Origin of the sequence: Arcobacter sp. F2176 (genome assembly GCF_004116465.1) — a bacterium.
GTDB lineage: Bacteria > Campylobacterota > Campylobacteria > Campylobacterales > Arcobacteraceae > Arcobacter > Arcobacter siniprincipis.
Map to the genome: position 1 here is coordinate 173,014 of NZ_PDJV01000002.1, position 57,671 is coordinate 230,684.

Sequence of the window (57,671 nt, forward strand, 5' to 3'; positions counted from 1 at the left end):
ACTTTTGTTTGTGCTAAGTTTACTGTAGAAAATATTTGTGCTTGTTCTGCAATATCTATATCTATAAAAATTGTTACATTAATTTGAAATGTTTTTTCATCTGAAAGGTCACTTAATCCAGCAATTCTATGTTGTCCATCTAAAATTTTTGCTATATTCTCAAAAGTTATTTCATCTTCACTAATTCTACCTTGTGGCAAATATGCTAATAATTTCATACGATTGTTTTTTTCATCATATTCTACAGTTTTACTATTAATTGCTAAAATAATTCCTGTTGGAAAACAAGCATCTTTTGTAGTAACATATTCTTTTATTTCTTTAACTCTTTTAGGACTTAATGGTCTTTGAATTCCTAAGTATGTATCGAATTCACTTTTTTCTTGATCAATTCTTCTTTGATCACTATAAGTAATTTTTAGTAGGTCAGAATGATTAATTGATGCAATAAAACATTCACCTATTGGTTGTTCCATTTTAATACACGTAAATTCTATAAATTGTGCTTGATTATCCATTTCTTTTTCTTCTTTCTTCATATTGTTTTTCAAAATCTATTTCACTTTCTTTCATAATATCTGATGCAGGTTTTATTTTCTTATTTGATATTAAAAGAACTAGAAAATAAAGTATAACAGTTAAGATAAATATATACACTGATGCAGTAAAAATACTACCTTCTTCGGGTAAATTTATGGCACGTTGTTCTCCAAAAAAGTGACTTATTATAATAAATAAAAATAAAACAATAGGTATAAAAAACCATTTTAATGGAAAAGATTTTTTGCCATCTTTGTCATATGTTGTTAAAAAAACAACTGGAGCTAATAATGTAGCTGAGTATAAATATAATTCTCCATTTTTTATTACAGCTAATATAGTAGTACAATAAGTTTGAAATGTTAAACTATGATTGTTATCAAAAATAATAAACAATGCACCAATTGTAATTGGAACAGTTGAAATAAGTATATTCATTACAAATTCAATTAAAGATTTAGAAAATTGTTCCCAATATTCTTGCAGTATTATTTTTGATTTTTCTTCTTTTTTAAATATATTCATAATTTTAATCCATTCGTTATAATTAATTCTTCATACTTTCCACGTTTAGCATTTTTACCACCAATTAAACTTGCCCTTGATATTTCAATCATTTTATCTCCATTGTCAAAAATTTCTTTTACTTTAGGATGTGCTGCATTTGTTAAAATGTAATATGCACCTATTTCTCTTATTTCATTAATCATCTGTGCTAATTTATATTGTGCTTCAATTGAAAATATTTTTTGATTATATTGAACGAAGCCGTTATTATTGTGAGTTACAGTATATGGAGGATCTAAAAATACTAAATCGTTTTTTTGTACATTATTTATTGTGTCATAAAAATCATGTGATGAAATATTTGTATTTTGTAATGCTTGACTTACTTGTCTTAGATTACTGTGATCAAATGAATAGTTTTCCCTATATCCATAAGGAACATTATATTGTCCACTTAGATTAACTCGATAAATACCATTAAATGAAGTTTGATTTAAATAGATGAATCTTGCTGATCTTTTTGCAGAACTTTGGAAATTTTGTTTTCTAATTTTATAGTATTCTTCTTTAGTATTCTTAAATGTTTTTAAATGCTCAATAACTTCTTCAATCTCATTTTTAATACTTTGATATGTTTCTATTAACTCAGTGTTTAGATCAGAGATAAAAGAATTTTTATGTTGCAAATGAAAAAATATGGCACCACCACCTATGAAAGGTTCATGGTATTGGTTGAATTCATTAGGTAGAAAGGAATTGATATTTTTTAATAACCATCTTTTACCTCCTGCCCACCTTAAAAAAGGTTTACAAGTTATTTGCTCATTAGTAAGTTTCAAATAATTCCTTACAAAAATAATATTATAATATAATATTTAAATTTTTATTTAATAATTATTAATATACATTAATATTGTACTTTTATTTAAAAAAATATCAATAAAAAGTATTTGGACCTCAAATTCCAACATCTACAGAAGCCGAGTGTTTATTTTTCTCTTTTCTAAACAAGATTGACAACTGTGTGAGTGTTTAAAAGTTCCTAAACGGAAGTTTGAATAAACGAGTTTTGTCAAGCAGAAAAGAGAAAAATAATAAGTGAGGGAACCTTTGGCTTCGAAGTCGTTGGTGGCTTTTTGTTTTACTTTTTGCCACGAAAAAGTAAAGAAGCGGAGACCTTTAGGTCTTCAAGAGAGAGAAAAAACTATTTTGGAAATAAATAATTTGATATAATGCTCCCATGCACAAAAAATTACAAAAATATATAGAATCATATGATTTAATACAAAATACAAATACCTATGAACTAAAACCAAATGGTGGGATGATAGTTTTGATTAATAATTCTAAAAGTTGTGAAGTTCTTATTCAAGATGAAGTTTTTATTTTGGATAGTTTTCAAGCTATGTTAATCAATGCTTATGAAGAATCTGTAAGTATAAAGTCAGATGAAGAGATTAGTTTAGTAGCTGTTAGATTTAAAGGGGCTGGGGCTTCTTTTTTTTATGAAGAGTTTATGGATGAACTTATGCATCATGCTAAAGAGCCTGTTTATTTGGGAAAAGATATTTTGAATACTTTTGACAATGTGGAAAAAGAGTTGGATGCTTATTTCCAAAATCGTTTTAAGCCTAGTAAATCTCAGTTTGGTGTTATGAGGATAATAGAATTGGTTGAAGAAAATTTTGGTGATTATGATATGGAAGAGGTGTTGCGAATAGCAAATGTTCCTAGGAAAATCTTTGATAAGGTTTTTAGATGGCATGTTGGCTTGGCGTTGAAAAATTATGCAAGTATTCGAAAAGAGATATTGCAATAGTTATTTAAAAACTTTTTCATACTGCTCAACTCTAAAATCAAAAGTTGTGTAGCTTGGATTTTCTTTTTTCATCTTTTTATAATATGCATTTGCTCCTATACTTCTGTTTGCTGCGTTTGATGGGGAAGTTAGGCTTATGGTTTTGATAATTCTATTTTCATATTTAAATTGATGTTTTTTTGGTAGTTTTTCTGAGATTATTTCTAGGCTTATATTTTGTTTTTTTAGGACTTGTCTAAAAAAATATTCTGGGGAGTTTTTGCACAATCCTCCTGTGAAGATTAGAGTTTGGATATTTTTATGCTCTTTTACATAGCCTAAAATATCTCTTAAGATTATTTCACTCATACCAATATCACTTGCATCTATTTTTTCTCTTTTACAAGACTCTACAATATCGCAAATACCTATTTTATGTTTTAGTAAAAACTTTTTTCTTTTATTTATCTCTTCTTTTGTATTTTCAAAGGCTAAGTTTAGATTGAAGATTTTATTCCATGCTTGCCAAAGTAAGTTATCCTTTGAACCATAACAAAAATTTACATCTTTTTCTTTGAATTCATTTGTACAAAATCTTGGAGGTGGTAGAGTTCCTACTATGATTTTTTCTGTGCTATGATTTAAAAATGGTTCATATGGGTGAAAATGCTTAAACAAAAAAGACCTTTATGCTGTGATTTAACATGTATTTTATCAAATTTTATATACTATTTCCCCCTTGAATAAGGAATACAAATGATAAGTATAAAAAACTTGAATAAATACTTTGGTGATACACAAGTTTTAAATAATATTTCAATTGATATAAAAAAAGGTGAGATTTTTGCTATCGTAGGGCATAGTGGTGCTGGAAAATCTACTTTAATGAGATGTATAAATGGACTTGAAGATTATAGTGATGGTTCATTGCAAGTAAATGGTAAAGAGATAAAAGAGTTAGGGAAAGAAGAGTTAAGAGCATTTCGAAAAAATATTGGAATGATATTTCAACACTTTTCACTAATTCAGCGAAAAACTGTATTTGAAAATGTGGCTTTACCAATGCAACTTTGGGGATATACTAAAGATGAAATAGCAAAAAAAGTAAAAGATTTATTAGCCCTTGTAGGCTTAGATGAAAAGCTTGATTCTTATCCAAGTGAATTAAGTGGTGGTCAAAAACAGCGAGTCGCTATTGCTAGGGCTTTGACTTTAGACCCTGATGTTTTACTTTCAGATGAAGCAACATCAGCACTTGACCCAAATACTACTACATCGATTTTGAATTTATTAAAAGAGATTAATGATAAACTAAATATCACAATAGTACTTGTAACACATGAAATGGAAGTTGTGAAACAAATAGCTCAAAGGGCTTTATTATTAGAGCATGGTAATATTATAGGTTTTGATGATACAGAAGAGCTATTTTTAAAACCAGATGAACAGATGAAGCACTTCTTAGGTGAAACGGAAGTTGTACCTAATGAAGGGGTAAATATAAAAATATATTTCCCAAAAGACAATGTCTTTCAATCCTTTATTACAAAGATGGCAAGAGAGCTAGATATGGATTTTGATATTGTTTGGGGAAAACTTGAAGAGATAAACACTCATATTGTGGGTAACATGGTTATAAATATAAAAGATGAACAAAAAGATTCAGTAATCAATTATCTAAAAGAGCATGATATTATTTGGGAGGTATTATAATGACTGAGATTTTATTACCAGCCTTAGCAGAGACTATTTATATGTCTTTAGTATCTACTTTTTTTGCAATTGTTATTGGCTTTATTTTAGCTATTATTTTAATCTTGACTTCAAGTGGTGGATTAAGAGAAAATCAAAAAATATATTCAATCTTAGATGTGATTATAAATACTTTGCGATCTTTTCCTTTCATTATTTTGATGATTGTACTTTTTCCCTTGACAAAGTTTTTGATAGGGAAAAGTATCGGTACCACAGCTGCAATTATACCTTTGACAATAGGTGCTGCTCCTTTTATCGCAAGATTGATTGAGAGTGCTTTAAAAGAGGTTGATACAGGTGTTGTAGAAGCTGCAAAATCATTTGGTGCAAGTGATTGGCAAATAATATTTAAAGTCATGTGCGTAGAAGCTTTGCCTTCAATAATCTCAGCTATTACTCTAACTTTAATTACAGTAATAGGATTTTCTGCAATGGCTGGGGCTGTTGGTGGTGGAGGATTGGGTGATGTTGCCATAAAATATGGTTATTATAGGTTCCAAAGTGATACTATGATTTATACAGTTATTGTACTTATTGCCTTAGTTCAAGGTGTTCAAAGTTTGGGCGATTATTTATATAAAATTACAAAAAAATAAAATTTATAAAAGGAAAAAAATGATTAAAAATATTTTAAAATTTGCACTTTTGGGTGCTGTTGTATTTGGATTTGTAGCTTGTACAGATTCTAAAGAAGAAAAAGTAGAGAAAAAAACAGTTATTAAAGTTGGAGCTACTCCTGTACCTCATGCTGAGATTTTAGAGTTTGCTAAACCATTATTAAAAGCAAAAGGTTATGATTTACAAATTGTTGAATTTACTGATTATGTAACTCCTAATGTGGCAGTTGATGAGGGAGAATTAGATGCAAACTTTTTCCAACATTTACCATACTTAAAAGAGTTTAACAAAAATAAAAATACTCACCTAGTAAAAACAGTAAATGTACACTTAGAGCCAATGGGAATATATTCTAAAAAAATCAAATCTTTAGATGATTTAGAAGATGGTGCAACAATTGCAGTTCCAAATGACCCTACAAATGAAAGTAGAGCTTTAGATATGTTAGTAGAACAAGGTTTATTAACATTTAATGATGTAGATTTCAAAACTGTAGTTGATATCAAAACAAATCCAAAAAATCTTAAAATCAAAGAGATAGATGCTCCACAATTACCAAGAGTACTTGATGAAGTTGATGCAGCGATTATCAATACAAACTACGCTTTACCAGCTGGGTTAAACCCAATTCAAGATGCATTAGTACTTGAATCAATAGATTCTCCATATGCAAATATTGTAGTTGTAAAAGAGGGTAATGAAAACAAACCTTATATTAAAGCTTTAGATGAAGTTTTAAATTCAAAAGAAGTTAAAAAATTCATTACTGATAAATATAAAGGTTCTATAATTCCTGCATTTTAATATATAAGTAAAAGACTTGATAATCAAGTCTTTTATTTTTAATTATAAACTTCTGCTTTAAATTTAATTTCTATATCCTCTTCTCACTAATTATTTTATATAAAAACTTATGCTAGAATATTTTCTTATTATGAAAAAGGTATAACTTGAAAGTAGGCGTATTTGATTCTGGAATTGGTGGTTTAACAGTGGTTAAAGCCATAACAGAAGTACTAAAAGGTGCTGAGATTTTTTATATTGCAGATACAAAGTTTGCACCATATGGAGAAAAATCAAAAGAGCAGATATTAAAACATAGTTTTGATATTGCAAATTATTTAGTTAAAACACACAATATTGATGCTTTAGTTGTTGCTTGTAATACTGCAACTTCAGCTGCAATCAAAGAGTTAAGAGAACACTTTCCAAATCTTATAGTCATAGGAACAGAGCCTGGAATAAAACCAGCAATTTCTTTAAGTAAAAATGGGAAAATAGGAATTTTAGCAACACCTGCAACTTTAAAGGGTGAAAAGTATCAATTACTTGTTGATAAGCTTTCAACTTCAAGTTCAAATATTACTTTACATGAACAAGCTTGTCCGGGTTTGGTTCAGCAAATTGAAAATGGTGATATTGAGACTGAAAAGACCTTTGAGATGTTGCAAAATTGGTTAAAGCCTATGAGAGAAGAGGGTGTTGATACTATAGTTTTAGGATGTACTCATTATCCTTTAGTTGGAAATGTAATAAAAAAAATAATGGGTGAAAATACAAATCTAATAGAAACAGGTTATGCTATAGCAAATAGATTAAAAGATTTATCTAAAAATTGTGGACATTTTAATGATGGTGTATTGAAAGTAAATGTATACTTCACTTCAGAAATAAATGAGACAATGATAAGTAAAATATTAAATTCATGGAATAATGGTGGGAAAATAGTGGTAAGGAATATAAATGAGTGAGAACCAAAATTCACAAAAGAGAGTTTTAGCCTTAAAATATAGACCAAAGAGATTTGAAGATTTAGTTGGTCAAGGAACAGTTTCTCAAACACTATCATTAGCGTTAGACTCAAATAGATTATCACATGCATATTTATTTTCAGGGCTTAGAGGTAGTGGAAAAACTTCGACTGCAAGAATTATGGCAAAAGCTTTGTTGTGTTCAAATGGTCCTACTTCAAAACCTTGTGAAGTATGTGAGAACTGTGTGAGTGCAAATACTAATCGTCACTTAGATATTATAGAAATGGATGCTGCTAGTAATAGGGGTATTGATGATATTAAAGATTTAATTGAACATACAAAATATAAACCAAGCAGTGCTAGATTTAAAGTGTTTATAATCGATGAGGTTCATATGCTTACAACTCAAGCATTTAATGCTCTTTTAAAAACACTTGAAGAACCTCCAGGATTTGTAAAATTTATTTTAGCTACAACTGATCCTTTAAAATTACCTGCAACAATTTTAAGTAGAACTCAACACTTTAGATTTAAAAAAATATCTCAAAAAGATGTAATGAATCACTTAACTCATATTTTAAATGAAGAAGAAATAGAGTTTGAAACAGAAGCTTTAGAAATTGTTTCAAGAAGTGGGCAAGGAAGTTTAAGAGATACTCTTACTTTACTTGATCAAGCAATTATTTTTGCAAAAGGAAAAGTTACTACAACAGCTGTTGTTGATATGTTAGGACTTATTGACCCAGAGTTCTTAGATAAACTTTTTGATGTGATTTTATCTTGTGGAGATATAACTCCTATAGTTGAAACACTTGAAGAATATGAAGCTGGTTCTGTTTGTGATGAGATGACAATTTATCTAAAAAATAAAATGTTATACGGAAAAGACCCAAAATTTAATATCTTTTTATATGATAGATTTTTTAGAATCTTAGGGGATGCAAAACATCTTTTATCACTAAATTCTGATCCCACATTTGTATTGATATTAACATTATCTAAAATGAGTGAAGCTACAAATTTAAAAACAATTGATGAATTAATAGATGAGGTTCAAGCTTCACCAATAAAAGAAACATTGTCTCAAACAAATGCAAATAAAATGACAAGTGCAGTTAATGAAAAAGTGGTAATGCAACATGCAAAAGAAGAATTACCAAATGAAATAAATAAACCAGAAATACAAGTACCAATAGCAAAAGAAATTTTAGAAACACCCCAAGAGCAAATTGTACAAGATATAAAAGAAGAGCAAGCATTAGTTGAAAAACCACAAGAAGTTGTAGACCCAAATGTTGAGTTATACAGTGAACTTACGAAAAAAGTTTATGAGAGAAATCATGACTTGGGAGAGTGTTTTGAAAAAAACTTTATTTTTGAAAGTTTTGAAAACAATATTTTAAATATAGTATCTTATGCCCAAGATGATGATAGAAAATTTTTATATAAATATTTTGGTATCATCAAAACCTTTGCAAAAGATGTCTTTGGTGTAAATATTGATTTAGATTTTAAAAAAGGTGAAATTCCAGAGCAAAAAAAAAATGATGTAATTCCCAAAAAAGTAGAAATAAATACAAATGACATAAGCGAAGAAGATGTTACTTTAAACTATGAAAATGAGGAAGAACAAGAAGAAATAAGCTCAATGGTAGAAGATGTGGAAATGGGTGCAGGTTGTGTTGGAAGTATGCATGATACGGTTGATCCAAAACCTTCTCAAAGGGAGCTTCAAATGGAAGATTTACTAAACTCTTCTATGTTAAATAAAGCCAAAGAGTTATTTGATATAAAAAAAATAACAGTGAAAACAAAAATATAAATTTTAGGAGGTATTATGAATTATAAAAAATTAATATGTATTTTTTCTATTATGACTATTAGTTTAAGTGCTGCAAATTTTGATAATGATGTTATTAATTTTGAGAAAAAAAGACTTTCAAATAACGCAAGAGTTGAGATAAAAGATATACAAATAAGCATGAAGGAAAAAATGCCAGAACCAATGACAAATTGGTATGGTTACATTGTGCAAATAAAAGCAAAAGTAAAAGATAAAGAAATCAATGCAAAAGATATAATATTTTCAAATGGAGAAATTGTAGCACCAGAATTGATAAACTTGAAAACAGGAGCATCTTATAAAGATTTATTACAACCAAAGCTTGATGCAAGTTATTATCAAGAAGATCATTTAATAGCAGGAAACGCAAAGGCAAAAGATAAAATAGTAGTTTTCTCTGATCCTTTATGTCCTTTTTGTATAGATACTCTTCCTTCAATTATTGAGCATGTAAAAGATAATAAAGAGGAAATAGCACTTTATTATTATAATTTTCCTCTTTTAAGAGTTCATCCAGCATCTGCAACTATGGTAAAAGCTATAGATGTAGCAAGACAAATGGGTTTAAAAGATGTTGAGAAAAAAGTTTACACTACTAATTGGGAACAATATTTTGCTGTAGATTCACAAGATGAAGATAAAATTTTAAGTGCTTTTAATAAAGAGTTTAAAATAAATATTACAAAAGAACAAATAAATTCTACCGAAGTAATGGCAAGAGTTTTAGATGATGTAAAAATGGGTGATGATGTTATGATAAAAGGAACCCCAACTATTTTTATAAATGGTAAAAGAGATGACAGTAAATTAAAATATGAGACTTTAGGAAGTAAATAATGAAAAAAATTGTAATAGCAACTAGAAAGAGTAAATTAGCACTTTGGCAAAGTGAATATATCAAAGCTGAGCTTTTAAAACACTATCCAGATATGGTTATAGAACTAAAAACATTTTCAACAAAAGCAGATAAGATATTAGATGTGCCATTAGCAAAAATAGGTGGGAAAGGGCTTTTTACAAAAGAGTTAGAAATAGCACTTGAAAATAAAGAAGCAGATATAGCAGTACACTCTTTAAAAGATGTTCCTGTTGAGTTTGAAGAAGGTTTTGTATTAGCAGCACTTACTAAAAGATTTGATCCAAGAGATGCTTTTTTAAGTGAAAAATATGCAAGTATCACTGACCTACCAAAGGGTGCAATAATAGGAACTACAAGTTTAAGAAGAAGAATGGAGCTAAAACTTTTAAGACCAGATATTGAACTTAAAGATTTAAGAGGAAATATAAATACTAGAATTGCAAAGTTAAAAGCTGGTGAATATGATGCTATTATTTTAGCAGCAACAGGTGTTCAAAAACTTCAAATAGAGGATGAGGTGAAATATTTTACTCCTATTTCTATTGATGAGATGATACCATCTATGGGACAAGCAACTTTAGGTATTGAAACCTTGAATAATCCAGAATTAGTAGAATTATTATCAGTCTTACATGATAAAAATGCTGAAATTGAATCAACCATTGAAAGAAGTTTTGTACATACTTTAGAAGGTGGTTGCCAAGTTCCTATTGGAGTAAAAGCAACTATTTTAGATGAGAATACTGTAGATGTAAGAGCAATAGTTGGAATGCCAGATGGTAGTGAATATGTGCAAGAAAAAATTGTTATTAATCAAAATGATTATAAAACAGCAGGACAAGCACTAGCTCAAACTTTTATTGACCAAGGTGCAAAAGAGTTATTAGCAAGAGCTGAAAAGGTAGCATTTAAATAGCATTTTGAGGGGCTTTTTGTCCCTCATGTTGATAAACTTCTCACTTTATTTTAATTCCCTCTTCAAAGACTAAATTTTACTAGATTTTTTTTACTGCTTTATGTATGATAGTATATTATTTGTGAATATAAATAGTTCAAAATCATAATTTATAAGGAGTAAAGATGAGAATTGATGTAAAAAATGTAGCATTTTGTCTAGTTGATGTTCAAGAAAGACTTTATCCACATATGACAAATAAAGATGAGATAGAAAAGAATCTACTAACTTTAGTAAAAGGTTTACAGCTCCATGAAGTTCCATTTATAATAAATGAACAATATAAAAAAGGTATTGGAGAGACTATTCCTTCTTTAAGAGAGTTAGTTGATGATTATCCACACTTTGAAAAGACTACTTTTTCTTGTTGTAAAAATGAAGAGACAATGGTTGCAATTAATACTTTAGGTAAAAAGCAAATTATAGTTGCAGGAATAGAGACTCATGTTTGTGTGCTTCAAACTTGTATTGACTTGTTACAAGCTGGATACAAAGTAATTTTAGTGACTGATTGTGTTACTTCAAGAAAACAAAATGATACAGATGTGGCAATTACAAGACTTGTTCAAGCAGGTGTGATTCCAACTACTTATGAGTCACTTTTATTTGAACTAACAGTAAATGCAAAACATCCACAATTTAAAGGTATCTCTGCCTTAGTAAAATAGTAAAACACTTTTTAAGTGTTTTACCAATTAATTTCTTTTTTTCCCAATGATTCTAATATCTCATTTGTTTTACTAAAGTGCTTACATCCAAAAAATCCTCTATAAGAAGATAATGGGCTAGGGTGGGGTGCTGTTAGTATGTAGTGTTTATTGCTATCAATTAATTTTGTTTTTGCAATAGCTGGTGCTCCCCATAGTATGAAGATTATATCTTCACAGTTTGCTGAGATGTGTTTGATAATATTATTTGTAAATATTTCCCAGCCAAGTTTGTGATGTGATTTTGGCTTTGATTCTTCTACTGTCAAGATTGTATTTAAAAGGAGTACCCCTTGTTTTGCCCAAGGTGTTAAATCTCCATCAAGACAAGAAGAATCTTTAGTTATATCATCTTTTATCTCTTTTAGGATATTTACCATTGAGGGTGGATTTTTTATCTCTTTTGGAGTTGAAAATGCTAAACCTTGGGCTTGACCTGTTCCATGGTATGGATCTTGTCCTAGAATTACAACTTTTAATTCATCTAAAGGAGTTGTATCAAAAGCTTTATATATATTCTTTTTATCTGGAAATACTGTTGTAGTTTCATATAAATGATTGATACTATTTTCTAGTTTTTGGAAATATTCTTGCTCTTTTTGTTTATTAATAACATCTTGCCAAGTTTTCATAATAAGCCTTTTTTATAAAAAAAGTATTATTACCAAAATTATTGTAAAACTTGTTTAATACTTTACCATGGACCTTGAAATCTTAATTCCTTTGAGTTGAAGTTCTTTTGGTGTTTTGTAACTCTTCCTTGAACTCTTCTTCTCCATCTGTCATAGGCTTTTTTAGAAATTAGTTTTCGCATTTTATTTTTTAGTTGATTTTCTGTTATTCCATACTGTTTTTTAATAACATCAAAAGTAACTCTATCTTGCCAAGCCATTTCTATTAGTCTATTTTCATCAAACTCTTGAAGTTCTGTATCTACAATGTCTTTTTTTGGTTTTAATTGTTTTTTATAATTCATAAAATAAGTCTATCAGTAAAAAAGGTTTTTTTGTATAAATTTTTTATATATTTAATAGGTATTGTAAGTTTGAAATAAAAAAAGGGACTAGAACTATTCTAGTCCCTTTGAGAATTAAGAAGTATATTATTCTCCCATAGTTCCTGCAGGAACGAAAACATTACCTTCCATTATAATTCTTGCACTTCTGCTCATACTCGCTTTTTCAACTTTGTATTTACCATCTTTGTTAGTTAAAGATGCTCCTACTTTTAAAGTTCCAGATGGGTGTCCAAAGTTTACAGCATCTTTCTCTCCTCCACCAGCAGCAAGGTTTACTAAAGTACCCGGAACGCAAGCCGCAACTCCAATGGCAACTGAAGCAGTTCCCATCATAGCATGGTGTAATTGTTGCATAGATAAAGCTCTAACATGCAGATCAAGTTCATTTGCTTTTATTGTTTTTCCAGTAGATGTTGTAAAATCAGATGGTGGTGCAACAAAGGCAACTTTTGGTACATGTTGTTGAGTTTCTGCATCTTTAGCATCTTTCATAAGTCCCATTTTCATAGCACCTGCTATTCTAATTGTTTCAAATCTTTTTAATGCCTCAACATCAGAGTTAATATCTCCTTGAAGTTCAGTTCCCGTGTAACCAATCTCATCAGCATTTAAGAAAATTGTAGGAATACCAGCTGTTATCATAGTAGCTTTAAAAGTACCAACACCTGGAACTTCTAAATCATCTACTAAGTTACCAGTTGGAAATAACTCTTCACTTGGGTCAACAGGTTCAACAAACTCTAATTTAATCTCTTCAGCTGGAAAAGTAACCCCATCGATTTCATAATCACCTATTTCTTTAACCATTCCATCTGCCATTGTTACATAACAAAGTATAGTTTTTTTGATATTTGCTTGCCAAATTTTTACACAACAAACACCGTTTTGGGGTACATTGTCAACTAAACCCTCTTTTATGGCAAAGGGACCAACTGCTGAAGATAGGTTTCCACAGTTTCCACTCCAATCCATAAAATCTTTATCAATAGCAACTTGACCAAAGTAATAATCAACATCATGATTAGGAACTTCACTTTTTCCAACTATTACAGTTTTTGAGGTACTTGATGTTGCTCCACCCATACCATCTATTTGTTTTTTATAGGCATCAGGCGAACCAACTATTCTTTGAAGAAGTCTATTTTTTGCTTCTTGATTTTCTTGAGCCTCTTTAGGTAAATCAGTTATATTAAAAAATGTTCCTTTAGAAGTTCCACCTCTCATATATGTTGCTCTTACTTTAAATTGTGGTTGGTAAGCCATTTAATTTCCTTTATTAAGTTTAAAATATTTATTAAAAAATCTTTTGATTAATTAATAAATATTTTAAGGGCAAATGCCCTTAAAATAGAAGAGTTTATCTAAGGTTTATTTACCTTCTGCAATAACATCTTTAGCAAATTTTTGTAAAATACCACCATTAGTGTAAACATCAACTTCAGCACTTGTATCTAATCTACATAAAACAGGGAATTTAACAACTTCACCATTTTCTCTAGTCATTACAACTGTTAAATCACATCTTGGAGTAATTTCACCAACGATGTCAAAAGTTTCAGTTCCATCGATATTATAAGTGTGTCTAGTCTCACCATCTTTGAATTGTAATGGTAATACACCCATACCAACTAAGTTAGTTCTATGAATTCTTTCAATTGATTCAGCAATTAAAACTTCAACACCTGCAAGTCTTACTCCTTTTGCAGCCCAGTCTCTTGATGACCCTTGACCATAATTAGTACCAGCAATGATGATTAGTGGTTGTTTTCTTTGAGTATAAGTCTCAATAGCTTCCCACATTCTTGACTCAGTACCTTCTGGCATAATTTTTGTCAATGAACCTTGCTTAACAGTTCCATCTTCATTTTTAACCATTTCATTAAATAGTTTTGGATTTGCCAATGTTGCTCTTGAAGCTGTATGATGATCCCCTCTATGTGTTGCATATGAGTTTAAATCTTCAACAGGTAATCCCATTTTTAAACAATATTCCCCAGAAGCACTAGTTGGTAAAATCGCATTTGAAGGCGATAAGTGGTCTGTTGTAATATTATCAGGGAACACACCTAATGGTCTCATACCTTTAAGTGCTGGCATTTGCATATATTCATCTTCCCAATAAGGAGGTCTATTGATATATGTAGATTTTGGATTCCATTTATAGAATGGATCAATTTTAATACTATCTAATAGTTCTCTTTTAAACATTGGTTCATAAATATTATTATACATTTCAGGTTTAACGCAAGATTTTTCAACAGCATTAATCTCTGCATCACTTGGCCATAAATCTTTTAATCTAATATCATTACCATCTTTATCTTTTCCTAATACATCATTTTCAATATCAAATCTAATAGTACCTGCTAAAGCATAGGCAATAACAAGTGCAGGAGATGCCAAAAATGCTTCTTTTACATATGGATGGATTCTTCCATCAAAGTTTCTATTACCTGATAATACAGCCGTAGTATAGATATCTCTATCTACAACTTCTTTTTGAATCTCTGGGTCTAAAGCTCCACTCATACCATTACAAGTAGTACAGGCAAATCCAACAACACCAAATCCTAATTTTTCCATTTCAGATAATAATCCAGCTTCTTTTAAATATACTTCGATTACTTTAGATCCTGGTGCCAATGAAGACTTAACCCATGGCTTTCTTGTAAGTCCAAGTTCATTTGCTTTTTTAGCTAATAAACCAGCCGCGATAACATTTCTAGGATTTGAAGTATTAGTACATGAAGTAATAGCAGCAATTAAAATACCACCATCAGGAATTTTATCACCATCTTGTGTCCAATCTTTTACAATACCTTCAGCTTTTAAAGTTGAAGTTGGAACCAATTTATGTGGTTTAGAAGGACCAGCTAAAGATCTTGTAACTTTTGATAAATCAAACTCTATAGTTCTTGCATATGTAGCATTGTCAAATTGGTCTGCCCATAATCCATTTGCTTTTGCATAAGCTTCTACAAGTTTAACTTGAGCAGCATCTCTACCTGTTACTGTTAAGTAATCAATAGTTTGTTCATCAATAGCAAAGATACCAGCACTTGCACCATATTCAGGAGTCATATTTGCAATTGTTGCTCTATCTCCTAAGTTTAAGTACTGAACACCTGAACCAAAAAACTCTAAATAAGCAGAAATGACATTGTTTTCTCTTAAGAATGAAGTCATAGCAAGTGCAATATCAGTTGCTGTAATTCCTTCAGATCTAACACCTGTAATTTCTACACCAATGATTTCTGGAACTCTCATATAAGATGGGTTTCCTAGCATTACATTTTCAGCTTCTAATCCACCAACACCAACAGCAATTACACCAAGTGCATCCACATGAGGAGTATGTGAATCTGTACCAACTAATGTATCAGGACTTGCTATTCCATCTATGTTATGTACAACTGGAGACATTTTTTCAAGGTTGATTTGGTGCATGATACCATTACCTGGAGGGATAACATCTACATTATTAAATGCTTCTTTAGTCCAGTTAATAAAGTGGAATCTATCTGCATTTCTTCTATCTTCAATATCTCTATTTTTTTGAAATGCATCTGGATCAAATCCACCACATTCAACTGCTAGTGAGTGGTCAACGATTAGTTGAGTAGGAACTACTGGATTTACTTTATCAGGGTTCCCACCTTTTGATGCAACTGCTTCTCTAAGACCTGCTAGGTCAACAAAAGCTGTAAGTCCTAAGATATCATGACAGATAACTCGTGAAGGAAACCAAGGGAAATCTTTGTCAGTTCTTTTTTCAATAAGTTGAATAAGTGAATCTTTTAAATCAGCACTTGGGCATTTTCTTATTAAATTTTCTGCTAATACTCTTGAAGTATAGTTTAATTTCTCAAAAGAACCAGGAGTTATATCTTCAACAGCTGCTTTTACATCATAGTATTTTGTATTAAAACCATCAAGTTCTTTAAGATATTTTTCATTTGTCATTTTTATATCCATTTTGTTTGAATTTAAAAGGATAAGCAAAAGCTTATCCTTTTAGTGTTTGCCAAAGGTGGCACTAGAATATTTTAAGTTTTTTTATCTTTCTTCTAAAGGAACGAATTTTAAACCTTCAGGTCCTGTATAATGAGCTGATGGTCTAATGATTTTCCCATCTTCTCTTTGTTCAATCGCATGTGCTCCCCATCCAGTAACTCTTGAGATAATGAAGATTGGAGTAAACATATCTGTTGGAATTCCCATTTGGTTATAAGAAACTGCTGAGAACCAGTCAAGATTTGGGAACATTTTCTTTTGTTCCCACATTACAGATTCAATTCTTTCAGCAACATCATACATTAATGTGTCGTTGTTCTCTTTAGATAAATCTTCAGCAACTTTTTTAATTACCACATTTCTTGGATCACTTGTAGTATATACAGGGTGTCCAAATCCGATGATAATTTCTTTTCTTGCCATTCTTTCTTTGATATCTTTTTCTGCTTCATCAGCTGAAGAGTATCTCTCTTGGATTCTAAATGCAACTTCATTTGCTCCACCATGTTTAGGACCTCTTAAAGCACCAATTGCACCAGTTATACATGAGAATATATCTGAGTTTGTTCCAGAGATAACTCTTGAAGTAAATGTTGAAGCATTGAATTCATGCTCAGCATATAAAATCAAAGATACATGCATAGCTTTTACCCAAGATTCTCTTGGTTTTTCACCATGTAATAAGTGTAAAAAGTGACCACCAATAGTATCATCATCAGTTACAACTTCAATTCTTTTTCCATTGTAGGCATAGTGGTACCAGTAACATAATATTGAAGGGAAACAAGACATTAATTTATCAATAATATTTTGTGCTTCTGCTTTTGGATGAGATTCGTCTTCAGACATAATTGCACCAAGAACTGAACAACCTGTTCTCATAACATCCATTGGGTGAGCAGTTTTTGGTAATTGCTCTAATGCAACTTTAACACCAGCTGGAATATCTCTCATACTTTGTAATTTTTCTTTATAAGCTTTTAATTCTGCTTTATTTGGTAATTTTTCATGTACGATTAAATATGCAATTTCTTCAAATTGGGCTTGATTTGCAAATTCTAAGATATCATAACCTCTATAATGTAAATCATTCCCCGTTTTACCAACTGTACAAATAGCTGTATTTCCAGCAGCAGTCCCCGAAAGTGCAACTGATTTTTTTGGCTTAAATCCTGTAGTTGTAGTGCTCATATTGTCTCCTTTTGTTTTTGTTATCTATAATTATTTTAGTAAAGCTAAATTATTTAGCTTTACCTTTTGCGAATAATGAATCCATTTTTTGTTCATATTCGTGATACCCCAACATTTCGTAAAGTTCCATTCTTGTTTGCATAGTGTCTAAAGTACTTTCTTGAGTACCTTTATCTCTTAATTCTTGGTATACATGTAAAGCAGCTTTGTTCATAGCTCTAAATGCTGATAATGGATAAAGTACCATTTCAATACCTACACTTCCTAATTCTTCAGTAGTAAACATTGGCGTTGCCCCAAACTCAGTAATGTTTGCTAATACAGGTACAGACATTTGATCACAAAATTCTTTGTACTCTTTTAATGTATGAACTGCTTCTGCAAAAATTGCATCTGCTCCAGCTTCAACATACGCTTTTGCTCTTGCTACTGCAGCTTCTTGACCTTCTGAAGCATGTGCATCAGTTCTTGCAATAATATAAAAATCTGGATCTAATTCCATTTTAGCATCAACAGCAGCTCTGATTCTATCACACATCTCTTCAGTTGAAACTAACTCTTTGTTTGGTCTATGTCCACATCTTTTTGCAGCAACTTGATCTTCAATATGTAATCCAGCAGCACCAGATCTGATAAATTCTTTAACAGTTCTAGCTACATTAAATGCATGTCCCCAACCTGTATCAGCATCAACGATTAATGGCGTATCACAAATTGAAGTTACTCTTCTAATATCAATACATACATCTTCAATCATAGTCATACCTAAATCTGGTAAACCATAAGAAGCATTTGCTATACCTCCACCTGAAAGGTAAATAGCTTTAAATCCTACTTTTGTAGCTTGTAACGCTTGATAAGCATTAATTGTACCAACAATTTGTAATGGTCTCTCTTCTTTAAGAGCTTCTCTAAATCTTTTTCCTGCGCTCATGTAAATCCTTTTGTAGTTTTATATTGTTAGTATACATCATAGTGAAATGTATGTATTGTATAATAGTTGAAATAAAAAACACAATTTTATTACATGTATAATTATTTTGTACAATACTTGATTTTATGTATAAAAATGGTACAATTTTACAAGTATAATTATGAAAAGAGGAATAAATGTCTTATAGAACAAGTATAGATAAGCTAATAGAGATATATAAAAGATCTAATTTAAGTATATCAAAATTTGCATCATTAATTCAAAAAGATAGGAGAACCGTAACTTCTTGGGTTGATAGAGTAACAGATGTTGAACCTTCAAAAAGTGTCAAAGATAAAATTTGTGAGTTATTTAGGTATCCAGATTATATTTGGGAAGAGGCTTGCAATGAAGAAGAATTTGTAAAATCAATCACTCAAATTCCACAAAAAGAAGTACGAATAATCGATGAAGATTATTGTGGAAGAATGAGATATATTATGGAAATAGAAGAAAATAGAAGATTTGTAATACAAGCACAGTTCCCAGGGCCTATGTATAGAGATACAGCAGTAAAAAGAATATATAGAACCCAAACAAGTTCAGAAATAGAAGCACTAAAACAAAATAGAATAAATCAAATGCTTAGATATGATTATGATACAACTGAATGGTACTCAATAAAATCTATACTATCTTTTTGTTTTGCAAGTATTGGGAACTTTTATACAAAAGAGGAGAAGATAAAAATACTTGAACTTATTTATGAATTGTTTAATAATAATTACAATAAGAAACTATTTTTATTTGACTCTTTTTCAAGAAAAATATATGGTATGGAGACGACTTATATCTCAATCAATGTAAAACAAAAGGTACTATTTTTTAAATCCCCAATTGAGTCAGTTTTTATAGAAATAAGAAATAAAAATTTAGTGGAGCGTATGCATAAATATTATTCTTCTCCTATAGAAGCACCTTCTCATATTAACTTTTTAGAATCAGTTAAAATTATAAAAATATTACAAGATGCTTTAAAATATAATAATGATATAAAACAAGCATATGAGACAATAAATAGATTGACAGATTATGGTGAATTGTTTTATAATAATCTAAGCGTGGACTTGCAAAAAGAAGTCACTGAACCAAAACAAGGGCAAAGAAGAAACTAAAATGAGTAGTAGAGATAAATTATTAGATGTAGCATTTGATGAAATATATCACAATGGTTATGCAGCAACTTCGGTTGATAAGATTTTAAAACAAGCTAATATGAATAAAGGAAGTATGTATCACTTCTTTAAGTCAAAAAAAGAGTTAACTCTTGCAGTTATAAAAGAGAGAATAAACCTTTATACTGAGACTAAGTATTCTATTCTTTTGAATTATGATGAGAATATAATAGATGAGATTATGTCTTTACTAAAACAAAGGGGTGGTTTTGATTTTAGATTGGGTTGCAAGCTTAATAATTTGGTTCAAGAACTCTCACCTAAAGATAAAGATTTTAAAGAGGCATTAGAAAAAGTCTATTTAAGATTTGAATCTATTATAAAAGAAGCTTTGGATAAAGCTGTAAAAAATAAAGAGATTAATCATAATGATACAAGAGCTTTATCTATGTATATCGTTGCCTCAATTGAAGGATGCTTAGGAACTGCAAAAAAATCTCAAGATGGTCAAGTTTTCTATGATTGTCTTTCTCAACTTGATCTGTTTTTAAACTCACTAAAAAAATAATTTCAAAAAGTCTTGACTAATTAGTCAAGACTTTGCTATACTTCTAATTGACTAAACAGTCAAGGAGAAAAAATGTTGTTAAAATTGAAATCTTTTATAGTTCCTTTATCATTTATTATACTTTCAGGTGCTGGTTTTGTATTTATAAAAATGGGATTGACTTATTCAAGCAGTATGGCTTTTTTAGAATTACGATATTTACTTGCATTTGTAGTTTTGCTCTTAGTTGCATTTATATTTAAAGCAAAGTTTTCTAAAAATTTAAATGAAATATTTCACATAAGTATTGCTGGGATTTTATCTGTAGGACTTTTTTCTATTGGTTGTTTTAATTCAATAGATTATGGATTGTCACCCGCTCTTTGTTCTTTGATTATTTCCTTACAGCCTATTGTAGTTTCATTTTTTGCAATGAAGTTTTTAGGTGAAGAAGTAAGTAAAAGAGCATGGTTTGGACTAATACTTGGACTCATTGGAGTAGGGCTTGTTTTAGGGCTTGATGGAGAAATTAATAAAAATGAGTTAATAGGTTTTTTATTTGCAATATTGGGATTGTTTAGTATGAGTTTTGGGAATTTGTATCAAAAAAAATATTGTTCAAATATGAATTTGATTACAGGTGGAGTAATCCAAACATTTGCTTCTGCAATTATTGTTTTACCATTATTGTATTTTGAAGATATAAGAGTTGATTTTAGTGGCGAATTTATAATTGCTTTAAGTTATATGTCTGTGATTGCTAGTATTGGAGTTATGTCTTTATTGTACTATATGATTAGACATGGTGAAGTATCAAAAGTATCTTCTTTATTTTATTTATTACCTGTAGCTTCTGCTATTGTAGCTTATTTTGTATTGGATAAAAGTCTGGAGTTGAATGTATTTATTGGAATTATTATTGTTCTTATTGCTATGAATTTGATAAATAAAAAAGAACAATTTCAAGCTATAGTAAATAAAGGTTAAGTGTGAAATTTTATATACAAAAATCTATTCTGCCATTTTTTTTCATGTTTTTATATGGAAGTGGATTTATTTTTTGTGAATATGGTTTACAAAATGCATCTCCAATGGCTTTTTTAGAAGTACGGTTTTTTATTGCTTTTTGTATCTTACTTTTGATTACGCTTATATTTAAAATACCAATGCCTAAAACTAAAAAAGAGTTTTTACATATATCCATTGCTGGAAGTTTAACTGTTGGGACATTTTCAATAGGAGGATTTTTAGCCGTTAGTTATGGTATATCTGGGGCAACAAATGCTTTGATAATAGCTTTACAACCAATTGTTGTAACTGCTTTAGCCTTAAAATTATTAAATGAAGATATTAACATAAGAGTTTGGACAGGACTAATAATAGGATTTGTGGGAGTTGGTTTTGTGGTTTTTTCAAAACTTGAAACTTCCTTTTCAGCTCTTGGTCTGTTTTGGGCTTTTATTTCATTATTGGGTCTTAGTATTGGAAGTTTGTATCAAAAGAAGTATTGTTCTCATATGAATCTTTACTCAGGTGGTGCAATACAGACTTTTAGTTCCACAATTTTGGTTTTACCATTTTTGCTTTTTGAAGATGCTCATATAAATTGGAATGTTGATTTTACTATTGCCTTACTTTATATGACAGTTGGAGTGAGTATTGGTGCCTTGTCATTATTATATATTATGATAAAAAATGGTGAAGTATCAAAGGTATCAGCTATCTTTTATTTGGTACCCGTTAGTGCTGCTATTGTTTCATATTTTTTATTGGGTGATAAAATAGAATTTAGCGAAATCATAGGAATATTTACTATAATAATTGGAATAGTATTAATAAATAAAAAGAAGAAAGGAATAAAATGAAAATAGTTATTTTAGATAGAGCAACATTAGGATCAGATATAAATATAGATATTTTTAAAGAGTTTGGGGAAGTTGTCTCTTATGATAAAACAAGTGCAAGTGAATCAAAAGAGAGAACAAAAGATGCAGATATAGTTATCACAAATAAAGTAGTTTTAGGAAAAGAACAAATGGATGACTCTTCTATAAAACTTATATGTATAACAGCAACAGGAACGGATAATGTTGATTTAGAATATGCAAAAAGTAAAAATATAGAAGTAAAAAATGTAGCTGGATATTCTACTTCTAGTGTAGTTCAAGTTACTTTTGGGATGATATTTTATTTTATTCAAAAATTAAATCATTATCAAGATTCTCTTAATAATGGAAATTGGGGAAAAGTACCAGCTTTTAATGATGCAGATGATATCTTTTTTGAATTGGATAAAAAAAGAGTAGGGATTATAGGGTTTGGTGATATTGGAGTAGACTTAGCAAAAAAAGTAGAGGCTTTTGGTTGTGAAGTTGTTTATTATTCAACCAGTGGAAAAAATTCTAATTCAGACTACAAAAGAGTTGAATTAGACGAGCTTTTACAAAGCTGCGATATTATATCTGTCCATGCGCCTTTAAATGAAAATACAAAAAATCTATTGATTTATGAAAATATGAAAAATATAAAAGAGGGTGCTATTTTATTAAATCTTGGTCGTGGTGGAATTATAAATGAAAATGATTTAGCCAAAATTATAGATGAAGAAAAGATCTATTGTGGTATTGATGTATTTGCAAAAGAACCAATTGAGCGTACTAATCCATTATTAAAAGTTGTAAATAAAGAAAGACTACTTTTAACACCACATATTGGTTGGGGATCAAGTGAATCAAGAAATAGACTAATGAAAAAAGTTGCACAAAATATAAAAGATTTTTTAAATAAATAAAGGAGAGAAAATGAGTAAAGCATTGGTAATTATAGATATTCAAAATGATTATTTTGAAGGTGGAGCTTGTGAATTAGTAGGTGCCCAAGAGGCAAGTTTAAAAGCAAAAGAGTTATTAGAATATTTTAGAGAGAATAAAATGCCAGTATTTCATGTACAACATACAAGTTTATATGAAGGCGCAACATTCTTTTTACCAGATACATATGGAATGAAAATACACGAGAATTTAAAACCCCGTGAAGATGAGCCTATTATAGAAAAAAACTTTCCAAATAGTTTTTTAGATACATCTTTAGAATATGAGTTAAAAATACAAGAAATAAAAGAGTTAGTAATATGTGGAATGATGAGTCACATGTGTGTAGATGCTACAACTAGAGCTGCAAGTGATATGGGATATGGTTGTACAGTTGTGTATGATGCTTGTACAACAAGAGATTTAGAATTTTTAGGAGAAATTGTTCCTGCAAAATCAGTACATAACTCTTTTATGGCAGCACTTGAAGGTACTTATGCGAAAATGGTTTCTTGTGAGGAGATAGTTTCTAAGTAATTACAAGTAAATTTAAACCTATTTTTGTAGAATAAGAAAAAACATCGGATAGCTTATGATAAAAAAGATTTCTATACTGTTTCCTTTATGGGCAGTTTTATTTTCGTTTCTTGCATATTTACAGCCAAGTTTGGTAGTTGGATTTAAGAGTTGGATTATTCCACTTTTGATTCTTATTATGTTTTGTATGGGGATTACTTTAAAAATTGATGACTTTAAAAGAGTTTTTAAAAGACCAAAAATCATAGCATTGACTGTGGTATTGCAGTTTTTATTTATGCCTTTTTTTGCTTTTATAGTATCTAAGGTATTTAATCTATCTGATGAACTACTTGTGGGAATGGTACTTGTAGGAGCAGTTTCTGGTGGAACTGCTTCAAATGTAATAGCATTTTTAGCAAAAGCTGATGTGGCACTTTCTATTACTATGACAATTGTATCAACTCTTTTATCAATAATTATTACTCCATATTTAACACTTCTTTATGTGGGACAAACAGTACCTGTACCAGCTCTTAGTATGCTTCTTAGTATTTTAAAAATAGTATTTGTACCTGTAATTGTAGGGCTTATATTAAATCAAATTTTTAATAAATATATTGAAAAAAGACATGATATTTTTGCCCTTTTATCTATTATTTCTATTGTATTTATTATAGGAATTATAATAGGTATAAATGAGAGTAAAATCTCTACTATTGCCCTATCATTGATGTTGGCAATAATTTGTCATAATCTTTTGGGACTAATAACTGGATATTATTTTGCGAAAATATTTGGTTATGATAAAACTGTATGTAAAACAGTAGCTATAGAAGTTGGTATGCAAAACTCTGGTTTAGCTGTTGTTTTAGCTATGAAATATTTTTCTCCTTTAAGTGCACTTCCTGGGGCTATATTTAGTATTTGGCATAATATTTCAGGCTCTATTCTTGCAGGTATTTGGTCAAAACAAGAACAAGAATAAAAGTATTTATTTGTGTTTAAATTATTTTAATACTTTTTGAGTAGAATAACAAACTTTTTCAAAAGGATAATTATGATAAAAAAATTTACACTTCTTTTCCCTTTATGGGCAATATTAGCATCAACTTTTGCATATTATGAATCAAGTATGGTTGTTGATTTTAAAAGTTGGATAGTTCCTTTACTTGTTTTAATAATGTTTTGTATGGGAGTTACTTTAAAGGTTGAAGATTTTAAACGAGTTGTTAAAAAGCCTAAAATTATAGCTATGACAGTTGTTTTACAGTTTTTATTAATGCCACTAGCAGCTTTTGTTATTTCAAAAGCGTTTAATTTTTCAACAGAACTTTTAGTTGGAATGATATTAGTTGGAGCAGTTTCTGGGGGAACAGCATCAAATGTAATTTCTTATTTGGCAAAAGCAGATGTTGCTTTATCAATCACTATGACAATAGTTTCTACACTATTATCTATTGTAGTTACACCTTATTTAACCTTACTTTATGTTGGGCAAACTGTACCTGTGCCTGCTTTAAGTATGTTGTTAAGTATATTAAAAATAGTTTTAGCACCAGTTGTTTTAGGGGTTATTGTAAATTATATTTTCCATAAGTTTATTGATAAAAATAATGATATTTTTGCTGTTTTATCAATAGTTTCAATTGTTTTTATTATTGCAATAGTTGTTGGATTAAATCATTCAAGAATTGATACTATAGGGTTATATTTGTTAGTTGGAATTATGCTACATAATTTAACAGGATTAGTTGGTGGTTTTTATACAGCAAAATTGTTTGGATATAATAAAAAAGAGTGTAAAACTGTTGCCATAGAAGTAGGAATGCAAAATTCAGGTCTAGCAGTTGCTCTTGCTAGTAAGTATTTTACTCCTTTAAGTGCCTTACCAGGTGCTATTTTTAGTATTTGGCATAATATCTCAGGATCACTTATTGCTTCTTTTTGGTCAAAAGAAGAAAAAAATTAAAAATAGAATTTAATATTCTAATATGCCTAATCTTAATAGCCTAAGATTAGGCACAAAACTATCTTTAAATTTAGTTTCCAAAGAGACTTTCCTTTCCTTTTTATTTTAAAAATTATAGAATATAATAGCAATCTTGGAGTAGTTTTAATTTCTAAATCTTAATACAATTCCCACATAAAAGAGTTTGAAAGAGAGCGGATGAGTAAGAGTACAAAAGATGATTATGTTCAAAGTGTATGTAGAGTAGTTTTATATATTGAGCAAAACTATAATAGTGATTTAACCCTTGATGAGTTATCAAAGATTGCTAGCTTTTCTAAGTATCATTTTCACCGTATTTTTAAATCAATTGTTGGTGAGAGTATGGTTGATTATATCAGAAGAGTGAGACTTCAAAGTACTACTTTACAGTTTAAAACAAATCAAAAAATCACTCAAATAGCCATGAATAGTGGTTATGAAACCAATGCCTCTTTTTCAAAAGCTTTTAAAAAGCATTTTGGAATAACTCCCAAAGAGTTTGCAAAAAATGCAAAATTAAAAAGAGGAAATAAGATGTTAGAACCAAAAATAATAAAGGTAGAAGATATAGAAATTTTATATATAAGAAAAACAGGTGAATATACAAAATGCAGTATTGAAGCATGGGAAACTCTTATAAACTTTGTGGGCACAGAGTATTTTATAAGAGATGATGTAATGATGTTTGGAATAGGGCATGATAATCCCCGTATTACAGATGCAGACAAACTAAGATATGATGCTTGTGTTTCATGTATAGATAAAACAATTCAACCAAAAGGTAAGATTCAAAGTAAAATAATAGATGGTGGAAAATACGCTGTATTTTTGCATAAGGGTGACTATAAAGAATTAATCAATACTTATGATGGTGTATCTGATTGGATTGTAGAAAGTGGTGTTGAATTAAGAGATTTACCTATTGTTGAAAAGTACTTGAATAAGAATCCCATTACTTGTAAACCTGAGGATTTAAGAACAGAGATTTATATTCCTTTGGTGTAGTAAAATATTTAGGAATATCTCTCTTGAAGAGGTAAACCTCTCCGCTCTTTTCTTCTTTTGTTGAAAAGAAGAAACAAGAAATCAACCAGACGAGTTGATGAAGGCAAAGTTCCCTTCCAGTTAAATATTTATTTTCTGCCCTGCCTTGTGCTTGCACTCTCTTTGAGAAAACTCGCTAAAGATTGCATTTAGCACTCTTCTTAACGCTCAAACAGTTTCGGGCTTAACCGAAAATAAACATCTAACTTCCGGCTTCATTAAAGTCTGGGAAGAAAAAAAGTTCAAAGTAACAGTTGTAAATATACTAAAAAAAAGTTAGGAATCTAAACAATCAGAAATGCAAATAACACTAGAATATAATCTTTAATAAATATCCTATCCCTGAAATCTTCAAACTAAATTTGTAGGATTAGGCATAAATTATCTATAAATTAACTAGTTATAAAAATATTTTTTTCATATACTTTTCATATAAAATAAAAGGAAAATATAATAAGTAAAGAAATAGAAAATAAAGTAGCTATAGTTACTGGTGCATCAAGAGGAATAGGAAAACAAGTCGCTATTCAATTTGGGAAATTAGGAATAAGTACAGTTATAAATTATAATTCAAATGAAAAAGAAGCACAAGAATTAGTAAATGAGATTATTTTTGAGGGTGGAAAGGCTGTATCTATACAAGCAGATATATCTAAACTTAGTGAACTAGAAAAACTTTTTGGGCAAACAATAAAAACCTATGGAAAAGTGGATATTCTTATTAATAATGCAGGATTGATGATAAAAAATCCAATTGAAAAAGTAAGTGAAGAGGTGTTTGATAGATACTTTGCCATTAATGTAAAAGGTACATATTTTGCTTGTCAACAAGCTATAAAACATATGCAAAATGACGGAAGGATAATCAACTTTTCCACTTCTGCTACAGGTGCGATGTTTCCAGCTTATAGTGTATATGCTGCATCTAAAGGAGCAGTTGAGCAAATAACTAGACAACTTGCTAAAGAGTTTGGTGTAAAAGGTATAACTATAAATGCAATCGCACCAGGACCTGTGAAAACTGAACTATTTATGAAAGGTAAATCAGAGGAGCAAATTACGATGTTAAGCAAAATGAACTCTTTTGGACGACTTGGTGAGACTGAAGATATTGCAGAGGTGATTGAGCTTTTAGTTAGTGATAAAGCCCATTGGATTACGGGGCAAACTATAAAGTAAATGGTGGGTTTATTTAAAGAAATATATTATAAAATGATTATACATAAAAGGTTTGAAGATGGATGGTTTATCACAACTAAAACAAATTGTTAAAAAGATAAGCTTAGAGGAAGGGATAAATAATACAAATATACCATTTGTAAAAATCTTCAAATCTTTAAGTAGTGGTGAGGTTCTACACACAATGTATGAACCATCACTGTTTATAATCTTACAAGGCTCAAAAACTGTAATGGTGGGTGATAAAATATTTGAGTACGATAGTGCATCTTACTTTATCTCTTCAACTTTTTTAGCAGTATCTGGGAAAGTTATACAAGCAAGCGAAAAAGAGCCTTTTATATCTATACAAATACTTTTTTCTCAAGAGCAGATATTCCAAGCTTTTGAAGAGTTTTCTATGAATTTAAATAAAGTAGATACTACAAATTTTTCTGCTTCAACTTACATTTTAGATGATAATTTAAAAGGTTCTATCTTAAGACTAGTAAAATTGAATGAAACACCAAAAGATGTAGAGGTTTTATCAAAAATATATCTTAAAGAGATACTTTATAGACTTTTAGTCTCAAATCAAAATATAGAGTTACAACAACTAGCTTTTATAGAAAGCAATTCCTATAAAATATCTAAAGCAATTACTTTTATAAATCAAAATCTGCACGAAACTTTTTTAATGGATGATATCGCAAAATCAGTAAACATGAGTATCTCATCTTTTCATAAGCATTTTAAAACTATTACTGGAATAAGCCCACTACAATATGCAAAAAGCTGAAACTTTTAGAAGCAAAACGATTGATGACTTTAGAAAATATGGATATAGAAGGTGCTGCTTTTTATGTGGGATATCAAAGTACTTCTCAGTTTTCTAGGGAGTATTCAAGCTACTTTGGAATGGCTCCTGGTAAGCATGTCCGGAGTTTAAAAAATATATGAATCAAAAATCACTTAATGAACTTGAAAAACTACTAAAAGAAGATGGTCTTTATAATACTTACTTAGATAATCTAAAATTGTTTAAAGTAAGCTCACCTATGGTTTTAAGCCCATGTGTTTACGATAATTGGGTTGTATTTACTTTTCAAAATAGTAAAACTGTAAAATTAAATAATCATGTACTCGAATACAATAAAAGTAATTATTTAGTTGCATCATCAAAATTACCCCTTGAAGGTCAAACATATTTTGCCTCACAAGAAGAGCCGATGATAAGTATGATTATCTCAATAGATGAAAAAGAGATATATCAGCTTATCCAAGAATTATCTGAAGATTTCAGTGATGAACTAACAGACACTTTACAAGGAACTTTTGTCGATAGTGTTACTCCTGAGATAGAAGATCTTTTATATAAATTGATAAAAGTTATAAAGTCTAAAGAAGAGTCAAGAATCTTAGGTAAGGCACTTCTTAAAGAACTATTTTATAGAATTCTAAAAGGTAAAAATGCAAAATTTTTATATAAATTATTTGATAAGTCTTCAAAAGAAGCAAAAATTGCAAGAACGCTACAGAGTATTCATAATGGTTTTTCAAATAATTTAGATATAGAATCTTTAGCAAGAGAAGAGGATATGAGTGTGGCGTCTTTTCATACTCATTTTAAAAAAATCACTTTACATACTCCTTTACAATATATAAAAAAAATTCGTTTAACAAAAGCAAGGGATCTAATTATCCAAGAAAATCTACAAGTAAATGAAGTAGCTACAAAAGTAGGATATGAAAATATTTCACACTTTAGTAGGGAGTTTAAAAAGTATTTTGGATTTTCTCCAAAGGATGCAAAAGTATCTTATGCTGAGTACAATCTAGAATAGATCTATATTTATAGAATTATGCATAAGATTTATAGAAATCTCTATTTACATATTTTCGTCTAAAAAATATACTTACCTTGTTAATAAATTAAGACAAGGAAAGATAATGAATATTTCAAATAATAGTAAAATTCTTATAATTGGAGCAGGGGAACTAGGGATGTCAATGATTGATGCCTTTAGTAAAAAAATAAAAACTAAGCAATGCTCTTTATATGTATTACTTAAAAAAGAATCGATAATAACTCCAAGCAAAGAAAAAGAACAAAGGCTTAAAGAGTTTGAATCTAAGGGGATAGAAGTTGTAAGCGGCGATTTACAAAATGATTCAATAGAAGAGTTAAGTGAAATCTTTTGTGAATTTGAAACCGTTGTAAACTGTAGTGGTTTTGTAGGAGGGAAAGGTACACAAATTAAGATTACTAGTGCTGTATTAAAAGCAAAAGTTACTAATTATATTCCATGGCAGTTTGGTGTGGATTATGATATTGTTGGAAAAGGAAGTGGTCAACCAGTTTGGGATGAACAATATGATGTTCGGGAGTTATTACATTCTCAAAATATTACTAATTGGGTAATTGTATCTACTGGAATATTTACTAGTTATCTATTTTCTCCACATTTTGGAATTGTAAATCTAAAAGAAAAAGTAGTTTGTGCCTTGGGTGATTGGGATTATAAAGTTACTGTTACTACTCCTGAAGATATTGGAATATTAACAGCCGAGATTACTTTTGTACCTGAGCTTAGAAACGAAGTAGTTTTTGTAGCTGGAGATACAATTTCTTATGCTAAATTAGCTGATGTGACTGAGGAGGTTATGGGAGAGCCTTTTGAAAGGAAGTTATTGAATATGGCTGACTTAAATAAAGATATAGAAAAAGATGAAAATAATATAGCTGCTAAGTATAGACTTGCCTTTGCAAGAGAAGATGGAGTAGCATGGGATAAAGAATTAACATTCAATTTTCAAAAAAATATTAAAGTGACTGATGCGAAAAGTTGGTTGAAAAAAAGTATTAATTAATTTTATATCTCCTAAAATAAAATAAGCAGAGGCTATCTTACCTCTGTTATTTTAATACTAAAATCTTAAAATTCTAAAAAGAACAATCTTTTTTTTCGCTTTAGTTTAAGTTATATAAATATCTTAATTATCAATAACAAATATGAGATATTAAAAAAATTGTACAAAAATGAATCTTTTTTTAGTTAGATTTATATAGACCTTTAAAAGCCTAAGCCTATTGGATTAACTGTAGTTTTACAGTTTTTACTTATGCCTTTGGCTGCTTTTGTTATTTCAAAAGCTTTTGACTTTTCTACAGAACTTACTTTTGGAATGATTTTAGTAGGTGCAGTATCTGATGGTACTGCTTCAAATGTAATAGCATATTTAGCTAAAGCTGATGTGGCATTATCCATAAGTATGACAGTTGTTTCTATACTTTTATCTATAGTAATAACTCCTTATTTGACATTATTTTATGTAGGACAAAACGTACCCGTACCAGCTTCAAGTATATTGTCTAGTATCTTAAAAATAGTATTAGCACAAGTTGTTATAGGTGTAATAGTGAATTATTTCTTTAATAAATATATTGAGAAAAATCAAGATTTATTTGCTTCTTTGTCTATTATCTCTATTGTGTTTATCATTGCGATTGTAGTAGTTTTAAATGAATCAAAAATTCATACTGTTGGTTTATAGCTATTAGCTGGTATTGTATTACATAACTTATCCGGTCTATTAGGTGGATACTATATAGCTAATTAGTTATGATAAAAAAGAGTGTAAATCTGTAGCTATAGAAGTGGGGATGCAAAACTCAGGTTTAGCAGTAGCTCTTTCTATAAAATATTTTAGTACTTTAAGTGCTCTTCCTGGTGCTATCTTTAGTATTTGGTATAATATTGCAAGGTCAATTATTGCCTCAATTTGGGCAAAACAGGAAAAATACTATTTAACTCAAAGTATGATAGTATCTCATAATGAATAATAAATATGAGATACTAAAAAATACTTTTGGGTATAATGCTTTTCGTTCTTTTGATGACTACGAGGGTGTAGCCTCTTGGGATAAGCTCTTGTTTAATTTAAAAGTCAGTACTAAAACTTAACTCTTTATTTTTTTCCAACTCTATTTCCAGAGTATCTATTTTATTTTTTGCATAAGAGTACGAATCTGAGCCTAAAAATAAATGAAAAGGAACTTCATCTAATAGTGAAACTTCATAAATCATTTTTGCGAGTTTCTTAGGATCACCTGGTTGATTCTGATTGATATCATTTTGATGCGTTGATACCATCTTTTTAGCTTCTTTATAATCTGAAATTTCGTTACTTGGTGCTTTCATTGATGTAGATTCTAAAAAATTGGTTCTAAAATATCCAGGATAAACAAGTATCACCTTTATACCAAACTCTTCTACATCAGCTTTTAAACCTTCTGTTAGTCCAGCAACGGCAAATTTAGTAGAACAATAAATACCAGAACCAGGAAAAGTACCAATAAATCCACCAATACTTGAGATATTGAAAATATGCCCACTTCTTTGTTTTCTCATTATTGGTAAAACTGCACTTAATACATTGATTAGTCCAAAAACATTGATATTATAATTGTTTTCTATCTCTTTTTGGCTAAGCTCTTCTATAGCACCAAATAATCCATATCCTGCATTGTTTATAAGAACATTAATCCTAGAAAATTTCCTAATCACTTGATTAACTGAAGTCTCAATATCTTTTCTATTTGATAAATCAATTTCTAAAGCTAAAAAATTGGTATTTGTACTTAATGTAGTATCTATTTTACTAATATCTCTTGTTGTTCCTGCAACTATATGACCTTCCTTTAAAAAATGTTTTGTCATCTCATAGCCTAAACCTTGAGAAACTCCTGTTATAAAATAAACTTTTTTATCCATTGTTTTTTCCTTAAAATGTATTTAAATAATGTAAAAAGTATATTTAATCTCTGGAGATATGTAAATACATATTTCTATTGTATTTCTGTACAATTCTACTAACGAATAAAGAAGTAGAATATTTGTATTTATTCTAAATCATTCTTATACTCCTTAACTAAATTTATGCTAAAATCCCCCAATGAACAATAAACACAAAATACTAAAAGATATTTTCGGACATGAACACTTTAGAAGCTTTCAAGAGGAAGTAGTAGACAGTATCATCAATAAACAAGATGTACTAACCATCTTACCAACTGGTGGTGGTAAATCACTTTGTTATCAACTCCCAGCACTTCTTATGGAGGGAACGACAGTCGTAATCTCTCCACTTATTGCTCTTATGCAAGACCAGATAAAAGCACTCAATGATTTGGATATAAAAGCTGACATGATAAGTTCATCACAAAGTGGTGAAGAGAATGGCTTTACTATGCAGAAGCTTTTGCGAGGTGAGTTGAAGTTTATTTATGTGGCACCTGAGAGATTTACTTCTAATGAGTTTGTTGGAGTATTACAACGAATCAATATCAACTATTTTGTTATCGATGAAGCTCATTGTGTATCTGCTTGGGGTCATGAATTTAGAGCTGAGTATAGAAATCTGGATAAACTAAAAAGACTGTTTCCCCATACTGCTATAGCTGCATTTACTGCAACTGCTACAAAAAAGGTAGAAGCAGATATCGCTTCAAATCTGAACTTGCAAGGTGCGAAACACTTTAGGGCAAAAACTGTTAGAGATAATCTTGATATAAAAGTTGAACCTCGAATTTCAAATGGTAAAAAACAGATATTAAGTTTTTTAAAAGCACATAAAGGCTTGTGTGGGATTATCTATACTTTTACAAGAAAAGAAGCAGAAAGTACGGCACAATTTTTATGTGAAAGTGGATATACAGCTAAGGCTTATCATGCTGGATTATCACCAGCTGTTAAAGATGAAGTTTATGATGATTTTGTTTATGAGAAGATTGATATCGTTGTGGCAACTATTGCTTTTGGTATGGGAATTGATAAGTCTAATATTCGTTTTGTCATACATACATCTTTGCCTAAAACACTTGAAAACTATTATCAAGAGATAGGTCGAGCAGGTCGTGATGGAGATATGTCTTATGTGTATTTACTTTACTCAAAATCTGATGAGGTAAAAAGAAAAATACAAATAGAAGACGCCATAGATGTGGGATATAAGCAAACAGGGCTTGATAAACTTGAAGCCATGTATAGATATTGTGTATCAAATAATTGTCGGCATAAAATCATCGCAAACTATTTTGAAGATGAGTGTGAAGATTGTAAAATCTTGTGTGATAACTGTACAAAAGGTGATATTGAACAAGTTGATGTGAGTATAGATGTACAAAAGTTTTTAAGTGCTGTTTATAGAAGTGGTCAAAGATTTGGAGCAAATCATATCATAGATATTTTAAGGGGTTCAAAAAATCAAAAGCTTTTAGAGTTTGCACATGATAAACTTAGTGTTTATGGTTTGGGAGCAGATAAAAGTAAAAACGAGTGGGTGGCTATTGCTGATAAACTTATAGATATACAAGCTTTAAATTTAGGTGAATTTAGAGCATTAAAAATTAGTAATCTTGGTATGGAGATACTAAAAGGAAATGAGAAAGTTCTAATAGATAGTGATAAACTTGGTATTGCTCAAAAGATTGAAGAAGAAGTTACGGAACTGAGTTTTGATGAAGAGTTATATGAGAAATTTAGAAGTTTGAGAAGAGAGATAGCCCAAGAGAGTGAAGTACCAGCTTATGTGATATTTGGGGATAAAACTCTAAAAGAGCTAGCTTCAAAACTTCCTCTTACAAAAGAAGAGATGTTAGATATCAATGGAGTAGGTCTTGTAAAATATGAAAAATATGGTGAGAGTTTTTTAGCATTATGTAAAAGTATAAAAGAGGAGTTTAGTGAAAAACTAGAAGAAAAAGCTCCTTTGAAAAAACTTACAAAAACATATTTAGAGACTTTTGAGTTAATAGAAGATGGGAAAACAGTAGAAGAAATAGCACAAATAAGAGACTTGGGTTTGACATCTATTTTATCTCATGTTTCAGTTTTAAATGAGCATGAAAAAATATCAAAAGAGAAAAAAGAAGAGCTTTTAAAACCACTTGAAATCCCTCAAAATATAAAATCTTGGATAGAAGAGGGTTTAAATTTGGATTCAATAAAAGAGTTACGAAAACAGTTATATTTGTATGAGTATTTATCTAAAGAAATATAAATTTTTTAAATAGGAAATTCTATTGTAAATGTGGCACCAGTACATTTCTCTTTGTTTATATAAAAGGTGCCATTTTTTACACTTATTTTTCCATTCATATGTTCAGTTATAATCATTTTACATAAGTGCAATCCTATACCTGAACTTTGTTTTGTAGTAAAAAATTGTTCAAATATATTTTCGATATGTTTTTCATCTATTCCACCTGCATTGTCTCTTATGGTTATAAACTTTTTATTATCTTTTTCATAGGTAAATATTTCCACTAAAGGCTTATTTACTCTTCTTTCTATAAAGGCATCCCTACAATTAGATAAGATATTAATAAGTACTTGTGAAAACTCATTTTGATAGCCATATATTCTTATTTGTTCTTTTTTATTATCTCTTTTAACTCTTAAATCTAATTTTGTAAAATCGTGTTCTAAAAGTTTTAGGGCGATATCTAAAGTATCATCAAATAAGAAGTTAGTTTTGATTTTATCTTGAATATGGAAATTTTTAAATTCATCTACAAGATTACTCATATACACTAAAGTATTTTGCATATTATTAAGTGAATTTTGGAGTTTTTCTTGAGATGGCATACCTTTAAACTCTATCTCACTTTGTAAGGAGATGATATTTGAAGATACTTTTGATAAGGGACTTCTCCATTGATGCTCGATATTTGATAGGGTTTCACCAATTGTGGCATAACGAGATTGGATATACAAAATCTCATCTTTATTCTTAAGTTCTTGTATTGATTCATATTTCAAGTTATAAAATTTATTGATTCTATAAGAAACTATGATTGTCAAAAGGATTCCAATAAATAAGCTTAGTTCTGTAACAAAACTTCTTCTTTCATTTATATATCTCAAGCTAGGTATTGCTTCAAAAGTCCATTGTCTAGACCAAATAACTGGTAAGTTTTTTTTATATTTTAGGTGTTTATATATTTTATTTAAAGAGTTGTGAGAATAAATCTCTTCATTTATTTTATTTGTGGTATCAAATATTTTGAAATTTATCTCGTTTGAAGTTTCATCTTCTTCTAAAATTGATTTTTTAAATATATCTTCTATAACAAAAACACCAAGAACAAAACTTTTGATATCTTCATTTTCATCAAAGATAGGCAAAAAAGTTAAAAACCCTTTTTTGTTCTTTTTTTGTACCAACTCTATTGCTTGAGTAACTTGTGGGCTTTTTGTTTTTAAAGCTTTTTTTATAGTTTCAAATCTATTTTTATCGCTTGATAAATCAAAGCCTAAGGCCTTTTCATTATTTAAAAAGGGTTCAACATAATATACTGGAAAATACCTATCTTTTGATTCTACTTTTTTCATATTATTATTTTTTGATTCTTTTGTAAAGAAAAAATCCTTTTCAAAAAGTTTTCTTTTTTCATTTGGAACTATTGGAATCCACTCTAAAGCATGAATAGCATCATGTCTTTGTATTATTTTTTTTGCTTCTTTTGAAAACTGTTCTTTTGTAGGAGTTTGACCATTATTATAAAGAATTGATAAGCTGTAAAGAGTTTCGAGATTTAATAAAATTTCTCTATAAAAAGATTTTGTTTTATTATCGACTATATTTTGAAATCTACTTTGTATATTTTTTTCTTCAATATTATTAATAATATAACTAACAGATATGGATAAAAATAATCCAATAATTATTATAGAAGATACATGTAGTTTGTATTTATTTCCTATCAAGTTAAAAGCCTATAACCTTGTTCGTTTTCATTTAAGATGTTATCTTTTCCTATTTTTTGACGAAGTTTTCCAATGAGTACTTTTAGTGTTCCTTTATTTAAAAGGTCACCTTCCCAAACATTTTCTTCTATAATATCATAAAAAACTAATTCATTTTTATTCTCAATTAAAGTTTCTAAAAGAAGTCTCTCTTTATTTTGTAGTCTCTCTATTTCATTTGTACTATTAGTAAAGATATGAGTATGCAGGTTATATTTAGCGCCATTTTGGAATGTTATTTCAAATTTATTTCTTTCTAGTAGTTTTTGAGAACAATTAAATAAAGCCTCTTTTAAAGAGGCATAAGAAATAGGTTTTATGATATAAGACTCCAGATGTAAAGAGACAGCTTCCATAAGAAAGCTTTCTGTTTTATAAGCTGTTAAAACTACAACTGGAGTTTGGCTATCTTCTTCTCTTATCTCTTTTATGAGTTCTAGCCCATTCATACCTTCCATATCAATATCTGTGAAGATGATATCAGGTTTTATTTCATCATATATCTCTAAAGCCTCTTTTGCATTTGAGGCAGAATAGACTTTTTTAACAATATTTGAAATGGTATTTGTGATGTTTTCTCTCACTTCATCATCATCTTCAACATACAGTACAGTAAGGTATTTTAATATATTTTTCATGTGAAATTATATCCTATTCTTCTTCTTTACAAATTAAGCCATTTTTAGTTTATTTGGCTCAAAATGTGGAATTGAATCAATAAGTTTTTTTGTATAATCTTTTTGTGGATTTTCCAAAATATCATAGACATTTCCTTGTTCAACTATTTCACCTCTATTCATCACGATTACTCTTTCACATAATAGTTTTACAACATTTAAATCATGTGAAACAAAGATATAACTCATACCTAACTCTTTTTTTAATCTATCTAATAACTGTAATACTACCGCTTGAACTGATACATCAAGGGCAGAAGTTGGCTCATCTAGAATCAAAATCTTTGGATTTACTGATATTGCTCTTGCTATTCCTACCCTTGCTTTTTGACCACCTGAAAGTTGGTGGGGAAATCTAGAGAGTAAATGAATAGGAAGTCCTACCATTAAAGATAATTCTTCTACTTTTTCTTTTATTTTTTTTCTGTCTCTCATTTTCAAAAGTCGTCTAAGGGGCTCTGCAATACAATCAAAAGCATTAAATCTAGGATTTAAACTATCTGTTGGATCTTGAAATACCATTTGTATTTTATTTCTTTGTTTCATGGCTGCAAATTGTTTAGATGTGTAAGCTGTGATATTTTCATTTTCTAAAATTATATCACCAGAAGTTGGGTCTAAAAGTTTTGTAATCATATTTGATGTTGTAGATTTACCACAACCTGATTCACCTACTAATCCTAAACTTTCCCCTTTTTTTAGATTGAAGGTGATTCCATTTACCGCTGTAAAAGTATTCTCTTCTTTTTTCTTTGCAAAGAGGCTACTTTTGTCCCTTAGAGGAAACTTTTTAACTAAGTTTAGAACTTCTAAAATCACTTCACCTTTTTTTGTTATTTCATTGTGTATTTGCTTTTTTGAGACTATCTTTTCACCTTCCATCTCTTCTGGAATAGCAGTCAAATCTGAAAGTTTAGATTTTGGACCAGGGGATGCTGCTATTAGTTTTATTGTATATGGGTGTTTTGGTTTTGTAAAAAGTTCATAAACACTATTTTTTTCTACTATCTCACCCTTTTGCATAACACAAATATTATCACAATACATTGCTGCCATTCCAAGGTCATGGGTTATTAACATAACAGCCATATGATGCTCTTTTGCCAAATCTTTAATTAAATCCATTATTACCTTTTGAGTAGTAACATCAAGTCCTGTTGTTGGTTCATCTGCTATTAAAAGTCTTGGATTACAAGCAATTGCAATTGCTATCATAACCCTTTGACACATTCCCCCTGATAGTTCAAAAGGATAAGACCAATATCTATCTTCGGGATTTACTATTTTTACTTTTTCTAGTATTTTTATCGCTTTTTCTTTTGCATTTTGTGGACTTGCTTGGTGGTGACAAATAAGTACATCTTCTATTTGTTTACCCACACATCTTATAGGATTTAAAGCAGCTCTTGGGTTTTGAAATATCATAGAGATTTCTCTTCCTCTGATTTCTTTAAAATCCTTCTCTTTTGCAGTTGTTAGAGGAAATCCCTCAAACTCTATTTTCCCATTTGTTACTCTTCCTGCACTATCTAATAATCCCATTACTGTAAAAGCTGTAATTGATTTACCAGAACCACTCTCTCCAATTACTCCTAAAATCTCACCTTTTTGGATATTCATTGAGGCTTTTTTTAGTCCATGAACTGTTCCATTTCGTGTTTTAAAATCTATTGATAACTCATCTATTTTTAAAAATGAATACATAATATTAGCTCCTTATGTTCTTTTTTTAGGGTCTACTAAATCTCTTAATCCATCACCTAATAGATTAAAACAAAATACTGCAAGCATAAGTGCAAGTCCTGGGAATAGGGCTAACCACCACTCTCCTGAAACAATATATGTGGCTCCTTGAGCTACCATAATTCCCCACTCTGCATCAGGTGGTCTAACGCCTAATCCTATAAATGATAATCCTGCTGCATTTAATATTGCCCAACCCATATTTAAAGAAATTTGTATCATCATAGGTGGCAAACAGTTTGGAAATATTTGAAAAGTAAGGATTCTAAAATCTGAATTTCCATTAAGTCTTGCAGCTTGAACATATCCTGCATCTCTTCTTATTAGAACTTCGGCTCTTGTTACCCTTGCATAAAATGGTATATTAATAACAGCAGTTGCATAAATAATATTTTCAATAGAATTACCCAAAGTTGCCACAATTCCCATTGCTAAAACAAAAAGTGGGAAAGCCATAATTGCATCAGAAAATCGACCAATTATTTTATCAGCCCAACCACCTAAATAACCAGCAATTGCCCCAAAAGCACTACCAATGATAAAGGATAAAATTACTGCTGAAAAAGCTATCCATAAATCAAGTTTTGTAGCAACTATTACTCTACTTAAAACATCTCTTCCTAAATTATCAGTTCCAAATAGATGTTCCCAAGAGGGAGGAGATAAAACTGCATGTGCATTTGTCAAAAGTGGATCATAAGGTGCAATAGCTGAACCAAATATAGCCAAAAATATAAAAGCAAAAAACATGAAAAATGAAAATGCAGTAATTAAATTATCTTTTAAAATATATTTAAAATGTGTAAAAAATTGTTTCATATTTTTTCCTAATTATCTATAGAGACACGGGGGTCAATAAGAGTTAAAATTATGTCAATAGTTAAATTTACCACAACAAAAAGTAATGCCATAGTAAGTACAAAACCTTGAACTGCTGCATAATCAGAAGCCACAAGTGCTTCAATAGCAAAAGAGCCAATTCCAGGCCAAGAAAATACTTTTTCAACCAATACATTTGCACCTAAAAGAAATGAAAAAACCATTCCTAGTGTTGTAAGTATTGATAATAAAGAGTTTCTAAGGGCATAAGTTATTAGTATCTTACTTCTTGGCAGGCCATTTGCTCTTGCAGTTCTTATAAAATCACTTGACAAAGCATTTAACATGGAAGCTCTTGTCATCCTAGCAATTGGTGCTAGAGCAAATATTCCTAGTGTAATTGCAGGTAACATTAGCTGTCTTACACTTGCCCAAAATGTCTCCATATCATTTGCTAACAAAGAATCAATAGTATAAAATCCTGTTACATGGGGAGGTGATAAATACATAATTTCCAATCGTCCAATGGGAGAAGGAGCAATACCTAAAAGATAATAAAAAATGTATATCAAAAATAGTCCCGTAAAAAACGTAGGTAAAGATACTCCCATAGTAACTAATACTCTAGTTAGATGGTCAATCCAAGTTCCAGGTTTAGTTGCAGACAAAATACCTAAAGGAATTGCGATTATTAATGCAAAACTTAGACCTAAAAAAGTCAATTCCAAAGAGGCTGGAAGTCTAGTAGTAAGTTCTTCTAAAACTGGAAGACCTGTATTTAAAGACATGCCTAAATTACCATGGGAAAGATTTTGTACATAGATAAAAAATTGTTCAACAATACCTTTATCTAAACCCAAAGAAACCCGTACTTGCTCAATTGATTCTTTATCTGCCATAGCCCCAGCAAAATAAACTGCTGGGTCACCTGGAAGTGCTCTTGTTAATAAAAAAGAGATTATGACAATACCTATAATTGAAGGAATTGATTGAAACAATCTTCTTAATATTTGTGTTATTTTATTTTTCATGATTTTGTAATGGTTGTACAATCAAGCTGTCTATGAAACCATGAAACATAGCCATCAATATTTTTTTGCATTGCTGCATCTAAATATGGTTGATATAATGGGATTCTAGGAACATCATCATAAACAATCTCAATCATCTCTTTAATCATATTTTCATATTTTGGATTATCTATTTCCATATGAAGTGTTTCATCTGTTAGTTTCTCAATTTTTTCATTTTTATAATTTGATGAATTAAATAAGTGTCCATATTTATATGCCCAGAAGAAGTAATAATCAGGATAATTCAACCACCCTCCAAAGTTTTCTAAATGCATAGGAAGTCTTTTTTCAACAAGTGCTGCTGTTCTCCAATTTGCCCCTGGAATTTTGTCAAGTTTAACTTTTATACCTATTTTTTTCAATCCTTCTTGGATTAGAAGTGCGGTTGGTTCTTGCCATGATGCAAGACCTAAATTATACGAAAGTGTTGTTTTAAACCCATCTTTAAATCCAGCTTCTTCTAATAGTTTTTTAGCTTTTTCTATATTTGTATTATAAGGAGATGGTTGCGGCCATACAATATTTGATGGAGTTTTACTACTTGCTCCAAACATAGGTTTTCCTCTTCCATAAGCAGCTGATGATAAAATCTCTTCATAAGGAATAGCATAAGCAATAGCTTGTCTAACTTTTTTATTATCAAAAGGTTTATATTTAACATTTAATCCTAAAACATGTATACAGTTATCAATAGGAGCACCAGAAACTTTTATTTTGCCTTCTTCTTTGAATTCTTTTACATCTTTTGGTGGAACATTTGTATATAGATCTGCATCTTTTCTCTCTAATAATGCTCGTCTAGTAGAAGCTGATGGTACTTCTCTTACTATAACTCTTTTTATTGCAGGTTTTTGAGCTATGGCATAATCTTCATTTCTTTGATAAACAAATTGTTGCCCCGGATCCCATCTTAAGATTTTATACGGTCCAGAACCAGCAGGAGTCTTATGTAAATACTCTGTAGCCCAAGGGTCATTTGCACTAGCATGTGCTTTAGCAACTTTTGAATTGATAATAAAAGGAATTGGCACAGCTAAATCAGGAAGTGTTAATTTAGAAGGAAATGGTAAATCAATTCTAAATGTTATATCATCAACAGCAACAAATTGTTTTGGATCTGACATAGAACCAGCTTTCATCTGTACAGTTGGGAAACCACCTAAAGTAACAGCTCTATCAAAAGACCATTTTACATCATGTGCAGTAACTGGTGTGCCATCCCAAAATTTAGCTTTTGGATTGATTTTAAAAGTAATTGATTTTTTATCATCTGAAAATTCCCAAGATTGGGCAATTTCTGGTTCTATTTTTGTAGAATCATATGCATATGAGCCATCAGGAAGAGTTTTAACTCCAAATTTTACAAGTCTGTCATAAATATTTACAGTAACTTGATAACTAGGTCTATTTGTACCTTTTCTATGTAAATCTAAACTATTGATATTGTTTCCACTAACAACTACTAAAACACCATTGCTCCCAGTTGCTGCATTTGCCTCTGTTGGTAAATATCTTAAAAAAGGCAGTATTGAAGCAGCACCTGCTATTCTCATAAAATCTCTTCTTTCCATTTTTTATCCTTTAATTTAATTTTTGATTTGAATTTAAAAAAGCTTTCCAGCCACCAAAACTTGAAATATCTTTTGCACCAATTAAGGCACTTGGCTCACATAAAAAACCTTTTACAGTTTTTTTATTTTCTAATTCAATTGAACCTATGCATAAGGGTTTTGGGATAGTTCTCTCAAATTCTCCTAAATTTTCAATTGGTATTGCCCAAACTTCAAGTTCAATAGAAACTCCATTTTCATCTTGAATAAGCCCAGGTTTTAGTATTTCTTCACCTTGAAGTTTAAAAAGTTTGTAATTTGGAGTTGTTTTTGTTTCGTATAAAAATCTTGAATTTAATTTTAATAAGTCTTTATTTAAGGGCATTCCTCTAAGGTGTGCTCCTACAACAGCTACTTCTATCTCATCATAAGTTACGCCAAAAGTATCATCATCACTTAGTTTTACTTCAACCTTACTATTTCCATATGTTAGAGTCATATCTTTTTGGATATATTTAGCAAACTTTGCAATTTTTAGTTCCTCGAAGGCATTTGCTATAAGTGTAACTCCTCCAGCAAAACCATCTTCTCTTTTATTTACAGGAATTGCTATTGCGCTGAGGTCTAAAAGATTTACAAAGTTTGTATAAATACCAAGTCTAGAATTTGCTTTTATTGGATCATTTTCTATCTCTTTTACACTTGCAACTCTTGGCATTGAGGGTAAACATAAGATGTCAAATTGTTCCAATACTGGTTCAATCTCTTTTTTAAGTTCATTAAATCTATAAATATCTCTATAAACATCACTTGCAGAAAATGTTTCTGCTTTTTGGATAAGTTTTCTAGTAATATCTAAAATATCATTTGGTTGATTTTTTATCATATCTCCAATTACTGTGTATCTTTCAGCTAACCAAGTACCTTCATATAATAATTGAGCAACTTCAAAGAAAGGTTTTAAATCTATTTCAATAGTTTTAAAACCTTTTTCTTGGATAAGAGAGATTGTTTGTTCATATGATTTTCTTTGAATTTCATCATCAATAAAGATTTGAGAATCGCTATTTGGAATAGCTACAACTACATCTTGGGTATTTTTATATTTGTTTTTAGGTCTTTTTTTAGAGTAAGGATCTTTTTCATCATGTTTGCTAGCAACTTCAAAAATATCATAAGCATCTTCAATATTTAAAGCTAAAATTGAAACAGTATCAACTGTAAGACAAGCAGGAACTACTCCTCTTTTTGAAAAAGCTCCCAAAGTTGGTTTTAGTCCAACTAGATTATTAAGTGCTGCTGGAATTCTTCCTGAACCTGCTGTATCAGTTCCAAGGGAAAAAGAAAATAGTTGGTGAGAAACAGCAACAGCAGAACCACAACTAGAACCACCTGGAATAATGTTTTCATCAAGGGCATTTTTAGGTGCTCCATAAGGAGTTCTAATTCCAACTAAACCAGTTGCAAATTGGTCTAGATTTGTTTTTCCTATACAAACAGCACCTGCTTCTTTTAAAACTTTTACTATAAAAGCATCTTCTTTTGCAATATATTCATATGCAGGACAAGCAGCAGTTGTAGGAATACCTTCTACATCAATATTATCTTTTACTGTAAAAGGGATTCCCCAAAGTGGTTTTTTATCTAAGTCCATCTTTTCTAAAGATGAAGTTTGAGCAAATATATCTTCTATGGGTTGTAGATGAATAAATATTCCATCATCATTTACTTTTTTAATTCTATTGTAAACCTCAGTTACAATATCTTTAGGTGTTACACCTTTTTTGTATGAGTCATGGATACTTTTGATATCAAATAACTGATTGCTTAACATGTTTTACCTTTTCAAAATAAAATTTATATTGGAAATTGTAAAACTATGAGGTAAATTAAAAGTAAATTATTTTTTTTTGAATTTGATTTCCGCTAAAAGTAGGGCAAATATGATTAAGGTAGCTCCAAAAAGTTGGATTGAACTTAGAAGCTCATTTCCTACAAAATAGCCATAAACACCTGCACTTACAGGTTCCATAGAAAAAATAACTGCTGTTTTTGTAGGAGTTGTAAATTGTTGCATATAAGTTTGTATCAAAAAGGCATAAACAGTTGCAAAGATAGAAGTGATTATTAGTGCTTTTAAAAATGTATTATTAAAATTCAAATCAAAAGTTACACTATCTAAACTAAGTGAAAATAATAAAGATAATATTGTCACAGTTATAAATTGAAACAGTACTAAGAGATATACATTAACTCTTTTTGAATATTTGTCAGTAAAGAGTATTTGTAAAGCAAAAAGTAAAGCACATATTATTCCTAATACTTCACCTTTTCCAAGTGATAAACTTCCACTCATAGTTAATAAATACAGACCACAAACGGCTATTAGAGAACTTATAAAAACCATTTTTCTAACATGCTCTTTAAAAACAACATAGGCTAAGAAAGGTACAATTATTACATTTAATCCTGTTAAAAAAGCTATTATTGAACTTTTTGTATAGGCCAAACCAAAGGTTTGAGTAGCAAAGGCAGAAAATAAAAAACAGCCTAAAATAACTCCATAAAGAATAGTTTGCTTATTTAATTTGTCAAAATATTTATATGCAATTATTGCCATTAAAATAGTAGCAATTCCAAAACGCCAAAATAAAAATGCATAAACAGGTACAGATTTAATAGCATCTTGTACCATTAAAAAAGTCACACCCCAAGCAATAGCGACAGTTAAAAGTAAAAAGTCTGCTCTTAGTTCTAATAGTTTTTTATTCAATTATTCTCCTAAAATAAAATTTGCATTGTACCCATAGTTTATTTAAACAAAAGACAATTATATGTATAAATTATATACATGCTCTATAGGAATGTTAAAATAAATTTAGCTATGATATCGTCTTAGTCTAATTAAAGAGAGATGATGGATAATATTATAAGTATGAAGAAAATCGATAAGTTTTATGACAAGTTTCATGTCTTAAAAGGAATTGATTTCAATGTTAAAAAAGGTGAAATTGTTGTTGTTTGTGGACCTTCTGGTTCAGGGAAATCAACATTAATCCGATGTATTAATGGTTTAGAAGAAATAGATAGCGGTGAAATTTTTGTTGATAACATCGATATCCATGGAAGCAAAAAAAATCTACAAACTATAAGAAGCGAAGTTGGTATGGTATTCCAACATTTTAATCTTTTTCCCCATTTAACTATACTTGAAAACATTACTTTAGCACCCAATTTAGTCAAAAATATAAAAAAAGAGGATGCTAGCACTATTGCAATGGAACTTTTAAAAAAAGTAAAACTAGAAGATAAAGCGAACTCTTATCCTGGGGATTTATCAGGTGGTCAAAAACAGCGTGTTGCTATTGCTAGAAGTTTAGCAATGAAGCCTAAGATAATACTTTTTGATGAGCCTACATCTGCATTAGATCCAGAAACAATCGGTGATGTTTTAGCTGTAATGAAAGATTTAGCCCACGAAAGCTTTACAATAGTATGTGTAACTCATGAGATGGGGTTTGCAAAAGAAGTTGGAGATAGAATAGTATTTATGGATCATGGTGTTGTAGTTGAAGAATCTACACCAAAAGAATTTTTTGAAAATCCAAAAAGTGATAGAGCAAAAAAATTCTTAAATGAAATTTTAACACATTAAATAAAAAAGGAAGAAAAATGAAAAAAACGCTTTTAGCTATTTTAGTATTTGCTACAGTTAATTTAGTGGCATCGGATATAAATTTATGGAAGAATTCTACATTGAATAAAATCTTAGAAAGAGGTGAAATGCAAGTTTGTTTAGAACCTGGATATATGCCTTTTGAAATGAAAGATAAAAAGGGTAGAATTATTGGTTATGATGTGGATGTTGCTAAAAAAATGGCTAAAGATATGGGAGTTAAATTAAAACTTCTTCCTACAGCTTGGGATGGTATAGTTGCAGCACTTGTAACTGGAAAATGTGATATTATTATCTCTGGTATGACTGTTTCTCAACAAAGAAACTTAAAAGTAAATTTTGCAGATCCATATTTAGTAGTTGGACAAACTATGTTAATGAACAAATCTTTAGAAGGTAAAATCACATCTGCAAAACAGTTAGATGATCCAAAATATACAATTGTTACAAAACTTGGAACATCAGCTGAAATTGCAATAAGAAAATTTTATAAAAAAGCAAAAATTGTTACATTTGAAACTGAAGCAGATGCTGTAAGTGAAGTGTTAAATGATAATGCAACTGCATTTGTTTATGACCAACCATACAATATCTTATTTATGGCAGATAAAGGTAAAGATAAATTAGTACATTTAGATGAACCTTTAACATTTGAACCTTTAGCATGGGCAATTAGAAAAGGTGATCCTGATTTTTTAAATTGGTTAAATAACTTTTTAAGACAAATGAAGGGTGACAAAGTAATTGATTTCTATGGTAAGTTAAATGATAAGTGGTTGAAAGATACTGCTTGGTTAAAAAGAGTTCAATAATCTATGGCAAGAAGAGAATCATGGACACAAAATAAAAAGCTAGGGCATATCATTGCCTTAGCTTTATTTATTGTTTTAGGATATTTTTTATATGCAGCAGCTTCAAATATTAATTATGTTTGGAAGTGGAGTTCTGTTCCTAAATATTTTGCATATAAAGAAACTATAACAATAGAAGCCCCAGTAGATGGAAAACTAGTATTAGAAGATGGCAAATACTATATTAAGGGTGATGAAAATATAACTCTTAATAAGTTAGATAGTAGTTTTTTATTTGAGTATAAAGTGGGTGAAAATGTATATAGTGGCGATTATATTGCTACAAAAACAGTAACAAAACCAGGACCTATTTTAAATGGTTTATGGATAACCTTAAAAATATCCTTTTTCGCAGCTGTTTTAACTTTTTTTATTGGTATTATTGTTGCTTTTATGAAGCTATCTCCAATAGTATTTATAAAAGATTTAGCAACGGTATATGTAACAATCGTAAGGGGAACTCCTTTATTAGTTCAAATATTTTTATTTTATTTTATTGTTGCAAATATTTTTGAATTTGATCGTTTTGTAGCAGGGGTATTATCTTTAGGTATATTTTTTGGTGCATATATGGCAGAGATTTTAAGAGGTGCTATTCAATCTATTGATAAAGGTCAACTAGAAGCTTCAAAATCTTTGGGAATATCTAACTTTCAAGCTATGAGATATATAATTTTACCTCAAGCTTTTAAAAGAGCTTTGCCAACACTTATTGGTGAAATGATTGCTTTAGTAAAAGATTCTTCTTTGGTTTCAGTTATTTCTATTACAGATTTGACAAAAGTTGGAAAAGAGATTGTTGCAAATACTTTTTCTCCTTTTGAAACTTGGATAATTGTAGCATTACTTTATCTTTGTATAACTTCTGTATTAAGTTTTATAGGACATAGAATAGAGAAAAAAATGGCTTTAAAAGGTGGAATGAATTAATTGGAAATTTTTCAAAATTTTTTACAACAAAGTATCACATTTTTTGCAATAATTGATCCTATTGGAATAAGTGCAATTGCTTTGTCAATTCTTAGTCCCAATATCTCAAAAACACAAATGTCTACAATCGCTAGAAAAACAACTATTACTATTGTAGTGGCATTTTTTGTTGTATTGATTAGTGGAGATTTAGTTTTAAAACTATTTGGTATAGGAGAAGATTCACTTCAAGTTATGGGTGGATTGATTTTATTATTGATGGCTATTACTATGGTAAGAGGAAGTTCTTCTAATGAAAATCAAGATGGTACAAGAGATAGTAAAAAAGATGAAGAACTAGCAGTTATTCCAATAGGTATTCCAATTGCTTTTGGAGCTGGACTTTTTACTACAATTATTATTTTTAAAAATCAAGTTGAAAATACTATGGAACTTTTTACTTTGGTTATGGCTTTTTGTATTAATGCTTTGATATTTTATTTAATACTAAGAAACTCAATCTATATTAAAAAATATTTAGGTGTTACTGGACAAAATGTTGTAACAAAACTTATGGGACTTATTGTTGGAGCACTTGCCGTTCAATTTATAGTTTCAGGAATTATACATTTAGCTAAAAGTTATATTTAGTGGAATTTGATATTTTTATAAAAGGTTACATAGTAGCCTTATCTTTAATAGTGGCAATTGGTGCTCAAAATGCCTATATCTTAAAGCTTGGATTACTTAAGCAACATGTATTAAAAGCAACACTCATTTGTATTATTTCAGATTTTGTTTTGATTACTTTAGGAGTTTTTGGACTGGGTGCTTTTATAAAAGGAAACCAAACTTTTATAAATGGCATTGCAATTTTTGGAATAGTTTTTTTATTATTTTATTCTTTTAAGTCTTTTAAGTCAGCTTTTAAAAACGAGAGTTTAAAAATTGATAATGAGATAAAAACAAATCCTATCAAAGAAGTATTTACTTTACTTTTTATGTTTACTTTTTTAAATCCTCATGTATATTTAGATACAGTTTTATTAATAGGTGGAATTGGAGCTAATGTTGAAGACAACTTAAAAATATATTTTATTTTAGGTTCTGCTTTAGCTTCAGCTAGCTGGTTTTTGACATTAGGTTATGGAGCTAGAGTCTTAATTCCTTTATTTAAAAAACCAATTACTTGGAAAATCTTAGATATATCAGTTGCCTGCTTGATGTTATATATTTCTTACACATTAATAGATTTACTTATCTTTTAAACAAAATTTATTTATAAAATATATAATCTTAGGTAAAATATTCTTCAATATTTAGTAGTATATTTACTACTTATGTAAGGAACGAAATGAAGCAATATTTAGACTTGATGAAACATGTATTAGAAAATGGAACACTAAAAGAAGATAGAACAGGAACAGGAACAAAATCAGTATTTGGTTACCAAATGAGATTTGATTTAAGTGAAGGTTTTCCTTTAGTAACTACTAAAAAATGTCATTTGAAAGCTATTATTTCAGAGCTTCTTTGGTTTTTAGAAGGTTCAACTGACGAGAGAAGATTGGCTGAAATTCACTATGGTGATAAGGCAGAAAATATCATAGGCAAAAAAACAGTATGGACTGCAAATGCAGATAATCAAGGTGTTGCTTTAGGATATGAAAATAGTGATACTGTAAAAGAGTTAGGTCCTGTTTATGGAAGCCAATGGAGAAGTTGGAAAACAAATGATGGAAAAGATATTGATCAAGTATCTGAATTAATAGAACAAATCAAAAATAATCCTGATTCGAGACGACTTATTTTAAGTGCTTGGAATGTGGCAGAAATAGAAAAAATGGCACTTCCTCCTTGTCATACTTTTTTTCAATTTTATGTGGCAAATGGAAAGTTATCGTGCCAACTTTATCAAAGAAGTGCGGATATATTTTTAGGAGTACCTTTTAATATCGCTTCTTATGCATTATTGACTATGATGGTTGCACAAGTTTGTGATTTAGAAGTAGGGGATTTTGTACATACTTTTGGAGATGCACATCTTTATTCAAATCATATAGAACAAGCAAACTTACAAATTACAAGAGAACCCTTTGCAAAACCAACTATGAAAATAAATCCAGATATCAAAAATATCTTTGATTTTAAAATGGAAGATTTTGAACTTAGTAATTACCAAGCTCACGAGCATATAAAAGGTGTAATGGCAGTATAGCCAAAAGGCAAATCATTGCCTTCTTTTGTCAAAAAAGTAGATATATAAAAATGGTTCCTTTTTATTGGGAACCAATTAAAAGGAATACAGTATGATAGTATCAATGATAGTAGCTTATGGAAAGAATTGGGAAATAGGTTTAAATAATGAAATGCTATGGCATATCTCTGAGGATTTTAAAAACTTTAAAACTATAACTTCCGGGCACCATATTTTAATGGGAAGAAAAACCTTTGAATCAATAGGTAAGCCCTTACCAAATAGAACTTCACTTGTACTAACAAAAGGTGGTTTTGAATATGAAGGTGTGGAGACATTTTCTGATATATATGAGGCTTTGAATTGTGCTAGAGAAAAAGGAGAGGAAGAATTATTTATAATAGGTGGGGCTACTATTTATAAAACTTTATTTGAGTATGTTGATAAAATGTATTTAAGTGAAGTTGATTATTCAGGAGAAGCAGATGCATACTTAGAACCTATTGATTTTTCAACTTGGGATTTAGCTCAACAAAGAGATTATGAAGCAATCAAAGAAGATGGCAAAATAAAAAGCCCAGCTTGGAAATTTAAAGTTTATGTAAAAAAAGATTAATCAATCTTCTTCAAACCATTTAAAATTAAAAATTTTATGTGAATGTGGATAATGTCTATGTGCAGGGATATTATTCACAACTACTGCAATTATCAAAAGAATAAAAGCTCCAGATGCTACTGGATATAAAACATATAAAAATCCTAAATCATGTATTTGATTACTGCCAATTACAGCAATGAGGGCTGTTGCACCTCCTGGAGGATGAAGTGTTAAAGTTACTTGCATAATCAAAATAGAAGTGGCAACTGCAAAAGCAGAACAAAATAATATATGATTATGAAATAGTTTAAAAGATATAACTCCTATAAGTGCGGATAAAATATGTCCACCAATGAGATTTCTAGGTTGGGCAAGGGGAGAATTTACAGCTCCATAAACTAATACAGCACTTGCACCAAAAGAACCAATTACTAAAGTTAAATCATTATCATTTAGAATATCACTGTGAAATAAAGAGATAGCTAAAATACCTACAAATGAACCTATCCAAGACCAAATAATATTAGCTCTTTCAATAGGTTCAGTATTTACTTTTTTAAATTGTTTAAAAAACTTTTTCATATATTAATCCATTTTTCAAGAAATAAATGAATCTTAGCCAAAAGAAAAAGGTAAAAGTATGATTTAAATCAATTCTTTTTTTGCTCTTCTCTTATATTTGTAATTGTTTTTCCACCAATTGCATAATTATCAGTAGAAACCTCTTCTATAAGAACAACAGCACTTGAAGCTCCTCTTCCAAAAATCTCTGAAAAAAGTTCAGTTATACCTTTTGAAAGTTTTTCTTTTTGTTCTTTTGTTGCCCCTCCATCTTCGTGGGTCATTTTTACATTTATATATGGCATATTTATTCCTTTAAGATGTTCCCATTTTAAAGGGAACTTATATTTAATAACTTCTTTTAACAAGATTTGTAAAAAATCTTTCTATTCCTTTACTATATTTAGAATTTTTGAGATAAACAATAATACTACACCTGAAAATACAATAAAAGCAGTTAAATAAAGTGCATAAGTGTAGTTTCCAAATTTATCTATTAAGGCTATACTATATAATGGTGCTAAAACTTGTCCTACTCCATAAGCAGTTGTAAGTGCTCCCATTAGAACAACAGGGTTTGCACCTGAAAGTTTGCCTCCTAGACTCATAAATAGTGCTACAAGACCTATAAAAGTACCTCCATATAAAACACCAGATAATAGGTTAAGGTATAGATTATTTGTAAGGGCTGAAATTAGTATTCCAACTACTTGTAATAACATAGCAATAATGATTATATTTACACTTCCATATTTGTGTGCTAAATTCATCCAAATAATACAAGAGGGAATACCTGCTAGTCCAACAAGAGTCCAAGTAAGATTACCATATCCTTTTAGACCTTCAAGTGAATTAATAATATCAGGAATAAAAGTTGCTTGAACAACAAACCCAACACCTTCACAAAAATATGCAATAATAAGAAGTATTACAAAGGGTGAAAATAGTTTTATATCAAAATGGTGTTTTACCACATTTGCATCTACTCTTTTACCAAAAGATAAAATATACATAGAATAAAAAGATGCAAAAAAGGCAAAAATAGTTAAAACTAACCAAGCTTCTTGCCAAGTTCCCTGGAAATAAAATACTGCACGAACAATTAAATCAGTAACTAAAATAGAAAACCCAATTCCTGAAAAATGTATCCCCATGGCTTTTGTTTTATTATCTATTTTTAGTTTGTACATTACAATTGCAGAACCTACAACTAAAGCCATAGCGGCTCCAAATCCTGCGATTATTCTTGAGATTAACCATAAAGTTTCATTATGTGTTGTAGCTAAAACTAAGGTTGTTAAAATAGATATAATCATCCCAAGTCTAAAAAACTTTACCTTTGTATATATATCTTTTATGAATACAGCAAAAATAGAACCAGCTAAATATCCTGCATAATTAACAGAAGCTAAAATACCAGCAAAACTAACAGTTAAATAATCTTCAAGCATAGGAGGAAGTAAAGATGTAAATACAAATCTTGCTACTCCCACTCCAATAATTAATGCAAGGATTCCTGCGAGTATAATAGAAGCATTTGAATCTTTATCTAAAAGGTTTATTTTTTTCAAACTCTATTCCTTTGTTTTTGACATAATATCACTAAAAATGATATTATGTCAAATAATTAATCATGATTAGTGATATAAGGAAAAGTGATATGGATTCAAACTTACTAAAAGTATTTGTAAGTGTTGCAAATAAGAAGTCTATTTCAAAAGCTGCAAATAGTTTAAAATATGCTCAGTCAAATGTAACTTCTAGAATAAAACAGTTAGAAAAAAATCTTGAATGTAAACTTTTTCATAGAGTTCCTTCTGGTGTTATCTTAACACATGAAGGGGAAAGACTTTACCCACATGCAGTAGATATTATAAAAAAAATAGAGTTAGCAACTTTAGATATGAAAGATATGCTAAAGCAAGAGCAGTTAATTGTTGCTTCAACTGAATCAAATGCTGTGACAAGAATAGTAAACTTTTTAATAAATATACACAATGAATTCCCAGATATTCAACTAGAACTTATCACAAATACAACAGGTGAAATCAAAAAAATGATAATGGACTACAAAGTAGATATGGCTTTTGTTAGTGGTGTACCTCAAGAAAATGAACTCCTTGTATTAAATAAAGTTGATGAAGAATTAGTTTTAGTTGAACCTTTTGAGGAAGTGGTTCCAAATGTATTTTTGAGTTTTAAAAAAGGGTGTGCATACAGTGATTTTGCTCAAGATTATCTTTTTGAACTAACACAAGTGGAACACAAAAAGTTAGAATTTGGCAGCTATGATACTATTTTAGGATGTGTAAAAGCTGGAATGGGAAAATCAATACTTCCTTTAAGTATTGTAAAAAAATTAAGATTTGAAGATGAGGTTAAAATTTTGAAGTTAAATAAAAAAGCTTGGGATATGCCTACTTGTTTAGTATGTAGAAAAGATAATATTCCTAAAATTGCAGACTATTTAAAAGAACTTGCGTTATAAAAATATGCAAATGCATATTTTTATAAGATATTTAATTGATGAGCTAAAGCATCAGCGATTCTTTCATAGTTTCTTATATCTAAAAGTCTTTTTTGTCCATCAATTCCAACTTGAGTGATATTTTCTTTTGGTAATGAGATTATCTCTTCAAGTTTTGTTTTAATTGAATCTTTGTCAAAGTCACAAAGCCAAGCTGTTTTGTTATCATCAAAAATAGAAAGATTGTTATCATTTTTTGACATTATACAAGGAACAGCAGAAGCATAATAATCCATGATTTTAACAGGTGTTGAGGTGTTAAATAAAGCAATATCAGGTAAAATTGATAAACCAATATCAGCTTTTGCAATTAAATCCAATAACTCCTCTTTTGATGTGGCATTACTTAATTCAAAATTTGCTCTTAAGTTAGGATATTTACCCAATAACTCTTGGGCATATTCTGGGTCTTTTGTAGAAATCATGATTTTAAAGCTTTTAGTCTCAATTTGAGAAAAGGCATCTAATACTGTTTCAAATTCTCTTAATTTATCTAAAGTTCCTGCATAAAAAAATCTTTTTTCTTCACTTTCATGTTGTATATTTTCGTGTAAAACTTCTGGATCAATAGCTGAAGGAATAACAAAAGTTTTTGTTTTCACATCTTTTAAATAGTTATCTCTCATTTTTATAGTTGTTGGAAGAAATAGGTCACAATCGTTTATTAGTGATGTTTCTTGGTGTAGTTTAATTTTATTTGAGATTATATCAAAATAGCTTTTTTTGTTGTTTGCTTCATCAATTTGAAGCTTGGCAATTCTTTTTGGAAATGATAATCTAAAAGCAACTTTATAATCAAAAACGATTCTTTTTTTAAGTACTTCTTTTAATATTTTTGTATCATTTCTTACAGCTACTATTTTATACTCTTTTAAATCTATTCCATTATGTCCTAAAACATCTATAACATTTAGTTTATCTGCAAGGGGAATAATGATTTTATTATTATCTTTTCTTTCAAAAGATGCTTTATATTTAGAAAAATATATGATATGTATTTCAAAATGTTTAGTTAAGTATTTTTCAAATAAAGGGCCAATAAAACTATTATCGCTATATTCTGTTTGGTCAGTAATATATAAAAACTTTTGCATGAATACTCCTTTTTACTTCCGAGTATACTAATTTTACATAGCATTAAAAAAGCATTTCGAAATACAGCTGATTTTTGACCTAGGTTTAATCAAGTTTTTATAAAAAATAGTCGAAAATAAGAAAAAAGGTTTTGGATTGGAATATACAACACAAAGAATGGTAACTTATCCTCATCTAAATGCTGCTGGTATTTTAGTTGGTGGGACAGCTTTATCTTGGATTGACCAAGATGCTATGGTTTATGCTGCAAATTTATTAGATACTAGTAGAATTGCTACTGCAAAAGTATCAGAAGTCGTATTTAATAGTGCTGCAAATATTGGTGATATTTTAATTACAGGAGTTGAACTAGTAAGAGTAGGAAAAACTTCAATTACATTAAAATGTGAACTTAGAAATAAAACAACAAATAAAGTAATAGTTCAAGTTGAAGAAGTAGTTTTAGTAACAATTGATTTTAACAAAAAACCAACTCCACACAAACTTTATAAAGAGAAAATGGCTAAATAATTTTTTATGAGAAAAGAACTGACCTCATAGAAAAAGAGCCTTCTTGAAATCCTTGAGCAAAATATTTATGTTGTTCATCTTTTTTTACACATCCTAAAACATATAAAAGTGGCAAAAAGTGCTCAGGGCTAGGAACTGCCATCAGAGCATCTTTGCCCATTTCTTGGTAATTTACTAAAGCCTCATAATCACCACTATCTATTTTTGAAGTTACTTTTTCATCAAAACTTTTTGCCCAATCATGAACTACATCTCTAGTACCATGCATAGTATCACTTTTTGCACTGGGAATATTATGAACAATATTTCCTGAACCTATTATCATAATCCCTTGTTTTCTTAGCTCATACATCTCATTTGCTAATAAAAAATGCTCTTTTGGAGTCATTGATTGGGCTAAGCTAAACTCAAATACTGGTACATCAGCTTTTGGGAAAAGTCTTGATAATACAGTCCAAGCTCCATGGTCCAAACCTCTTATTGGGTCTGTAAAGACCTCTTCTTTGAATGTCTCTGAGACATGTTTTGCAATTTTTGGGGCACCAGGGGCTGGATATTTAAATTCATACATAAATTCAGGAAAACCATAATAATCATATATTGTCTCAGGATTAGCAGCTGTACTGACAGCTGGAAACATGGTCTCCCAATGTGCTGAAATTACTAAGATGGCTTTTGGTTTTTTTATTAATTGAGCGATTTTTTCCCATTCTTTAGTAAATCTATTTTCTATAAAGGCGTTCATAGGTGTTCCATGTCCTATAAATAGGGCAGGAGCTATTTTAGTACTTTCTTTTGCCCATGATGGTAGGGTGGCAAATAGGGTGCTAATACCTGCTAAGTAAGTAAATTTTCTTCGAGTGATACTCATATTTCAAATTATCCTAATAATTATAGTTTATTTTGAAGTATAAGATTATTTTATTAATTGATTATTAATATGTGTAAAATAGGGGTTTATGCTACAAACATCAATTTTGCAAGAATGACAATTGCTATTGATAAAACTAAAGCATATGTATGAAAATAATTCATAAAAGCTATTGGTTCTTTTTTTGTGAGTTTGCAATACATAGTATAAATAACACCAATAATGATAAGAAATACAAAAAAAACTTTGATTAATAGTAAAACTTGTAGTGAAGAATTTATAACTCCTACTTCACTATTTATGTATTTACTAAACATATATCCACCAGTGAATATAAGAACCAAAACAATAAGAGGATATATTTTAAGTCCACGCCCAACTATTGCTTCAATCATTTTTGCATGTAATTCTTTTCCCAATTTATTTTTAACTGCTGGAAAAATAATTACATCTGCAAAAATAAAACCTATAAAAATAATTGCACTTAGTAGGTGTAAGATTAGTACGAAGGTATATTCCATTAGAAATCCTTAATTATAAATTAACTAGTGATAATTATAATCAGTATTGGATTTAATGGCATTGATTAGAATCAACATTTAAATTTGATTTTTCTTAATGCTATTTCGAAAATGCTCACATTTTTTTAGTATTTATTTTAAACTAAGTCCTACTTTATTTTTTTTTAAATCTATTGATATGATTTTTATCTTTTTTAGTTGTTGGTTTATGCTAAGTATTTCACTAGGGTGTGAGATTCTTTTTTCGCTCATTTGTGAGATGTGTATCATTCCATCATTTTTTAGACCTATATCTACAAAAGCTCCGAAGTCTGTGATATTTCGTACGATTCCAGAGACAAAAAATCCCTCTTTTAAGTCTTCTATTGTTTTGATATCATCTGAAAACTCTATTTCATCAAATTCGCTTCTTACATCAAATCCTGGTTTTTGTAACTCATTTATAATATCTTCTAAAAGAAGTTTTGAAGTGTTTAGCTCTTTTGCTATATTTTCAATATCACTTGTTTTTATATCTTCTATTTTATATTTTTTTTGTAAGGTACTTACTAAAGCATAATTTTCTGGGTGAATTGCAGTATTATCCAAAATAGAACTTCCCTCTTTTATTCTTAAAAATCCCACCCCTTGTTCATAAGCTTTTGAACCTATACCTTTTACATCAAGTAGTTCTTTTTTTGATTTAAATTTTTTGATTTTTTCTCTATGGGCTATAATGTTTTTTGCCATAGTTTCACTAAAACCTGATACAAAAGATAAAAGCTTATATGAAGCAGAGTTTATGTCAACTCCTACTTTATTTACTAAGTCTATTGTTACATTTTCTAGTTTTGAAGCTAAATCTTTTTGATTTACATCGTGTTGGTATTGTCCAATACCAAGTGATTTTGGGTCTATTTTAACCAAAGCTGCCATTGGATCACGAAGCCTTGAAGCTATTGAAATGGCACCTCTAATTGTAACATCAA

Annotated in this window: 61 protein-coding genes (2 of these 61 only partly in view); 35 read left to right on the forward strand and 26 right to left on the reverse strand. The window is 29.6% G+C overall.

The genetic code is table 11. From position 1 onward, the window contains the following. The 3 genes in view from CRU95_RS02555 to CRU95_RS02565 are tightly spaced (each overlapping or abutting the next) and all read right to left on the reverse strand, a layout consistent with a single transcriptional unit that may run on beyond the window. A protein-coding gene (locus tag CRU95_RS02555) for a DGQHR domain-containing protein (RefSeq protein WP_258238605.1) crosses the window boundary here: on the reverse strand, positions 1-539 show its 5' end (the start). The gene continues 649 nt to the left of window position 1, outside the view; the window shows 539 of its 1,188 coding nt (coding positions 1-539); the start codon lies at positions 537-539; the stop codon falls past the left edge of the window. Next, complete coding sequence (locus CRU95_RS02560; RefSeq protein WP_129099584.1) at positions 511-1,065, reverse strand: hypothetical protein; 555 nt, start codon at positions 1,063-1,065, stop codon at positions 511-513. The genes CRU95_RS02555 and CRU95_RS02560 overlap by 29 nt, the downstream gene beginning before the upstream one ends. Beyond that, positions 1,062-1,886, reverse strand: a complete 825-nt coding sequence (locus tag CRU95_RS02565; protein WP_129099585.1) for a Dam family site-specific DNA-(adenine-N6)-methyltransferase — start codon at positions 1,884-1,886, stop codon at positions 1,062-1,064. Before CRU95_RS02565 ends, CRU95_RS02560 begins: the two co-directional genes overlap by 4 nt. A 401-nt stretch (positions 1,887-2,287) precedes the next feature. Here CRU95_RS02565 and CRU95_RS02570 point away from each other — a divergent pair, with 401 nt between their 5' ends. Next, positions 2,288-2,866, forward strand: coding sequence for a hypothetical protein (locus tag CRU95_RS02570; protein ID WP_129099586.1), 579 nt, complete (start codon positions 2,288-2,290; stop codon positions 2,864-2,866). Here the strand turns inward: CRU95_RS02570 and CRU95_RS02575 are convergent, their stop codons facing one another. Then, a complete protein-coding gene (locus CRU95_RS02575; RefSeq protein WP_129099587.1) occupies positions 2,867-3,523 on the reverse strand; it encodes a uracil-DNA glycosylase family protein in 657 nt (218 codons plus the stop codon). Positions 3,524-3,601: 78 nt separating this feature from the next. Here CRU95_RS02575 and CRU95_RS02580 point away from each other — a divergent pair, with 78 nt between their 5' ends. From CRU95_RS02580 to CRU95_RS02615, 8 genes are all read left to right on the forward strand, one after another. After that, complete coding sequence (locus CRU95_RS02580; protein ID WP_129099588.1) at positions 3,602-4,558, forward strand: methionine ABC transporter ATP-binding protein; 957 nt, start codon at positions 3,602-3,604, stop codon at positions 4,556-4,558. Further along, the gene (locus CRU95_RS02585) at positions 4,558-5,196 is read left to right on the forward strand and encodes a methionine ABC transporter permease (protein ID WP_129099589.1); all 639 of its coding nucleotides are present in this window, start codon (positions 4,558-4,560) and stop codon (positions 5,194-5,196) included. Before CRU95_RS02580 ends, CRU95_RS02585 begins: the two co-directional genes overlap by 1 nt. A gap of 19 nt (positions 5,197-5,215) precedes the next feature. Further along, on the forward strand, positions 5,216-6,022 hold the full coding sequence (locus tag CRU95_RS02590) for a MetQ/NlpA family ABC transporter substrate-binding protein (protein WP_129099590.1): 807 nt from the start codon (positions 5,216-5,218) through the stop codon (positions 6,020-6,022). A gap of 146 nt (positions 6,023-6,168) precedes the next feature. After that, positions 6,169-6,969 (forward strand): glutamate racemase, encoded by an 801-nt coding sequence (gene murI / locus CRU95_RS02595; protein WP_129099591.1) that lies wholly within the window; start codon positions 6,169-6,171, stop codon positions 6,967-6,969. After that, positions 6,962-8,794: a DNA polymerase III subunit gamma/tau gene (locus tag CRU95_RS02600; protein ID WP_129099592.1), complete on the forward strand. Its 1,833-nt coding sequence runs from the start codon at positions 6,962-6,964 to the stop codon at positions 8,792-8,794. The genes murI and CRU95_RS02600 overlap by 8 nt, the downstream gene beginning before the upstream one ends. A gap of 15 nt (positions 8,795-8,809) precedes the next feature. Beyond that, positions 8,810-9,652, forward strand: a complete 843-nt coding sequence (locus tag CRU95_RS02605) for a thioredoxin domain-containing protein (RefSeq protein ID WP_129099593.1) — start codon at positions 8,810-8,812, stop codon at positions 9,650-9,652. Continuing rightward, positions 9,652-10,590, forward strand: coding sequence for a hydroxymethylbilane synthase (gene hemC / locus CRU95_RS02610; protein ID WP_129099594.1), 939 nt, complete (start codon positions 9,652-9,654; stop codon positions 10,588-10,590). Before CRU95_RS02605 ends, hemC begins: the two co-directional genes overlap by 1 nt. 164 nt (positions 10,591-10,754) lie before the next feature. Further along, positions 10,755-11,297, forward strand: coding sequence for a hydrolase (locus tag CRU95_RS02615; RefSeq protein ID WP_129099595.1), 543 nt, complete (start codon positions 10,755-10,757; stop codon positions 11,295-11,297). A 20-nt stretch (positions 11,298-11,317) separates the two neighbouring features. Here the strand turns inward: CRU95_RS02615 and ung are convergent, their stop codons facing one another. The 6 genes from ung to prpB form a co-directional block, all read right to left on the reverse strand. Next, the gene (gene ung / locus CRU95_RS02620) at positions 11,318-11,968 is read right to left on the reverse strand and encodes a uracil-DNA glycosylase (RefSeq protein ID WP_129099596.1); all 651 of its coding nucleotides are present in this window, start codon (positions 11,966-11,968) and stop codon (positions 11,318-11,320) included. Positions 11,969-12,030: 62 nt separating this feature from the next. Further along, positions 12,031-12,312, reverse strand: coding sequence for a TIGR03643 family protein (locus tag CRU95_RS02625; RefSeq protein ID WP_129099597.1), 282 nt, complete (start codon positions 12,310-12,312; stop codon positions 12,031-12,033). Positions 12,313-12,438: 126 nt separating this feature from the next. Further along, positions 12,439-13,617: a 2-methylaconitate cis-trans isomerase PrpF gene (gene prpF / locus CRU95_RS02630; RefSeq protein ID WP_129099598.1), complete on the reverse strand. Its 1,179-nt coding sequence runs from the start codon at positions 13,615-13,617 to the stop codon at positions 12,439-12,441. A 105-nt stretch (positions 13,618-13,722) separates the two neighbouring features. Further along, positions 13,723-16,317 carry a Fe/S-dependent 2-methylisocitrate dehydratase AcnD gene (acnD, locus tag CRU95_RS02635; protein ID WP_129099599.1) on the reverse strand — a complete coding sequence of 865 codons (2,595 nt, stop codon included), beginning with the start codon at positions 16,315-16,317 and terminating at the stop codon, positions 13,723-13,725. A gap of 93 nt (positions 16,318-16,410) precedes the next feature. Continuing rightward, positions 16,411-17,559 carry a 2-methylcitrate synthase gene (gene prpC / locus CRU95_RS02640; RefSeq protein WP_129099600.1) on the reverse strand — a complete coding sequence of 383 codons (1,149 nt, stop codon included), beginning with the start codon at positions 17,557-17,559 and terminating at the stop codon, positions 16,411-16,413. A 49-nt stretch (positions 17,560-17,608) separates the two neighbouring features. Further along, complete coding sequence (gene prpB / locus CRU95_RS02645; RefSeq protein WP_013136520.1) at positions 17,609-18,493, reverse strand: methylisocitrate lyase; 885 nt, start codon at positions 18,491-18,493, stop codon at positions 17,609-17,611. A gap of 176 nt (positions 18,494-18,669) precedes the next feature. Here prpB and CRU95_RS02650 point away from each other — a divergent pair, with 176 nt between their 5' ends. From CRU95_RS02650 to CRU95_RS16770, 16 genes are all read left to right on the forward strand, one after another. After that, positions 18,670-19,647: a hypothetical protein gene (locus CRU95_RS02650; RefSeq protein WP_129099601.1), complete on the forward strand. Its 978-nt coding sequence runs from the start codon at positions 18,670-18,672 to the stop codon at positions 19,645-19,647. Between the two features lies 1 nt (position 19,648). Next, positions 19,649-20,215, forward strand: coding sequence for a TetR/AcrR family transcriptional regulator (locus CRU95_RS02655; RefSeq protein ID WP_129099602.1), 567 nt, complete (start codon positions 19,649-19,651; stop codon positions 20,213-20,215). Positions 20,216-20,287: 72 nt separating this feature from the next. Continuing rightward, positions 20,288-21,181 carry a DMT family transporter gene (locus CRU95_RS02660; RefSeq protein ID WP_129099603.1) on the forward strand — a complete coding sequence of 298 codons (894 nt, stop codon included), beginning with the start codon at positions 20,288-20,290 and terminating at the stop codon, positions 21,179-21,181. Positions 21,182-21,183: 2 nt separating this feature from the next. Then, positions 21,184-22,059: a DMT family transporter gene (locus tag CRU95_RS02665; RefSeq protein ID WP_129099604.1), complete on the forward strand. Its 876-nt coding sequence runs from the start codon at positions 21,184-21,186 to the stop codon at positions 22,057-22,059. Continuing rightward, positions 22,056-22,985 carry a D-2-hydroxyacid dehydrogenase gene (locus tag CRU95_RS02670; protein ID WP_129099605.1) on the forward strand — a complete coding sequence of 310 codons (930 nt, stop codon included), beginning with the start codon at positions 22,056-22,058 and terminating at the stop codon, positions 22,983-22,985. Before CRU95_RS02665 ends, CRU95_RS02670 begins: the two co-directional genes overlap by 4 nt. A 10-nt stretch (positions 22,986-22,995) precedes the next feature. Beyond that, positions 22,996-23,541, forward strand: a complete 546-nt coding sequence (locus tag CRU95_RS02675) for a cysteine hydrolase family protein (RefSeq protein ID WP_129099606.1) — start codon at positions 22,996-22,998, stop codon at positions 23,539-23,541. Between the two features lie 55 nt (positions 23,542-23,596). Beyond that, positions 23,597-24,508 (forward strand): bile acid:sodium symporter family protein, encoded by a 912-nt coding sequence (locus CRU95_RS02680; RefSeq protein WP_129099607.1) that lies wholly within the window; start codon positions 23,597-23,599, stop codon positions 24,506-24,508. A 72-nt stretch (positions 24,509-24,580) separates the two neighbouring features. Then, positions 24,581-25,492 (forward strand): bile acid:sodium symporter family protein, encoded by a 912-nt coding sequence (locus CRU95_RS02685; RefSeq protein ID WP_129099608.1) that lies wholly within the window; start codon positions 24,581-24,583, stop codon positions 25,490-25,492. A gap of 198 nt (positions 25,493-25,690) precedes the next feature. Continuing rightward, a complete protein-coding gene (locus CRU95_RS02690; protein WP_129099609.1) occupies positions 25,691-26,518 on the forward strand; it encodes a GyrI-like domain-containing protein in 828 nt (275 codons plus the stop codon). Positions 26,519-27,040: 522 nt separating this feature from the next. Beyond that, a complete protein-coding gene (locus CRU95_RS02695) occupies positions 27,041-27,736 on the forward strand; it encodes an SDR family oxidoreductase (protein WP_258238616.1) in 696 nt (231 codons plus the stop codon). 58 nt (positions 27,737-27,794) lie between these two features. Next, complete coding sequence (locus CRU95_RS02700; protein ID WP_129099611.1) at positions 27,795-28,514, forward strand: AraC family transcriptional regulator; 720 nt, start codon at positions 27,795-27,797, stop codon at positions 28,512-28,514. A 23-nt stretch (positions 28,515-28,537) separates the two neighbouring features. Further along, positions 28,538-28,675: a hypothetical protein gene (locus tag CRU95_RS02705; protein ID WP_258238606.1), complete on the forward strand. Its 138-nt coding sequence runs from the start codon at positions 28,538-28,540 to the stop codon at positions 28,673-28,675. Then, a complete protein-coding gene (locus CRU95_RS02710; protein ID WP_129099613.1) occupies positions 28,672-29,559 on the forward strand; it encodes an AraC family transcriptional regulator in 888 nt (295 codons plus the stop codon). The genes CRU95_RS02705 and CRU95_RS02710 overlap by 4 nt, the downstream gene beginning before the upstream one ends. 106 nt (positions 29,560-29,665) lie before the next feature. After that, positions 29,666-30,586, forward strand: a complete 921-nt coding sequence (locus CRU95_RS02715; RefSeq protein WP_129099614.1) for an aromatic alcohol reductase — start codon at positions 29,666-29,668, stop codon at positions 30,584-30,586. Between the two features lie 252 nt (positions 30,587-30,838). After that, positions 30,839-31,270, forward strand: coding sequence for a bile acid:sodium symporter family protein (locus CRU95_RS16765; RefSeq protein WP_258238607.1), 432 nt, complete (start codon positions 30,839-30,841; stop codon positions 31,268-31,270). Positions 31,271-31,379: 109 nt separating this feature from the next. Further along, complete coding sequence (locus CRU95_RS16770; RefSeq protein WP_258238608.1) at positions 31,380-31,559, forward strand: hypothetical protein; 180 nt, start codon at positions 31,380-31,382, stop codon at positions 31,557-31,559. 97 nt (positions 31,560-31,656) lie between these two features. On the opposite strand, the gene CRU95_RS02725 is transcribed toward CRU95_RS16770, so the two are convergent. Then, complete coding sequence (locus CRU95_RS02725; RefSeq protein ID WP_129099615.1) at positions 31,657-32,490, reverse strand: SDR family NAD(P)-dependent oxidoreductase; 834 nt, start codon at positions 32,488-32,490, stop codon at positions 31,657-31,659. Between the two features lie 181 nt (positions 32,491-32,671). On the opposite strand from CRU95_RS02725, the gene recQ reads away from it, so the two are divergent. Then, positions 32,672-34,777, forward strand: coding sequence for a DNA helicase RecQ (recQ, locus tag CRU95_RS02730; RefSeq protein WP_129099616.1), 2,106 nt, complete (start codon positions 32,672-32,674; stop codon positions 34,775-34,777). A 5-nt stretch (positions 34,778-34,782) separates the two neighbouring features. Here the strand turns inward: recQ and CRU95_RS02735 are convergent, their stop codons facing one another. The 8 genes from CRU95_RS02735 to CRU95_RS02770 form a co-directional block, all read right to left on the reverse strand. After that, positions 34,783-36,486 (reverse strand): CHASE domain-containing protein, encoded by a 1,704-nt coding sequence (locus CRU95_RS02735; RefSeq protein WP_129099617.1) that lies wholly within the window; start codon positions 36,484-36,486, stop codon positions 34,783-34,785. After that, positions 36,483-37,163 (reverse strand): response regulator transcription factor, encoded by a 681-nt coding sequence (locus CRU95_RS02740; protein WP_129099618.1) that lies wholly within the window; start codon positions 37,161-37,163, stop codon positions 36,483-36,485. The genes CRU95_RS02735 and CRU95_RS02740 overlap by 4 nt, the downstream gene beginning before the upstream one ends. A 33-nt stretch (positions 37,164-37,196) precedes the next feature. Next, positions 37,197-38,906: an ABC transporter ATP-binding protein gene (locus tag CRU95_RS02745; protein ID WP_129099619.1), complete on the reverse strand. Its 1,710-nt coding sequence runs from the start codon at positions 38,904-38,906 to the stop codon at positions 37,197-37,199. A gap of 12 nt (positions 38,907-38,918) precedes the next feature. After that, positions 38,919-39,764: an ABC transporter permease gene (locus CRU95_RS02750; RefSeq protein WP_129099620.1), complete on the reverse strand. Its 846-nt coding sequence runs from the start codon at positions 39,762-39,764 to the stop codon at positions 38,919-38,921. Between the two features lie 8 nt (positions 39,765-39,772). Beyond that, complete coding sequence (locus tag CRU95_RS02755) at positions 39,773-40,795, reverse strand: ABC transporter permease (protein ID WP_129099621.1); 1,023 nt, start codon at positions 40,793-40,795, stop codon at positions 39,773-39,775. Continuing rightward, entirely contained in the window at positions 40,792-42,408 is a 1,617-nt protein-coding gene (locus CRU95_RS02760) for an ABC transporter substrate-binding protein (protein WP_129099622.1), read from the reverse strand. Before CRU95_RS02760 ends, CRU95_RS02755 begins: the two co-directional genes overlap by 4 nt. 10 nt (positions 42,409-42,418) lie before the next feature. Continuing rightward, a complete protein-coding gene (atzF, locus tag CRU95_RS02765; protein ID WP_129099623.1) occupies positions 42,419-44,221 on the reverse strand; it encodes an allophanate hydrolase in 1,803 nt (600 codons plus the stop codon). A gap of 66 nt (positions 44,222-44,287) precedes the next feature. Beyond that, positions 44,288-45,160: a DMT family transporter gene (locus CRU95_RS02770; protein ID WP_129099624.1), complete on the reverse strand. Its 873-nt coding sequence runs from the start codon at positions 45,158-45,160 to the stop codon at positions 44,288-44,290. Positions 45,161-45,313: 153 nt separating this feature from the next. Between CRU95_RS02770 and CRU95_RS02775 the strand changes: the two genes are divergently transcribed. The 7 genes from CRU95_RS02775 to CRU95_RS02805 all read left to right on the forward strand — a co-directional run bounded on the left by CRU95_RS02775 (position 45,314) and on the right by CRU95_RS02805 (position 50,636). Continuing rightward, complete coding sequence (locus CRU95_RS02775; RefSeq protein ID WP_129099701.1) at positions 45,314-46,042, forward strand: amino acid ABC transporter ATP-binding protein; 729 nt, start codon at positions 45,314-45,316, stop codon at positions 46,040-46,042. Between the two features lie 17 nt (positions 46,043-46,059). Beyond that, positions 46,060-46,875: a transporter substrate-binding domain-containing protein gene (locus CRU95_RS02780; protein ID WP_129099625.1), complete on the forward strand. Its 816-nt coding sequence runs from the start codon at positions 46,060-46,062 to the stop codon at positions 46,873-46,875. Between the two features lie 3 nt (positions 46,876-46,878). Then, positions 46,879-47,844: an amino acid ABC transporter permease gene (locus CRU95_RS02785; protein WP_129099626.1), complete on the forward strand. Its 966-nt coding sequence runs from the start codon at positions 46,879-46,881 to the stop codon at positions 47,842-47,844. Continuing rightward, positions 47,845-48,474 carry a MarC family protein gene (locus tag CRU95_RS02790; RefSeq protein ID WP_129099627.1) on the forward strand — a complete coding sequence of 210 codons (630 nt, stop codon included), beginning with the start codon at positions 47,845-47,847 and terminating at the stop codon, positions 48,472-48,474. It begins immediately after the preceding gene. After that, complete coding sequence (locus tag CRU95_RS02795; RefSeq protein WP_129099628.1) at positions 48,474-49,091, forward strand: LysE/ArgO family amino acid transporter; 618 nt, start codon at positions 48,474-48,476, stop codon at positions 49,089-49,091. The genes CRU95_RS02790 and CRU95_RS02795 overlap by 1 nt, the downstream gene beginning before the upstream one ends. A gap of 86 nt (positions 49,092-49,177) precedes the next feature. Next, positions 49,178-50,041, forward strand: a complete 864-nt coding sequence (locus CRU95_RS02800) for a thymidylate synthase (RefSeq protein WP_129099629.1) — start codon at positions 49,178-49,180, stop codon at positions 50,039-50,041. Positions 50,042-50,132: 91 nt separating this feature from the next. Beyond that, positions 50,133-50,636, forward strand: a complete 504-nt coding sequence (locus CRU95_RS02805) for a dihydrofolate reductase (RefSeq protein WP_258238609.1) — start codon at positions 50,133-50,135, stop codon at positions 50,634-50,636. Here CRU95_RS02805 and CRU95_RS02810 read toward each other — a convergent pair whose 3' ends face one another. From CRU95_RS02810 to CRU95_RS02820, 3 genes are all read right to left on the reverse strand, one after another. Further along, the gene (locus CRU95_RS02810; RefSeq protein ID WP_129099630.1) at positions 50,637-51,200 is read right to left on the reverse strand and encodes an HPP family protein; all 564 of its coding nucleotides are present in this window, start codon (positions 51,198-51,200) and stop codon (positions 50,637-50,639) included. It abuts the gene before it with no gap. 68 nt (positions 51,201-51,268) lie between these two features. Further along, positions 51,269-51,484: a 4-oxalocrotonate tautomerase family protein gene (locus CRU95_RS02815; RefSeq protein WP_129099631.1), complete on the reverse strand. Its 216-nt coding sequence runs from the start codon at positions 51,482-51,484 to the stop codon at positions 51,269-51,271. An 81-nt stretch (positions 51,485-51,565) separates the two neighbouring features. After that, a complete protein-coding gene (locus tag CRU95_RS02820; protein WP_129099632.1) occupies positions 51,566-52,750 on the reverse strand; it encodes a YbfB/YjiJ family MFS transporter in 1,185 nt (394 codons plus the stop codon). Between the two features lie 89 nt (positions 52,751-52,839). Here CRU95_RS02820 and CRU95_RS02825 point away from each other — a divergent pair, with 89 nt between their 5' ends. Next, positions 52,840-53,667 (forward strand): LysR family transcriptional regulator, encoded by an 828-nt coding sequence (locus tag CRU95_RS02825; protein WP_129099633.1) that lies wholly within the window; start codon positions 52,840-52,842, stop codon positions 53,665-53,667. Positions 53,668-53,687: 20 nt separating this feature from the next. Here CRU95_RS02825 and CRU95_RS02830 read toward each other — a convergent pair whose 3' ends face one another. Further along, positions 53,688-54,800, reverse strand: coding sequence for a glycosyltransferase (locus CRU95_RS02830; protein WP_129099634.1), 1,113 nt, complete (start codon positions 54,798-54,800; stop codon positions 53,688-53,690). Positions 54,801-54,936: 136 nt separating this feature from the next. Here CRU95_RS02830 and CRU95_RS02835 point away from each other — a divergent pair, with 136 nt between their 5' ends. Beyond that, positions 54,937-55,311: an acyl-CoA thioesterase gene (locus CRU95_RS02835; RefSeq protein WP_129099635.1), complete on the forward strand. Its 375-nt coding sequence runs from the start codon at positions 54,937-54,939 to the stop codon at positions 55,309-55,311. A gap of 4 nt (positions 55,312-55,315) precedes the next feature. Here CRU95_RS02835 and ygiD read toward each other — a convergent pair whose 3' ends face one another. From ygiD to CRU95_RS02850, 3 genes are all read right to left on the reverse strand, one after another. Then, positions 55,316-56,182: a 4,5-DOPA dioxygenase extradiol gene (ygiD, locus tag CRU95_RS02840; RefSeq protein WP_129099636.1), complete on the reverse strand. Its 867-nt coding sequence runs from the start codon at positions 56,180-56,182 to the stop codon at positions 55,316-55,318. A gap of 86 nt (positions 56,183-56,268) precedes the next feature. After that, positions 56,269-56,703 carry a hypothetical protein gene (locus CRU95_RS02845; RefSeq protein WP_129099637.1) on the reverse strand — a complete coding sequence of 145 codons (435 nt, stop codon included), beginning with the start codon at positions 56,701-56,703 and terminating at the stop codon, positions 56,269-56,271. A gap of 132 nt (positions 56,704-56,835) precedes the next feature. After that, positions 56,836-57,671: the 3' portion of a helix-hairpin-helix domain-containing protein gene (locus CRU95_RS02850; RefSeq protein ID WP_129099638.1), read on the reverse strand. The gene runs 1,273 nt beyond the window's last position; only the last 836 of its 2,109 coding nucleotides appear in the window; the start codon falls outside the window, past its right edge; the stop codon is at positions 56,836-56,838.

Excerpts from the sequence above, each read along its gene's own strand:
- CRU95_RS02560 (WP_129099584.1), bottom strand. The coding sequence starts at position 1,065 with ATGAATATATTTAAAAAAGAAGAAAAATCAAAAATAATACTGCAAGAA.
- CRU95_RS02570 (WP_129099586.1), top strand. The coding sequence starts at position 2,288 with ATGCACAAAAAATTACAAAAATATATAGAATCATATGATTTAATACAA.
- CRU95_RS02580 (WP_129099588.1), top strand. The coding sequence starts at position 3,602 with ATGATAAGTATAAAAAACTTGAATAAATACTTTGGTGATACACAAGTT.
- CRU95_RS02585 (WP_129099589.1), top strand. The coding sequence starts at position 4,558 with ATGACTGAGATTTTATTACCAGCCTTAGCAGAGACTATTTATATGTCT.
- CRU95_RS02590 (WP_129099590.1), top strand. The coding sequence starts at position 5,216 with ATGATTAAAAATATTTTAAAATTTGCACTTTTGGGTGCTGTTGTATTT.
- CRU95_RS02600 (WP_129099592.1), top strand. The coding sequence starts at position 6,962 with ATGAGTGAGAACCAAAATTCACAAAAGAGAGTTTTAGCCTTAAAATAT.
- CRU95_RS02605 (WP_129099593.1), top strand. The coding sequence starts at position 8,810 with ATGAATTATAAAAAATTAATATGTATTTTTTCTATTATGACTATTAGT.
- hemC (WP_129099594.1), top strand. The coding sequence starts at position 9,652 with ATGAAAAAAATTGTAATAGCAACTAGAAAGAGTAAATTAGCACTTTGG.
- CRU95_RS02615 (WP_129099595.1), top strand. The coding sequence starts at position 10,755 with ATGAGAATTGATGTAAAAAATGTAGCATTTTGTCTAGTTGATGTTCAA.
- ung (WP_129099596.1), bottom strand. The coding sequence starts at position 11,968 with ATGAAAACTTGGCAAGATGTTATTAATAAACAAAAAGAGCAAGAATAT.
- CRU95_RS02625 (WP_129099597.1), bottom strand. The coding sequence starts at position 12,312 with ATGAATTATAAAAAACAATTAAAACCAAAAAAAGACATTGTAGATACA.
- prpF (WP_129099598.1), bottom strand. The coding sequence starts at position 13,617 with ATGGCTTACCAACCACAATTTAAAGTAAGAGCAACATATATGAGAGGT.
- acnD (WP_129099599.1), bottom strand. The coding sequence starts at position 16,317 with ATGACAAATGAAAAATATCTTAAAGAACTTGATGGTTTTAATACAAAA.
- prpC (WP_129099600.1), bottom strand. The coding sequence starts at position 17,559 with ATGAGCACTACAACTACAGGATTTAAGCCAAAAAAATCAGTTGCACTT.
- prpB (WP_013136520.1), bottom strand. The coding sequence starts at position 18,493 with ATGAGCGCAGGAAAAAGATTTAGAGAAGCTCTTAAAGAAGAGAGACCA.
- CRU95_RS02650 (WP_129099601.1), top strand. The coding sequence starts at position 18,670 with ATGTCTTATAGAACAAGTATAGATAAGCTAATAGAGATATATAAAAGA.
- CRU95_RS02655 (WP_129099602.1), top strand. The coding sequence starts at position 19,649 with ATGAGTAGTAGAGATAAATTATTAGATGTAGCATTTGATGAAATATAT.
- CRU95_RS02660 (WP_129099603.1), top strand. The coding sequence starts at position 20,288 with ATGTTGTTAAAATTGAAATCTTTTATAGTTCCTTTATCATTTATTATA.
- CRU95_RS02670 (WP_129099605.1), top strand. The coding sequence starts at position 22,056 with ATGAAAATAGTTATTTTAGATAGAGCAACATTAGGATCAGATATAAAT.
- CRU95_RS02675 (WP_129099606.1), top strand. The coding sequence starts at position 22,996 with ATGAGTAAAGCATTGGTAATTATAGATATTCAAAATGATTATTTTGAA.
- CRU95_RS02680 (WP_129099607.1), top strand. The coding sequence starts at position 23,597 with ATGATAAAAAAGATTTCTATACTGTTTCCTTTATGGGCAGTTTTATTT.
- CRU95_RS02685 (WP_129099608.1), top strand. The coding sequence starts at position 24,581 with ATGATAAAAAAATTTACACTTCTTTTCCCTTTATGGGCAATATTAGCA.
- CRU95_RS02690 (WP_129099609.1), top strand. The coding sequence starts at position 25,691 with ATGAGTAAGAGTACAAAAGATGATTATGTTCAAAGTGTATGTAGAGTA.
- CRU95_RS02700 (WP_129099611.1), top strand. The coding sequence starts at position 27,795 with ATGGATGGTTTATCACAACTAAAACAAATTGTTAAAAAGATAAGCTTA.
- CRU95_RS02705 (WP_258238606.1), top strand. The coding sequence starts at position 28,538 with ATGACTTTAGAAAATATGGATATAGAAGGTGCTGCTTTTTATGTGGGA.
- CRU95_RS02710 (WP_129099613.1), top strand. The coding sequence starts at position 28,672 with ATGAATCAAAAATCACTTAATGAACTTGAAAAACTACTAAAAGAAGAT.
- CRU95_RS02715 (WP_129099614.1), top strand. The coding sequence starts at position 29,666 with ATGAATATTTCAAATAATAGTAAAATTCTTATAATTGGAGCAGGGGAA.
- CRU95_RS16765 (WP_258238607.1), top strand. The coding sequence starts at position 30,839 with ATGCCTTTGGCTGCTTTTGTTATTTCAAAAGCTTTTGACTTTTCTACA.
- CRU95_RS16770 (WP_258238608.1), top strand. The coding sequence starts at position 31,380 with ATGCAAAACTCAGGTTTAGCAGTAGCTCTTTCTATAAAATATTTTAGT.
- CRU95_RS02725 (WP_129099615.1), bottom strand. The coding sequence starts at position 32,490 with ATGGATAAAAAAGTTTATTTTATAACAGGAGTTTCTCAAGGTTTAGGC.
- recQ (WP_129099616.1), top strand. The coding sequence starts at position 32,672 with ATGAACAATAAACACAAAATACTAAAAGATATTTTCGGACATGAACAC.
- CRU95_RS02740 (WP_129099618.1), bottom strand. The coding sequence starts at position 37,163 with ATGAAAAATATATTAAAATACCTTACTGTACTGTATGTTGAAGATGAT.
- CRU95_RS02745 (WP_129099619.1), bottom strand. The coding sequence starts at position 38,906 with ATGTATTCATTTTTAAAAATAGATGAGTTATCAATAGATTTTAAAACA.
- CRU95_RS02750 (WP_129099620.1), bottom strand. The coding sequence starts at position 39,764 with ATGAAACAATTTTTTACACATTTTAAATATATTTTAAAAGATAATTTA.
- CRU95_RS02755 (WP_129099621.1), bottom strand. The coding sequence starts at position 40,795 with ATGAAAAATAAAATAACACAAATATTAAGAAGATTGTTTCAATCAATT.
- CRU95_RS02760 (WP_129099622.1), bottom strand. The coding sequence starts at position 42,408 with ATGGAAAGAAGAGATTTTATGAGAATAGCAGGTGCTGCTTCAATACTG.
- atzF (WP_129099623.1), bottom strand. The coding sequence starts at position 44,221 with ATGTTAAGCAATCAGTTATTTGATATCAAAAGTATCCATGACTCATAC.
- CRU95_RS02780 (WP_129099625.1), top strand. The coding sequence starts at position 46,060 with ATGAAAAAAACGCTTTTAGCTATTTTAGTATTTGCTACAGTTAATTTA.
- CRU95_RS02785 (WP_129099626.1), top strand. The coding sequence starts at position 46,879 with ATGGCAAGAAGAGAATCATGGACACAAAATAAAAAGCTAGGGCATATC.
- CRU95_RS02800 (WP_129099629.1), top strand. The coding sequence starts at position 49,178 with ATGAAGCAATATTTAGACTTGATGAAACATGTATTAGAAAATGGAACA.
- CRU95_RS02805 (WP_258238609.1), top strand. The coding sequence starts at position 50,133 with ATGATAGTATCAATGATAGTAGCTTATGGAAAGAATTGGGAAATAGGT.
- CRU95_RS02810 (WP_129099630.1), bottom strand. The coding sequence starts at position 51,200 with ATGAAAAAGTTTTTTAAACAATTTAAAAAAGTAAATACTGAACCTATT.
- CRU95_RS02815 (WP_129099631.1), bottom strand. The coding sequence starts at position 51,484 with ATGCCATATATAAATGTAAAAATGACCCACGAAGATGGAGGGGCAACA.
- CRU95_RS02825 (WP_129099633.1), top strand. The coding sequence starts at position 52,840 with ATGGATTCAAACTTACTAAAAGTATTTGTAAGTGTTGCAAATAAGAAG.
- CRU95_RS02830 (WP_129099634.1), bottom strand. The coding sequence starts at position 54,800 with ATGCAAAAGTTTTTATATATTACTGACCAAACAGAATATAGCGATAAT.
- ygiD (WP_129099636.1), bottom strand. The coding sequence starts at position 56,182 with ATGAGTATCACTCGAAGAAAATTTACTTACTTAGCAGGTATTAGCACC.
- CRU95_RS02845 (WP_129099637.1), bottom strand. The coding sequence starts at position 56,703 with ATGGAATATACCTTCGTACTAATCTTACACCTACTAAGTGCAATTATT.